At 44.2% G+C, this 57671-nt stretch carries 56 protein-coding genes (1 of these 56 running past the window's edge); 21 read left to right on the forward strand and 35 right to left on the reverse strand.

Features of this window, described 5'->3' with window-relative positions:
- Positions 1–512: 512 nt before the first annotated feature.
- From BLP85_RS10275 to def, 3 genes are all read right to left on the reverse strand, one after another.
- Entirely contained in the window at positions 513–2492 is a 1980-nt protein-coding gene (locus tag BLP85_RS10275; protein WP_409449185.1) for a TonB-dependent copper receptor, read from the reverse strand.
- 157 nt (positions 2493–2649) lie between these two features.
- A complete protein-coding gene (locus BLP85_RS10280) occupies positions 2650–3072 on the reverse strand; it encodes a DUF2946 family protein (protein WP_092820000.1) in 423 nt (140 codons plus the stop codon).
- Positions 3073–3165: 93 nt separating this feature from the next.
- Entirely contained in the window at positions 3166–3696 is a 531-nt protein-coding gene (gene def, locus BLP85_RS10285) for a peptide deformylase (RefSeq protein WP_092820001.1), read from the reverse strand.
- A 119-nt stretch (positions 3697–3815) separates the two neighbouring features.
- Here def and BLP85_RS10290 point away from each other — a divergent pair, with 119 nt between their 5' ends.
- The 3 genes from BLP85_RS10290 (at position 3816) to BLP85_RS10300 (ending at position 6832) form a co-directional block, all read left to right on the forward strand.
- Positions 3816–4970 carry a LysM peptidoglycan-binding domain-containing protein gene (locus BLP85_RS10290; RefSeq protein ID WP_092820002.1) on the forward strand — a complete coding sequence of 385 codons (1155 nt, stop codon included), beginning with the start codon at positions 3816–3818 and terminating at the stop codon, positions 4968–4970.
- 102 nt (positions 4971–5072) lie between these two features.
- Positions 5073–6218 (forward strand): DNA-processing protein DprA, encoded by a 1146-nt coding sequence (dprA, locus tag BLP85_RS10295; protein WP_092820003.1) that lies wholly within the window; start codon positions 5073–5075, stop codon positions 6216–6218.
- A 44-nt stretch (positions 6219–6262) separates the two neighbouring features.
- Positions 6263–6832: an L-threonylcarbamoyladenylate synthase gene (locus BLP85_RS10300; RefSeq protein WP_092820004.1), complete on the forward strand. Its 570-nt coding sequence runs from the start codon at positions 6263–6265 to the stop codon at positions 6830–6832.
- A 418-nt stretch (positions 6833–7250) separates the two neighbouring features.
- Here the strand turns inward: BLP85_RS10300 and BLP85_RS10305 are convergent, their stop codons facing one another.
- Positions 7251–8165 (reverse strand): DMT family transporter, encoded by a 915-nt coding sequence (locus tag BLP85_RS10305; protein ID WP_092820005.1) that lies wholly within the window; start codon positions 8163–8165, stop codon positions 7251–7253.
- Positions 8166–8347: 182 nt separating this feature from the next.
- Between BLP85_RS10305 and BLP85_RS10310 the strand changes: the two genes are divergently transcribed.
- The 5 genes from BLP85_RS10310 (at position 8348) to BLP85_RS10330 (ending at position 12207) form a co-directional block, all read left to right on the forward strand.
- The gene (locus BLP85_RS10310; protein WP_092820006.1) at positions 8348–9100 is read left to right on the forward strand and encodes an AraC family transcriptional regulator; all 753 of its coding nucleotides are present in this window, start codon (positions 8348–8350) and stop codon (positions 9098–9100) included.
- A 226-nt stretch (positions 9101–9326) separates the two neighbouring features.
- Entirely contained in the window at positions 9327–9869 is a 543-nt protein-coding gene (locus BLP85_RS10315; RefSeq protein ID WP_092820007.1) for a hypothetical protein, read from the forward strand.
- Between the two features lie 150 nt (positions 9870–10019).
- Entirely contained in the window at positions 10020–10565 is a 546-nt protein-coding gene (locus tag BLP85_RS10320; protein ID WP_092820008.1) for a glutathione peroxidase, read from the forward strand.
- Positions 10566–11053: 488 nt separating this feature from the next.
- Positions 11054–11386 carry an RcnB family protein gene (locus BLP85_RS15065; protein WP_092820009.1) on the forward strand — a complete coding sequence of 111 codons (333 nt, stop codon included), beginning with the start codon at positions 11054–11056 and terminating at the stop codon, positions 11384–11386.
- A 212-nt stretch (positions 11387–11598) separates the two neighbouring features.
- Entirely contained in the window at positions 11599–12207 is a 609-nt protein-coding gene (locus BLP85_RS10330; RefSeq protein ID WP_092820010.1) for a hypothetical protein, read from the forward strand.
- 75 nt (positions 12208–12282) lie between these two features.
- On the opposite strand, the gene adhP is transcribed toward BLP85_RS10330, so the two are convergent.
- The gene (adhP, locus tag BLP85_RS10335; RefSeq protein ID WP_092820011.1) at positions 12283–13314 is read right to left on the reverse strand and encodes an alcohol dehydrogenase AdhP; all 1032 of its coding nucleotides are present in this window, start codon (positions 13312–13314) and stop codon (positions 12283–12285) included.
- A gap of 384 nt (positions 13315–13698) precedes the next feature.
- Complete coding sequence (locus tag BLP85_RS10340) at positions 13699–13992, reverse strand: hypothetical protein (RefSeq protein ID WP_092820012.1); 294 nt, start codon at positions 13990–13992, stop codon at positions 13699–13701.
- A 353-nt stretch (positions 13993–14345) separates the two neighbouring features.
- Between BLP85_RS10340 and BLP85_RS10345 the strand changes: the two genes are divergently transcribed.
- A complete protein-coding gene (locus BLP85_RS10345) occupies positions 14346–15290 on the forward strand; it encodes a hypothetical protein (RefSeq protein WP_092820013.1) in 945 nt (314 codons plus the stop codon).
- A gap of 185 nt (positions 15291–15475) precedes the next feature.
- On the opposite strand, the gene BLP85_RS10350 is transcribed toward BLP85_RS10345, so the two are convergent.
- From BLP85_RS10350 to BLP85_RS10395, 10 genes are all read right to left on the reverse strand, one after another.
- Positions 15476–15895: a F0F1 ATP synthase subunit epsilon gene (locus BLP85_RS10350; protein ID WP_086196636.1), complete on the reverse strand. Its 420-nt coding sequence runs from the start codon at positions 15893–15895 to the stop codon at positions 15476–15478.
- 26 nt (positions 15896–15921) lie between these two features.
- Positions 15922–17316 (reverse strand): F0F1 ATP synthase subunit beta, encoded by a 1395-nt coding sequence (gene atpD, locus BLP85_RS10355; RefSeq protein ID WP_092820014.1) that lies wholly within the window; start codon positions 17314–17316, stop codon positions 15922–15924.
- A 29-nt stretch (positions 17317–17345) separates the two neighbouring features.
- Positions 17346–18215 (reverse strand): F0F1 ATP synthase subunit gamma, encoded by an 870-nt coding sequence (gene atpG / locus BLP85_RS10360; RefSeq protein ID WP_086196638.1) that lies wholly within the window; start codon positions 18213–18215, stop codon positions 17346–17348.
- An 88-nt stretch (positions 18216–18303) separates the two neighbouring features.
- Complete coding sequence (gene atpA / locus BLP85_RS10365) at positions 18304–19848, reverse strand: F0F1 ATP synthase subunit alpha (RefSeq protein ID WP_092820015.1); 1545 nt, start codon at positions 19846–19848, stop codon at positions 18304–18306.
- Between the two features lie 63 nt (positions 19849–19911).
- The gene (locus BLP85_RS10370) at positions 19912–20448 is read right to left on the reverse strand and encodes a F0F1 ATP synthase subunit delta (RefSeq protein WP_092820016.1); all 537 of its coding nucleotides are present in this window, start codon (positions 20446–20448) and stop codon (positions 19912–19914) included.
- 12 nt (positions 20449–20460) lie between these two features.
- On the reverse strand, positions 20461–20931 hold the full coding sequence (locus BLP85_RS10375; protein ID WP_092820017.1) for a F0F1 ATP synthase subunit B: 471 nt from the start codon (positions 20929–20931) through the stop codon (positions 20461–20463).
- Between the two features lie 38 nt (positions 20932–20969).
- Positions 20970–21215 (reverse strand): F0F1 ATP synthase subunit C, encoded by a 246-nt coding sequence (atpE, locus tag BLP85_RS10380; protein ID WP_000424060.1) that lies wholly within the window; start codon positions 21213–21215, stop codon positions 20970–20972.
- Positions 21216–21297: 82 nt separating this feature from the next.
- A complete protein-coding gene (atpB, locus tag BLP85_RS10385) occupies positions 21298–22173 on the reverse strand; it encodes a F0F1 ATP synthase subunit A (protein ID WP_092820018.1) in 876 nt (291 codons plus the stop codon).
- Between the two features lie 111 nt (positions 22174–22284).
- Positions 22285–22677: an ATP synthase subunit I gene (locus BLP85_RS10390; RefSeq protein WP_092820019.1), complete on the reverse strand. Its 393-nt coding sequence runs from the start codon at positions 22675–22677 to the stop codon at positions 22285–22287.
- A 171-nt stretch (positions 22678–22848) separates the two neighbouring features.
- A complete protein-coding gene (locus BLP85_RS10395) occupies positions 22849–23688 on the reverse strand; it encodes a metal ABC transporter solute-binding protein, Zn/Mn family (RefSeq protein ID WP_092820020.1) in 840 nt (279 codons plus the stop codon).
- Between the two features lie 142 nt (positions 23689–23830).
- Here BLP85_RS10395 and BLP85_RS10400 point away from each other — a divergent pair, with 142 nt between their 5' ends.
- From BLP85_RS10400 to znuB, 3 genes are read left to right on the forward strand one after another with little or no spacing between them, the layout of a single operon-like run.
- Positions 23831–24328: a transcriptional repressor gene (locus tag BLP85_RS10400; RefSeq protein ID WP_092820021.1), complete on the forward strand. Its 498-nt coding sequence runs from the start codon at positions 23831–23833 to the stop codon at positions 24326–24328.
- The gene (znuC, locus tag BLP85_RS10405; RefSeq protein ID WP_092820022.1) at positions 24301–25092 is read left to right on the forward strand and encodes a zinc ABC transporter ATP-binding protein ZnuC; all 792 of its coding nucleotides are present in this window, start codon (positions 24301–24303) and stop codon (positions 25090–25092) included. Before BLP85_RS10400 ends, znuC begins: the two co-directional genes overlap by 28 nt.
- A gap of 3 nt (positions 25093–25095) precedes the next feature.
- Positions 25096–25896, forward strand: coding sequence for a zinc ABC transporter permease subunit ZnuB (gene znuB / locus BLP85_RS10410; RefSeq protein WP_092820023.1), 801 nt, complete (start codon positions 25096–25098; stop codon positions 25894–25896).
- 113 nt (positions 25897–26009) lie between these two features.
- Here the strand turns inward: znuB and BLP85_RS10415 are convergent, their stop codons facing one another.
- Entirely contained in the window at positions 26010–26630 is a 621-nt protein-coding gene (locus BLP85_RS10415; protein WP_092820024.1) for a LysE family transporter, read from the reverse strand.
- 162 nt (positions 26631–26792) lie between these two features.
- Here BLP85_RS10415 and BLP85_RS10420 point away from each other — a divergent pair, with 162 nt between their 5' ends.
- Positions 26793–27713 carry a Dyp-type peroxidase gene (locus BLP85_RS10420; protein WP_092820025.1) on the forward strand — a complete coding sequence of 307 codons (921 nt, stop codon included), beginning with the start codon at positions 26793–26795 and terminating at the stop codon, positions 27711–27713.
- Positions 27714–28070: 357 nt separating this feature from the next.
- Here the strand turns inward: BLP85_RS10420 and BLP85_RS10425 are convergent, their stop codons facing one another.
- From BLP85_RS10425 to BLP85_RS10435, 3 genes are read right to left on the reverse strand one after another with little or no spacing between them, the layout of a single operon-like run.
- Positions 28071–28553, reverse strand: coding sequence for a hypothetical protein (locus tag BLP85_RS10425; protein WP_228143291.1), 483 nt, complete (start codon positions 28551–28553; stop codon positions 28071–28073).
- The gene (locus BLP85_RS10430; protein ID WP_092820027.1) at positions 28543–29847 is read right to left on the reverse strand and encodes a LysM peptidoglycan-binding domain-containing protein; all 1305 of its coding nucleotides are present in this window, start codon (positions 29845–29847) and stop codon (positions 28543–28545) included. Before BLP85_RS10430 ends, BLP85_RS10425 begins: the two co-directional genes overlap by 11 nt.
- A 2-nt stretch (positions 29848–29849) precedes the next feature.
- Positions 29850–32699, reverse strand: a complete 2850-nt coding sequence (locus tag BLP85_RS10435; RefSeq protein ID WP_092820128.1) for a type VI secretion system Vgr family protein — start codon at positions 32697–32699, stop codon at positions 29850–29852.
- A 223-nt stretch (positions 32700–32922) separates the two neighbouring features.
- On the opposite strand from BLP85_RS10435, the gene BLP85_RS10440 reads away from it, so the two are divergent.
- The 4 genes from BLP85_RS10440 (at position 32923) to BLP85_RS10455 (ending at position 38712) form a co-directional block, all read left to right on the forward strand.
- On the forward strand, positions 32923–34077 hold the full coding sequence (locus BLP85_RS10440; RefSeq protein WP_092820028.1) for a methionine aminotransferase: 1155 nt from the start codon (positions 32923–32925) through the stop codon (positions 34075–34077).
- A gap of 117 nt (positions 34078–34194) precedes the next feature.
- Positions 34195–35562 carry an MATE family efflux transporter gene (locus BLP85_RS10445; RefSeq protein ID WP_092820029.1) on the forward strand — a complete coding sequence of 456 codons (1368 nt, stop codon included), beginning with the start codon at positions 34195–34197 and terminating at the stop codon, positions 35560–35562.
- A gap of 162 nt (positions 35563–35724) precedes the next feature.
- Positions 35725–37095 carry an LLM class flavin-dependent oxidoreductase gene (locus tag BLP85_RS10450; protein WP_092820129.1) on the forward strand — a complete coding sequence of 457 codons (1371 nt, stop codon included), beginning with the start codon at positions 35725–35727 and terminating at the stop codon, positions 37093–37095.
- Positions 37096–37347: 252 nt separating this feature from the next.
- Positions 37348–38712 carry an LLM class flavin-dependent oxidoreductase gene (locus tag BLP85_RS10455; protein WP_092820030.1) on the forward strand — a complete coding sequence of 455 codons (1365 nt, stop codon included), beginning with the start codon at positions 37348–37350 and terminating at the stop codon, positions 38710–38712.
- Between the two features lie 111 nt (positions 38713–38823).
- Here BLP85_RS10455 and BLP85_RS10460 read toward each other — a convergent pair whose 3' ends face one another.
- Complete coding sequence (locus tag BLP85_RS10460) at positions 38824–39651, reverse strand: ABC transporter ATP-binding protein (protein WP_092820031.1); 828 nt, start codon at positions 39649–39651, stop codon at positions 38824–38826.
- 36 nt (positions 39652–39687) lie between these two features.
- Complete coding sequence (locus BLP85_RS10465; RefSeq protein WP_086176493.1) at positions 39688–39903, reverse strand: TOBE domain-containing protein; 216 nt, start codon at positions 39901–39903, stop codon at positions 39688–39690.
- 229 nt (positions 39904–40132) lie between these two features.
- Here BLP85_RS10465 and BLP85_RS10470 point away from each other — a divergent pair, with 229 nt between their 5' ends.
- Complete coding sequence (locus BLP85_RS10470; protein ID WP_092820032.1) at positions 40133–41221, forward strand: sigma-54 interaction domain-containing protein; 1089 nt, start codon at positions 40133–40135, stop codon at positions 41219–41221.
- 194 nt (positions 41222–41415) lie between these two features.
- Here the strand turns inward: BLP85_RS10470 and BLP85_RS10475 are convergent, their stop codons facing one another.
- The 10 genes from BLP85_RS10475 to BLP85_RS10520 form a co-directional block, all read right to left on the reverse strand.
- Complete coding sequence (locus tag BLP85_RS10475; RefSeq protein WP_092820033.1) at positions 41416–42246, reverse strand: ABC transporter permease; 831 nt, start codon at positions 42244–42246, stop codon at positions 41416–41418.
- Positions 42247–42268: 22 nt separating this feature from the next.
- Positions 42269–43102 (reverse strand): ABC transporter ATP-binding protein, encoded by an 834-nt coding sequence (locus tag BLP85_RS10480; protein WP_092820034.1) that lies wholly within the window; start codon positions 43100–43102, stop codon positions 42269–42271.
- Positions 43103–43106: 4 nt separating this feature from the next.
- Positions 43107–44150, reverse strand: a complete 1044-nt coding sequence (locus tag BLP85_RS10485) for an ABC transporter substrate-binding protein (protein ID WP_092820035.1) — start codon at positions 44148–44150, stop codon at positions 43107–43109.
- Between the two features lie 12 nt (positions 44151–44162).
- Complete coding sequence (locus tag BLP85_RS10490) at positions 44163–44975, reverse strand: ABC transporter permease (protein ID WP_092820036.1); 813 nt, start codon at positions 44973–44975, stop codon at positions 44163–44165.
- A 2-nt stretch (positions 44976–44977) separates the two neighbouring features.
- On the reverse strand, positions 44978–45820 hold the full coding sequence (locus BLP85_RS10495) for an ABC transporter permease (protein WP_092820037.1): 843 nt from the start codon (positions 45818–45820) through the stop codon (positions 44978–44980).
- A complete protein-coding gene (locus BLP85_RS10500) occupies positions 45817–47067 on the reverse strand; it encodes an MFS transporter (RefSeq protein WP_092820038.1) in 1251 nt (416 codons plus the stop codon). Before BLP85_RS10500 ends, BLP85_RS10495 begins: the two co-directional genes overlap by 4 nt.
- 15 nt (positions 47068–47082) lie before the next feature.
- A complete protein-coding gene (locus tag BLP85_RS10505) occupies positions 47083–48138 on the reverse strand; it encodes an ABC transporter substrate-binding protein (protein WP_092820039.1) in 1056 nt (351 codons plus the stop codon).
- A gap of 25 nt (positions 48139–48163) precedes the next feature.
- Positions 48164–49654 (reverse strand): porin family protein, encoded by a 1491-nt coding sequence (locus tag BLP85_RS10510; RefSeq protein ID WP_092820040.1) that lies wholly within the window; start codon positions 49652–49654, stop codon positions 48164–48166.
- A gap of 94 nt (positions 49655–49748) precedes the next feature.
- Positions 49749–51257 (reverse strand): amidohydrolase family protein, encoded by a 1509-nt coding sequence (locus tag BLP85_RS10515; protein ID WP_092820041.1) that lies wholly within the window; start codon positions 51255–51257, stop codon positions 49749–49751.
- A gap of 288 nt (positions 51258–51545) precedes the next feature.
- Positions 51546–52394, reverse strand: coding sequence for an SDR family NAD(P)-dependent oxidoreductase (locus BLP85_RS10520; protein WP_092820042.1), 849 nt, complete (start codon positions 52392–52394; stop codon positions 51546–51548).
- Between the two features lie 234 nt (positions 52395–52628).
- Between BLP85_RS10520 and BLP85_RS10525 the strand changes: the two genes are divergently transcribed.
- The 3 genes from BLP85_RS10525 to phoR all read left to right on the forward strand — a co-directional run bounded on the left by BLP85_RS10525 (position 52629) and on the right by phoR (position 55651).
- On the forward strand, positions 52629–53318 hold the full coding sequence (locus BLP85_RS10525) for a TetR/AcrR family transcriptional regulator (RefSeq protein WP_092820043.1): 690 nt from the start codon (positions 52629–52631) through the stop codon (positions 53316–53318).
- A 238-nt stretch (positions 53319–53556) separates the two neighbouring features.
- Positions 53557–54267, forward strand: a complete 711-nt coding sequence (gene phoB / locus BLP85_RS10530) for a phosphate regulon transcriptional regulator PhoB (RefSeq protein WP_092820044.1) — start codon at positions 53557–53559, stop codon at positions 54265–54267.
- Positions 54268–54292: 25 nt separating this feature from the next.
- The gene (gene phoR / locus BLP85_RS10535) at positions 54293–55651 is read left to right on the forward strand and encodes a phosphate regulon sensor histidine kinase PhoR (protein WP_092820045.1); all 1359 of its coding nucleotides are present in this window, start codon (positions 54293–54295) and stop codon (positions 55649–55651) included.
- A 47-nt stretch (positions 55652–55698) separates the two neighbouring features.
- Here the strand turns inward: phoR and BLP85_RS10540 are convergent, their stop codons facing one another.
- From BLP85_RS10540 to BLP85_RS10550, 3 genes are all read right to left on the reverse strand, one after another.
- Positions 55699–56346 carry a glutathione S-transferase gene (locus BLP85_RS10540; protein ID WP_092820046.1) on the reverse strand — a complete coding sequence of 216 codons (648 nt, stop codon included), beginning with the start codon at positions 56344–56346 and terminating at the stop codon, positions 55699–55701.
- Positions 56347–56443: 97 nt separating this feature from the next.
- Positions 56444–56842: an OsmC family protein gene (locus BLP85_RS10545; protein WP_092820130.1), complete on the reverse strand. Its 399-nt coding sequence runs from the start codon at positions 56840–56842 to the stop codon at positions 56444–56446.
- Positions 56843–56867: 25 nt separating this feature from the next.
- Positions 56868–57671: the 3' portion of a pirin family protein gene (locus BLP85_RS10550; protein ID WP_092820047.1), read on the reverse strand. Its footprint extends 144 nt past the window's final position; only the last 804 of its 948 coding nucleotides appear in the window; the start codon falls outside the window, past its right edge — the gene reads right to left on this strand; its stop codon occupies positions 56868–56870.

The following is a 57671-nucleotide window of genomic DNA, read 5'->3' on the forward strand; positions in this document are numbered from 1 at the left end:
CGAGTAATTTCTACCATCAATCAATGAAAATAATTTCGATCGATCAACCAGTAAAAATCCACACAAGTTGTTCTTCATAATCTCTTAATGATCTTCTTCCTGGTTCGTCACCAGCAAGCTAGGTCGGCTATATTACACTAGATATTCCCAGTGTCAATCAGTAATTCAAATTATTTTAAACTTTCTTTCTAAAACCCAACCTTAACACTTCGCGCTAAGTTGCTGTTTTATCAGAAGTTTTAATCTTCATCACCGCCGATGGATGTGCATTCTACAGCATTTTAAGGGGCTTGCAACACCTTTTTAAAATCAGTTGAATCGGGTGTTTATTTTATAATCCATAAAATTAATAAGTTCATGTTTTATATAATTAAATTATTTAAATAAAAATATTCATTATTTTATTTAGAAATACCAATTTTATTTAAGTTCATGAAAAATATAAATTTTACAAACTCAAAAATTAAAAAAGCAGGAGAATACTCCTGCTTTTAGCTTAATTTAAAGACAGATTAGAACTTCATACTCACCCGTGCCCAATAGTTTCGGCCAATATTGTTGAATTGCTCATCTGCAGCAAAACCAAAACCCGCACTACCCGCCTTGTTTAAATGTTCGCTATAGGTTTTATCAAACAGGTTATCTACACCTACAGACAAATCGACACCATCACGAATTTGGTAAGTACCATTCAACGACAAGGTTGCGAAACCGCTGCTTTCGGCCAAGTCATAACCTACGATATTGCCCTGATCTTGACTGATACGATTTTGTGCTGCAACCACTCGCCATAATGCACCCAAAGTGTATTTATCTTGAATATAACGAAGATTTACCCGTCCTTCCAAAGGTGCAATTTGCGGTAAAGGTTTATCGTCGGTGGTGTTTTTACCCCAGGCATACATCGCACTGACATCAGCCTGCAGATGATCGGTAAATTGATAGCCCACTCCGGCTTCTGCACCAGCAATGGTCGCATCGACATTTTTAGCACCTGCAGTTTTACCATGACTCATCATGCCCGGCATACTATGGACATGATAACTCATCAACACATAATCATTGACTAAGCCCGCATAAGCAGAAACCCAGGAATTGACTGCGCCATGTTCATATTGATAACCCAAATCAAGCTGCAAGGTTTTTTCAGTGTCGATACCATTAAATGAGTTCACAGTTCCGGGATTACCATGCGCGGTACTAAACAGCTCCCAATAATCCGGCATACGCTCAACATAGCCTAAACCAATATAAGTTTTGGCATCATGTTCTGGATGCTGATTTTCAAGACGGATAAATGCACTTGGTAATGTTTTATCTAATTCCAGGTTATAGCCTTTGTCTACAGATTCAGAGCGTAAGTCTTTGACATTCACCTGATCGACACGAACACCACCCACCCATTTATTTTGCTCATTCAGTTGATAACTGAGCTCGCTAAAGGCACCATATGAGCGGAATTTCATATCTTTGCTACGTGCTTGATCTTGATAGGGTTTCATCAAACTGCCACTGCGCTTAGAGTGTTGGTTATTTTGACTGTCAACACCTGTAATGAATTGCAGTTTATCCCATTGATGAGTAACAGCCAGACGGGCATTTAAGGTTTCTCGTGCCACGTTGGAAGCCATAGGCATATTCATCATGCCATCTGGTTTAAATTCACGTAAGCTAAAGTTATCCATGACATGATCATTAAAGCTATAGTTCACTTGTGCTTCGATTTTCTTGATCACATCGGTGACATTTTTCTTTTCTAGACGAAGTCCCAGACTTTCACGGGCAAATTTCGACCCATCCATCGAGCGGCCTGCATAAACAGCTTCACCATCAGCCTTGCCACCCGTCAGTTCCACCCAGGTATTTTCATCCGGTGTCCAACCTAAAGCGATATCTGCATTCCAGCGCTCCCAGTCTGAAGGAACTGTATTGCCATCCCCATCTTTATAGCTATCCGACACAGAACGGTTGGCATTCAGGCGAACGTATTTCTGCTCATCGCCAACAGCAGCTTCAAGATTATGATCCAGTCGTCCATATGAACCTGCCAGCACACTGGCCTGACCACGATAATTTTTTTCAGCCGTTAATTCAGTTTCCGGACCACGTTCAAAGAGCACTGTCGCAGCCGAACCGGTATTGGCATATTGCACCGTTTGCGGTCCTTTGATCACCGAAATACGGTCATAGCTTTCCGGTGAAATATAAGATGTCGGTGCATCCATACGGTTTGGACAGGCACCCAGATTTTCCGAACCATCGGCTAAAATTTTAATCCGTGAACCAAACATGCCACGGAAAGTCACATCGCCATTGGTGCCGCCATTTTTGATCGAACTGAATCCCATAATGCTTTGTAAATAGTCTGCACCATCACTGGCTGGAATCGGCTGGATGGGCTGTTTTGGATCGGCATGCACAATCAAGCCACTGGCATCATTGCCCTGATGAGCAGTCACCACAATAGGAGCTAAAGTTTGCACTGTTGCCATTTGCTGCTCAGCAAAGGCTGAAGCTGAATAACAGGCAACACAAATCGCAGCCGCAAGTGGCTGTAAAAAGAATTTTGGCTGAGCCATTTTATTTCTCACTTAAATCATAAATATAACTGTGCCTAAGTCAGTGAAGACCCGGCGTATAAAACATGGTTTAAGCGAATGTTGGCGGGGCTCGGCCTTGAGGAATGAGAAAGAGTCGCTGTAAAATAAACCAGACATGACCAAAGGTCTTCTGGAATGCCAGTAACCGCACTTGAATACGGTCTAAAACTTCTTTGACTTCAAGCTCTGGCGGCAAAACCAGATTGCCGTAGACAGTACAATACTGACATTGGTGACTGGCATCATGATGATCATGTTCTACAGATTGCTGTTGATGATATTGATGCAACTGATGAAGTGCATGTGTAGATGCGGAAATATGAGGTGAAGCAGGTTTTTGCAATAATGCACGCGTAATGGTTTCACAGACCGGAGCAATCTGATATTGCTTCGGCAGCAAAGGCTGTAAAAACACAGCAATCTGTAAAAATACGGCTATACAGGATAGCAGTAGACCATTACGAAAAAGCACAGGCAAATCCTAAAATTTGTCGGAGGCCAGTATAACAAAGCCCAATTTGAATTGGGCTTTTTTTTAAGCTATTTCATCCAGAAGTTGTATGGATTAGCGTTTCACCGCGACTTTTTCTTTCTGGCGCTGACGCACCACTTTTTCTACTTTTTCACGTGCACGTTGACGTTTTAAAGGCGATAAATAATCAACAAACAATTTACCATTTAAGTGATCCATTTCATGTTGGATACAAACAGCGAGAAGTTCGTCCGCTTCCAGCTCAAATGATTGACCCTCAAGGTTAATTGCCTCGATTTTTACACGTGACGGACGCTCAACTTTATCGTATATTTGAGGCACTGACAGGCAGCCTTCTTCATAAGGCTGAGTTTCTTCAGTTAATGGCGTAACTTTGGGGTTAATGAATACCATGGGTTGATCTTTATTTTCAGATAAATCCATGACAATCAGCTGAATATGACGATCCACCTGTGTAGCTGCCAAACCAATACCTGGGGCTTCATACATGGTTTCAAACATATCGGCTGCGAGCTGACGAATTTCATCAGTGACTTCTTCGACTGGTTTAGCAATGGTACGAAGACGGGGATCCGGGAAACTTAAAATAGGTAATAAGGCCATACGGTGTCCTCACTTATGCCATTGATCAAAAAACAAAATGAAGGAATGCTTCATCAAAAAAATGTGTGTAATATCGTTATTATAACGCAACTACATACATAATTTTAGGAATTATGATAATGAAAAAGGTTTTGAAGGGCATGCCAACTTTTAGTGCCTTGGGGTTTAAAAAACAATTATTGGCACTTGCCGTATGTGTAAGTGTTGGGGCCGGCATGATCAGCGTTGCTGAAGCAGCACCTGCCCGCAATATCAATCCACCTGCATTAAAAGCCGGAGCACCACAAGTGTATGTGGTGAAAAAAGGCGATACTTTATGGGATATTTCCAAAAGATTTTTGAAGAATCCGGTACGTTGGCCTGAAATCTGGGCCAGCAATAAACACGTGAAAAATCCACACTGGATTTTCCCGGGCGACCGCCTGCTCATGTGTACCTATAATGGCAAACCGATCATCGGTAAAGATGAAGGTGATGGCTGTGAAGGGATTATCCGTCGTTATACCGGTGGCACCAAGTTGCAGCCTCAGGTTCGGGTGGAATCATTAAACAATGCCATTCCGGTCATTCCACTGGAATACATCAAGCAGTGGCTGGAACGCAGCACGATTGTGGCACCTGAATCCATCACCGGTACGCCATACATTTTAGGCACGGCGGATCAACGGGTTCTGGCGGCTCAAGGTCAAACCGTTTATGCACGCGGCAATGGCCTGGAAGTGGGTCAACGCTATGCCGTTTACCGTGAAGGTGAACCGTATATGTTTACCGATGCTAAAGGCAAAAAATACAATGCCGGCCTTGAATTAATTCAGGTGGCATCTGGTGTTGCCGTCCGTGGTGAAAATGACATTACTACACTTGAACTGACAGATACCTATAATGCTGAAGTTCGTCGTGGTGACCGTGTACTGCCTGAATATGATCCAATGCTGCCAACCTTGTTCTACCCGACCAATGCTGAAGATGTTGCTGCCGGTGGACAAGTGGTTCGCGTAATGGGTTCGATTGGCACCGCTGCAAAACACAGTGTGGTGACGATTGACCGTGGTAGCTTGCAAGGGGTTCAAGCCGGACAAGTCTTGACGGTAACCCAGAAAGGCGAAGTCGTGACTGACCCGAAAACCAAAGAGCGTATTCAGCTCCCTGGACAGCGTATTGGTAACATCATGGTATTCAAGAGCTTTGATAACCTGAGTTATGCCTATGTACTGGATAGCGAATTGCCGATTAAAGTCGGTGCTGGTATTCAGCCACCACTGATGGATGAATAATCCTTCACTCGAAATTTAGAAATGGGGCTGGGATTCAGCCTCATTTTATTTTTTAAACAATAATTTAAACAATAAAAAGAAGACATCTTTCAAGGTCTCGTTATGCTCAGTTCATTAAGCTCTTTGCAGCTGGATTACATTCGGCTATGGTTTCTGGTACAACACTCGCTCACCAGCTTTTATAAAATTCAGGAATACTACAGCCATCTGGTCGAGGCAACACAGCCCGATCAAATCGAAACCTGGCAAAAGCTTGGCATTCACAAAAACCATATTCAGCGGCTGCGAGATTTTCATCTTCCCGAATCGCAGCGGCAATTTCAGCATTGTATTGATCTGATCCAGAAACAGAGTGATTTTGTGCTGTTGCAGGATGATGTGCACTACCCGCAACAGCTGCTGCCCTATGCGGACAAGCCTCCGATCCTGTTTGGTCAGGGCGATGCCCAAGCCCTGTTGCAACCGCAAATTGCCATTGTCGGTAGCCGCAAACCCAGCAATCACGGACGGCAAGTGGCCTATGACTTTGCCTATTACCTCAGTGAAAAGGGCTTTTATATTGGCAGTGGCTTGGCACAAGGCATTGATGAAGCCGCCCATCAAGGGGCTTTGCAGCACAATCGCACCATTGCCGTGATGGGTACCGGCCTGGATCAAACCTATCCGACACAACATCAGTCTTTGCGACAGCAGATTCTTGCTCAGGCTGGCACGGTGATTACCGAATTTTTACCTGGAACCCCTCCCTTACAGCACCATTTTCTACGGCGCAACCGTATTGTCAGTGCCTTAAGCCTAGGGGTCATTGTTGCCGAAGCCACTTTAAAAAGTGGTTCACTGATTACGGCAAAACTGGCAGCGGAACAGGGAAAATTGGTGTTTGCCATTCCGGGACATATTTATAGCGAGCATCATCAAGGTTGCCATCAACTGATTCGTGAAGGTGGCATTTTAGTCGATCATCCTGAACAGGTGATTGAAGATCTGGCCCTGCCGACACAATGGCAAGCTCAACAGCATCGTGAACAGACCAGTAAACTCGCACCTTTGGATGCCCAGCCCGAACTGCCAGCGCATTTAAGCACTTTGTATAATCAGCTAGACTGGATCGGACAACATCTGGATGAGCTGGTTACTCATCTACAATTAGACGTTGCCACACTGACCAGCCAATTGATGGAACTGGAATTACTTGGCTTGTGTACCCAGCAAGCAGGCTTATATCTACGTTGTCGTCCCGACAAATAAGGTTCACAATAGCGCTTTAACAAATGTGAAGGGAAAAAAATCTGATGATTACCACCTCTGTTGCCGAAGCTGCTCAATGTTTAAAACAGGGACATGTTTTAGCATATCCTACAGAGGCAGTTTGGGGCTTAGGCTGTGATCCTTTTAACGAACAAGCATTCTTGGAAATTTTACGCTTAAAGCAACGTCCCATTGAAAAAGGGGTAATTTTACTGGCAGCGCAAATTGCACAAGTCGAACCTCTGTTAAAACCGCTGACCGCAGAAATGCGCCAACAGGTCATTGATTCCTGGAGCCATCGCTCTCCTACTGAACGTGCAACCACATGGCTGTTACCTGCAGGCAACCATATTCCGGCATGGATTAAAGGCAACCATCCCAAAGTAGCGGTACGGGTCACCACACATCCCTTATGCGTTGCGCTCTGCAATGCCTTTAACGGGTTTATTGTTTCGACCAGTGCCAATCCTGCAGGGGGAAACCCTGCCCGCTCCCTTCAGGAAGCCAGCCAGTATTTTTCCAGTCAGCTGGATTATTTAAATGGCGATTTGGGTTTGAGCAAAGAACCTAGCCGTATTATGGATGCTGAAACAGGTGAAGTGATCCGCGCTTAATGCGGGTCATTTTGGTATGATGCGTGCTGAACATTATTTTCAGGCAAAAAAAAGCTCAACCATATAGGGACGGTTGAGCATAAAAAGGATGTGTATAAATCACATCCAGAGGGTCTGTGAATCTGATTGCGAAGGTTTAAAGATTGTTAAGAATAACTTAAACATTCACGATATAAATATTATGTATTAACTGATTTCTTTATACAAATATATTATTTATCTAAAAAGACAGTTAAAAACTATCAAATAGTTATCATTTTTTATTAACAATTTAAATTATCTCACTATTTTTTAATTATCTTTTAGCAAAACATCCATTTAAAATGCTTTTTATACTCATTACTCAGACTTTATTTCCATAAAAAATAATTGTTAAAAACCAATTCGTTTGTCTGTTTTTTAATCCATTATTTAACCCTTATGTATTTAACTTGGCCGTTTTAAGGATGCTCTCTTTTTTCTGAGCCAATAAAATGCCCGATAAAATGACCAGTCCTCCAATACTGTGGTAAATCGTCCATGCTTCACCCAACCAAAGCTTGGCAATAATGGCCGTACAGACCGGCATTAAATTCATAAAAATACTGGTACGATTCGGCCCGATCATCTGTACTGCCAGCATCCACACCAGTGGTGCAATCAAAGAGGGAAAAATACCAGCATACAGCACACTGCTTACATTGTGCTGATCAATTGCATCCAGCCCCAAGTATAAAACGAAGGGCAAATGGTAAAGCAGGGCAAAAATAATCTGTACATACAGGCTAATCAGCAAGGGAATCTGCAGTTGCCACTTTTTCAGAAAAACCCCATAAAAGGCATAAAAAAACACCGCCAGCACCATCATTACATCACCCAGATGTCCCCCGGACTGCACAAGTTGGCTGAAATTCCCTTGTGCCATGACATAGAGTAAACCGGCAAAAGACAGCATGCTGCCTACAACGGCAAAACGGTTGGGAATGTCCTTCAGCATGAGCATGGACACAAAGATGGTAAATACCGGAATAAAGGCATTGATAATGCCCATATTGGTGGCGGTAGTATAATGCGCTGCGCTATAACCCAGACCCTGATACAGCACCATGCCAAAAGCCCCCAGTACCGCTAGCTGTTTCCAGTGCGCCAAAACCAGCTGCCGTTCACGCCAGACCTTGCCCAGCATAAATGGGGTTAACACCACAAAAGCCACCAGCCAGCGATAGAAGCTGATACTGACAGGTGAAATATAGTCCGCCACATAGCGTGTCACGGTAATATTCATGGACCAGATTAAAACGGCGAGTAATGGCAAAGTGAATGCCCACCAGACTGTTTTGTGTTGCTGCGTCATGCCCTGTACCATGCCTGAATGTTCAGTTTTTATTTTTACTGAAGTCTGAAATAATTAGAATATCGAATTTCAGACATTGATACTGCGCTCAGGACACGGAAGAATGGGATGTGGCAATTGAAATGACTGCCAAGCTCTTTCAGGCATAAATATGCGCAGACATAAAAATCAAGGACATTCACATGCTTAAGCAGATTCAAAACTATATAGAAGTAGATGATTTCTTTTATCAGAAAGATGAAGTTATTGCGCCACACAGTTCATTATGGGGTGATTTCAATTTTAGTTTGAATGGTATTTTAGAATATGAAATTGAAGGACAGATTTATCTGTCGCCACCGAACTATGGTCTCTGGCTTCCGCCACAAACAGCTCATACCTCTATCGCACTGGATGAACAAATCACCCACTATGTCTGTATTCGGGTCCATCCCTGTTTATGTCGGCATTTCGCCCCCGATACCAAAACCTTAAGTATTCGCCCCTTTCTGCGGCATTTGGTGCATGAAATCCTAGAGCAAAAACAACAGGGGATAACCACACTGCATTATCAGCATTTATTACTGGTACTGATGGATCAACTCAAAACTGCAACAGCATACGATCACTATTTACCGCAAACCAACCATGTTTTGCTTAAGCCGCTATTGCAGCAATTAGCCGATCCACAGCTATTTCACAGGAGTTTACAGCAACTTCTTAGCGGCTTGCCGATGAGCGAACGGCATTTACTGCGCCTGAGCCAGCAAGAATTGCAATTGAGCTTATCCGAATGGCGCAATCGGGCCAAAATTTTATATGCGATCGCTCAAGTTCGCCAAGGCAAGACAGTGAAAAAACTGGCCTATGAACTGGGTTATCAGCACAGTTCCAGCTTTATTGAGTTTTTTAAACGCTATACCGAACAGACACCTGCACAACTGCGTGATATCTAATACTTATATGAACTTAAATCACCTGCTTTGCAATTTGCAGCAGCTTCACAACAAAAATGCCCTAGTCACGGGCTAAAGTCCTATGCCATTTTGATGAAAGCACGCTATTGAAGGGTGTCTCTAGAATATATTTCTTCACGTCTTTAATGTTTTTAATTTTTTTAATGTTTTTAATTTTTTTAAATAGTTAGGTCTGATGTTGTCATTGGATCTATAAGGATGCGATATGAAAACACCATTACTGGCTTCACTCTGTGTTGCCGCTCTGGCATTAACGGCCTGTGATAAAAAACCCAATGAAGCACCCGCATCGTCAGCAGCCACAACTTCCTCCCCTGCAACTACACAACCTGCAACTGTAGCGCTGAGTACAAACAATCTCAAAGATATTAAAAATGATTTAGTTGAAATCCAGACCCTCTCCCAAAATCGTTCCAAAGAGGCCTTAGACTTACAGGATAAAGCCAATCAGGCTGCGCAAAAAGGCGATAAAGCCAGTCTACGCACGACCGTTGCAGAAATGAAAACCTATATTGCCAACTTTAACCGGGACCTGGATGCTTTAGCCCTGAAAAGTACCGAGCTAGACAAAGTGCGGGAAAAAATCAAAGAGTCCAATAATCTGGGTATCGAACTTTCCGAAGAAAGCATAGCGGAAAAACCGGATATGAAAAAAATTGATGAACTGCGAAACCGGGCGATGCAATTGCAAAAAGAACTGGTCGCCGACATGCAGGCTCTGGAAAACAAAGTCAAAACCGCACAATAATGCATTGCATGATAAAAAAAGGTCAATTGGCCTGTTTTTCTTTGCCCGGCATGAAAGATTTCTGGCGAGATATCAATAAAGACTTGTCGATTGACCCAATAAGCTTTAAAACAAAGCAGTCATTCAAGTTTAAATATTCAAGGACTTTCTATGAGCCAATCTGTTTATGACATTCCCGTCAAGACCATTGCCGGACAGGACATCACCTTAAATCAATATACAGGCAAAGTTTTGCTGTTGGTGAATGTCGCATCTAAATGCGGTTTAACCCCACAATATGAAGGTCTGCAAAAACTGTATAAAGAAAAGAAAGACCAAGGACTGGAAATTTTAGGTTTTCCTGCCAATAATTTCCTGGCTCAGGAACCGGGTTCTGATGCAGAAATCCAGGAATTTTGTTCTTTAAATTATCAGGTGAATTTTCCGCTATTTTCTAAAATTTCCGTAGCAGGTGAAGATAAGCATCCACTTTATCAAACCCTGACTCAGGCCATTCCTGAACGTATTGGCGAAGGACCTTGGTGGAAAGATCTGGTCGATTATGGCCTGACTCCAAATGAGCCGCCTGAAGTGTTATGGAACTTTGAAAAATTCCTGATTAATAAAAAAGGTGAAGTGGTAGCCCGCTTTGCCCCGGACATCACAGCCGATGATCCGCGTATTGTTGATGCGATTAATGCTGAACTTGCCAAATAAAAGTATGCTCTAAACCGGCCGGCTCAGCGTGTTTAATTCAGGCTGAAGTCGGCTTTATTTTTCTCTAATCATTTTAACTTTCAAAAAACTGTCCAGACATAAGTCTGTTGAACATGACCCAAAACTGAACGAACATCAGGCTATTTCTATCAGCAATTTTTATCATCATATCGGTGAAATAACCTGCCGCATGAATGAGATGCCAGGCAAAATCATCACCAGACAGAACACGCTACTGACGAATAATGAAAGCCGATTGCCATACCACTTTGAAAATTCCCGATCAGCCAGCAAAGGGACATCGGAGCTGGTTGTCCCCAGAAATTAGCAGATTCAAATCAAGGAAGGGATTCAGAGAGTTGCATGCCATTCATGCTTCAGAGCAGGCAGCAAATTACATTTATACAATAGATTATTCACGTTTTCTCTTTAACTTAAAGGTGAAATAAAAATATTGGCTGACAGCTATTTTAAGCGTAGGTAAACCCATGAAAAAACTAGTACATGCTGGACTCTTTGCTTTAACCACTACCGTGCTGGCAGCACCTGCAGCAATCGCTGCGCCACCTGCTCATGCCCATGAAAATAACAACCATGCCCAAAATATGCATCCGGGTGACACACATGGCCAACAGCACGCTGAACAGCGTCATCATGAAGTCGTACAAAACCGGGTTTTAAAACCATCCCACGACTGGAAAGCCGGTCAAGCCCTTCCTTCACATTATTATGGTCAAGGCTACGCAATTGATCATAAACGTTATAAAAATCTGAGTAAACCGGGCAAAAATCAGCGCTGGATTCGCGTCAATGGCGACTAAGTACTGATTAACACGCTCAATCACAGTATTGTGAAAATTATGACAAATTGAGCTTAGTCATTTATGTAAAGTTAAGTGCGCTGCAGCGCTCTTTTTTAATAACTCAAGCACTTATATTCAAAATATTTGTTATCACTTTGCAACAATTAGTTTTTTCTCCACATTCTGTCCCTATATTGTGAGGTATTGATTGAAGCTGAAATGAAAGAGATATGAAAAAATTCATCCAAAATGCGGTTTCTCCTTTTGTGATGTTTAGTGCGGGCCTTTTGCTGATTGGTTGTGAACAAGCCAGTACACCGGATTCAACTGAAAATGAAACATCCAGCGAAGTCTCCGAACAGGTCTCTACCCCGTCAGCTACAGAAGCCTCAGCTAATAAAACCGAACTGAAAAGCGGAAACATGTTTTATATTGTCCGCGATGTTGCCGATATGCAATTGAAAACCGGTGACTATATTGAACAGCTCAAACAGAGCCAATCGGATTTAGAAGCGGCTGTTTCCAATCATGATCAGCAGCAATTACAAAGCACTGCAGAATCCTTAAAAGCCCAGTTAAAAGGTTTTGATCAGGCTCTCAGCAGCTTGAACCTGAAAAGCCAGGAAATTGATTCGATTCGTCAAAATGTAATGCAGGCCAATCAGCAAGTACTAGCCACCCCGTTTTTAAATGGCAAGATCGACTTGACTCAGGTCGATTTGAAGAAAATTGAACAACAGATGGGTACGATCCAGATGGAAATGATTAAACTGGCCGGAATGATGATTCCTGAAGGTCAGAATGATTCAGGGCAAAATGAATCCAATCAGGAAAGTTAATTCTCCTGTAAATAAAGCCTCTAAAAATAAAGACCAATTCAGGGTCCTGCAGAATTGGTCTGTTTAAATTGAAGATTAAAGTCTCATATCAATCACGATACGGCCGTCAATTTTACCCTGCTCCATACGCTCAAAAATATCGTTAATATTTTCAAGCGGTTCAACATGGATATGCGCCTTAACCTTGCCGCGCGCTGCAATATCCAGTGCTTCTTTCAAGTCCAGACGCGTTCCGACAATCGAACCGCGCACGGTAATCCCTTCCAGCACCATATTAAAAATCGACAAGTCAAAGGTTCCTGCTGGCAAACCGTTTAAAACCATCGTGCCACCACGACGAACAATCGCCACCGCCTGTTCAAATGCCTTTGGTGATACTGCGGTCACCAAAACCCCGTGGCAACCCTCACCCGTGGCTTTCATGACTTCTTCCTTGACGTCCACGTTCCGGGCATTAATGGCTACATCGGCACCCAAGTTTTTAGCCAGTTCCAGTTTAGAATCATCTACATCAATTGCCACCACATTAAAACCCATGGTCTTGGCATACTGAATTGCCACATGGCCTAGGCCACCAATCCCGGAAATAGCCACCCAGTCCCCGGTTTTGGCCTCCGTCATTTTCAAACCTTTATAGACTGTCACGCCAGCACACAGAATCGGGGCGATTTCCAGCAGATCAACACCTTCCGGAATTACACCAACGTAGTCACCATCTGCCAGGCAATATTCAGCAAAACTGCCATTCACTGAATAACCCGAATTTTGCTGTTTCTTGCACAAGGTTTCCCAGCCAGCATAGCAATGATCACAATGACCACATGCAGAATACAGCCACGGAACACCAACAATATCACCCACCTTTAAATGTTCTATCCCCTCACCAACTTCAATGACTTCACCCACGCCTTCATGTCCAGGAACAAAAGGTAAAGTCGGCTTTACCGGCCAATCCCCATGCATGGCATGCAGATCGGTATGACAAACACCTGTTGCAATAATTTTTACCAGTACTTTTCCTGGACTGATTTTCGGAATTTCCAGCTCTTGTATTTGCAGCGGCTGGTTAAATGCCGTAACCACCGCGGCTTTCATTGTATTTGTCATATTGATGTTCTCCATATTACACATACTGAGAAGACTCTTGTTGAAGGAGCCACAGCTCCACTATATCGAACAATAAATCATCAAAATGAGGGGATTTGTATTGGATTTGATCGCTTTAGATGCGCTTGCCGTTCAGCAGCACAAGGGTTGCCGGCTCTAAAATGATTATTTCTTAATTGAAGCCGAGTTGAAAAAATCCCTTGTACGCTTATACATAACAGTAAGGCATAGCCAGTCTTGCAAAGCCGGGATTCAGGCAACTGATACAAACTAAAAATGTCGAGTTTAGCTAAAATTTTTACTGAGATTTATAGAGTGAAGATGATTGTTAAGGGTGAGTTTTCCATCTTAGCGATGAGGTTCATCCTTATCGATTCATGAATCTTACTGTACATGCCATTGTTTAAAAGCGGCCTGTATCGCCTGTTTTTCTTTAGACGAGGCTAGACGGCTTTCCATAGCAGAAAAATCACCCTTATATGCAGAAGCAACCATGGATTTTGCCAGTTCCTCAATACTCTTTCGACCCTGCTGTTTATAAGCCAGGATTTCATCCTGCGTTAATACCAGGTCCCAGCAGGACACCACTGAACTCATGTCGACGGCAATACTGAGATAATAATGGGTATTGTCTTGGTAGAGTTCCCAAAAGTGCGGTTCATGTTCAATAAGGTTCATCTAAAACCATCAGCGTGCAAAATAGATACTTTCAATCTATACCCAATCCCTGCTGATAAGATATGCAACTTTAGATGTTATTTTTACACTGCTGAAATGAAATCCAAATTCTTTGACTTGAAGTAACCCAGTAAAAGCCAATTGTTCTAAACGAAAACTATAAATCATCTAAAAATTAGAGATAGCGAGTTTAAAGGAAAGAATGGATAAGCCTTTTAAGCTCGACATTATGAGTACTGCGCTATTTTCTATTTTCCTTGTATATAATTGATGTTTTTATTAAAAAACGTTAGATACTTCTCGTTTTTCCTATAATATGTACAAATAGAAAGCACAGAAAAATATTTTATAATATGAAAAAAATGATTCTAGTGGTGGTCTGTTTCGTAATCATGGTTTATGGCATGTTGCATTTCATCATGCCTGAAAAAACCATCCCACCTTTAAATCAATTTTTTTCTCGACCCGTAAAAGATGTCCAACTGATTCAAGACTGGCTCAAACATAATCAACAACAGCAGTTGTTATTGGTGGATGTCATCCAATCGGTCAGCCCAAAGCAAACTGGTCCGTATGTTGAATACATCAAACAACGAATTGAATTTAATCAGCAAAATATCCAGCGTATTAAGCTCAGTCACTACAAAAGCAAAGCATTTAAAGAAATTCAACAGCTGGAAATTCATGCCTTGCAACAATGGAATAATGTCCATCAAAGCAATATTGTAGAGGCTTTTGAACAGCAACAACATTTTCTAGATGTGCCAATTAGCGAATTGGAACAACTGGACACTGAAGCACGTTACGCGCTTCAACAGCAAGAAGTGAACGTATTGCAACGCCTGCAACAGTTGATCCAGCAAGACAGCGATTATGTTGCAGATATTGACCACAGCCTGCTTGGTGACTGGCTTGATTACCATTTGATGCAACATGAGCTTCACCCGATCATTGCCGAATGGCAAAATCCTTCCTCCACTGCCCCAGGGGATCGTTTAGAAGCGTTGCAAGATTTACAATTTTATAAACGTTTTCAGCCAGATACAGATGAATATCAATACATCATGGCGCTTTCTACTCAGCTTTGGCATGTCGAATATTCTGCGTCGTCCAATCTGGTCTCGGCAAACGCTCGGCCTATTTCATATGCCGATCAAGTTGGAGAAGAAATTATCGTTCCGGAAGACCCACCAAAAGCTGAAAAATTAAAGCAACAGATTAAGATTCAAGACGACAAGGTAAGTGATCTGTTATTGGGTCAGCTCAGACAGGCTTTCTTTAAAGAAGAACAGAATTAAATATAGAAAATTCACTCGGCTTTTTAAGCAGGAATCATCTCTTGGGGAAAGTAGAGAAAATTTAAAAACGATAGTCTAAAGCTAATTTTTAAGTACCTGTTTTTAAGTATAAAACATTTTAAAAACTCTATATTCAAATAAAAAAACCACCCTTTCGGGTGGTTTTTTCAATCTCAAACCGTGTCTTATTGAGCGCGGTTTTTGATTTTGCGGATGGTTTCCAGCTGTGCAGCAGTTTCTGCAAGAGCAGCAAGCGCAGCAGCAGAGTCCAAGTCGCTCTTTTGATTTGCTAGCAATTGTTCAGCTTGTTTACGAGCTTCAATAATTGCTGCTTCATCAAGGTTGTCAGCACGTACTGCAGTGTCTGCAAGTACAGTAACAACGTGCGGTTGAACTTCTAGTACACCACCAGATACATAGATTAACTCTTCTGTACCGTTTTCAAGCAGAACGCGGATTGCGCCCGGCTTGAGTAAAGTTACCAGCGGAGCATGGCCAGGCATAATACCCAACTCACCGCCAGCACCTTTAGCAATTAGCATAGTTACAGTGCCTGAGTACAAAGACTCTTTAACACTTACAACGTCACATTGCATAGTCGCCATGAGAATCTCCTAAATTAGGTAGCTAATTAAAGTTTCTCGGCTTTAGCAATCACTTCGTCAATACCACCAACCATATAGAACGCTTGTTCTGGGATGTGATCGTATTCACCAGCTAGAAGACCTTTAAAGCCACGAATTGTTTCTTTAAGCGGTACAAGTTTACCAGGAGCACCAGTAAACACTTCAGCTACGTGGAACGGTTGAGAGAAGAAACGTTGGATCTTACGTGCACGGTATACAGTAAGTTTGTCTTCTTCAGCCAATTCGTCCATACCAAGAATCGCGATAATGTCTTTCAGTTCTTTATAACGTTGAAGAACGTTTTGAACTGAACGAGCAATTTCGTAATGCTCAGTACCTACAACTAATGGATCTAACTGACGTGAAGTAGAGTCAAGTGGATCGATCGCTGGGTAAATACCAGAAGATGCGATGTCACGGCTCAATACTACAGTTGCGTCCAAGTGAGCGAAGGTAGTAGCAGGCGATGGATCTGTTAAGTCATCGGCAGGTACGTATACCGCTTGGATTGACGTAATAGAACCAGACTTAGTAGAAGTAATACGTTCTTGAAGAACACCCATCTCTTCTGCAAGAGTCGGCTGGTAACCTACTGCAGATGGCATACGACCTAGAAGTGCTGATACTTCAGTACCCGCTAGTGTATAACGGTAGATGTTGTCAACGAACAATAGTACGTCACGGCCTTTACCGTTCTCGTCTTTCTCATCACGGAAGTACTCAGCCATGGTCAAACCAGTCAACGCTACGCGTAAACGGTTACCCGGTGGCTCGTTCATCTGACCGTAAACCATCGCTACTTTGTCAAGAACGTTAGAGTCTTTCATCTCGTGATAGAAGTCGTTACCTTCACGAGTACGCTCACCAACACCAGCAAACACAGATAAACCTGAGTGAGCTTTAGCGATGTTGTTGATCAACTCCATCATGTTTACAGTTTTACCAACACCGGCACCACCGAACAGACCAACTTTACCACCTTTAGCGAACGGGCAAAGCAAGTCGATGACTTTAATACCAGTTTCTAAAAGGTCAGTAGACGCTGCTTGTTCAGCATAAGAAGGTGCTTGACGGTGAATCGGCAAACGTTCTTCAGTTGCAACTGGACCAGCTTCGTCGATCGGGCGACCAAGAACGTCCATGATACGGCCTAAACATGCAGTACCTACAGGTACAGAGATAGGCGCGCCAGTGTTAGTTACGTTCAAACCACGTTTAAGACCTTCAGTAGATCCCATTGCGATGGTACGAACTACGCCATCACCAAGTTGTTGCTGAACTTCTAAAGTAGTTTCAGTACCGTCAACTTGGAGAGCGTCATAGATCTTAGGAACGCTGTTACGTTCAAACTCGACGTCGATAACCGCGCCGATGATCTGAATGATACGACCGCTACTCATTGCTGTCTCCTCAATTCAAACTAATAATGTTAAACGGCAGCGGCACCACCAACGATCTCAGAAATTTCCTGAGTAATCGCGGCTTGACGCAGCTTGTTATAAATAAGTTGTAGGCTCTTGATCAGCTCGCCCGCGTTATCTGTTGCAGCTTTCATTGCAACCATACGTGCAGACTGTTCACACGCGATGTTTTCAATCACGCCTTGATAAACCATAGACTCGATGTAACGAACCAATAAACCATTTAAAAGCTCTTCAGCTTCTGGTTCATAGATATAGTCCCAACCGTATTGACGGTTCAGGCCTTCGCTTTCTTCAGCAGCTGCTAAAGGAACGAGCTGTTCGATCTTTTGGTTTTGAGTCATGGCATTGACAAAGCCGTTTGACACCAGATAAATACGATCTAACTCGCCTTTATCATAAGCGTCCAACATCACCTGTACAGAACCAGTTAACTGTTCAAGACTTGGCGCATCACCTACGTTTGTAGTTGCACCAAGCACTTTACCGCCGTAGTTTTTAAAAAACGAAACCGCTTTTTGACCAATTAAAGCAAATTGAACTTCAATTGACTGCTCTTGTTGCTGTTGGACGTGTTTAACCACTTTCTTGAACAGGTTAATGTTCAAGCCACCAGCAAGGCCGCGATCTGATGACACAATGATATAGCCAACGCGCTTAACCGGGCGTTCAACCATATAACGGTGTTTGTATTCAGGGTTCGCTTGTACCAAATGAGCAATTACACGGTGCATATTTTCGGCATACGGACGGCCCTGAGCCATGCGCTCTTGCGCACGACGCATCTTAGAAGCTGCTACCATCTGCATCGCGCGAGTAATTTTCTGCGTGCTTTTGATACTAGCTACTTTGGCGCGAATTTCTTTTAAATTTGCCATACGCTTAACCTAGTATTCGAAAGCTCTTTCGAGCTTCCGAAGGTTGATCCGTGAACCAAACCAGAACTAAATTCAACAAAGTTGAAACTTAGTAAGTTTGAGTCGCTTTGAAGCTTTCAATACCTGCTTTGATTGCAGCTTCGATGTCTTTGTTGTAATCACCAGTTTCATCGATTTTTTGCATTAACGCAGCATTTTCTGAACGGAAGTAAGCAATTAACGCAGCATCAAATGCAACGATTTTCTTCACTTCAACGTCAGCCATGTAGCCTTCGTTAGATGCATAAATTGAAACAGCCTGGTCAGCAATTGAGTAAGGAGCATATTGTTTTTGCTTCATTAACTCAGTTACACGTTGACCATGTTCAAGTTGCTTACGAGTTGCTTCGTCAAGGTCAGAAGCGAACTGAGCAAACGCTGCCAATTCACGGTATTGCGCCAAAGCGGTACGGATACCACCAGACAATTTCTTGATGATCTTGGTTTGAGCAGAACCACCAACACGAGATACAGAGATACCCGCGTTCACAGCAGGACGGATACCCGCGTTGAACAATGATGTTTCAAGGAAGATCTGACCATCAGTAATCGAAATTACGTTTGTTGGTACGAATGCAGATACGTCACCGGCTTGAGTTTCAATAATCGGCAATGCAGTTAATGAACCAGTTTGGCCTTTAACTTCACCGTTAGTGAATTTCTCAACGTAGTCAGCAGATACACGAGAAGCACGTTCAAGTAAACGGCTGTGTAAATAGAATACGTCACCAGGATATGCTTCACGACCTGGTGGACGACGTAAAAGCAATGAAATTTGACGGTAAGCAACAGCTTGTTTAGACAGGTCATCATAAATGATAAGCGCGTCTTCACCGCGGTCACGGAAGTACTCGCCCATTGTACAGCCAGCATAAGGAGCCAGATACTGCATTGCTGCAGGATCAGCTGCAGCTGCAGCTACAACAGTTGTGTACGCCATAGCGCCAGTTTCTTCAAGCTTGCGCACTACGTTAGCAATAGTCGATTGTTTTTGACCAATAGCTACGTATACACATTTAATGCCAGAGTTTTTCTGAGCGATGATAGCATCGATCGCCATTGCTGTTTTACCAGTTTGACGGTCACCAATGATCAACTCACGTTGACCACGGCCTACAGGGATCATTGTATCTACTGACTTATAACCAGTTTGTACAGGTTCATCCACTGATTGACGCCAAATTACGCCTGGTGCTACTTTTTCAACAGCATCAGTAAGTTTTGCATCAATAGGGCCTTTACCATCAATCGGGTTACCCAAAGCATCTACTACACGGCCTAAAAGTTCTGGACCAACCGGAACTTCTAATACACGACCTGTGCAACGCGCTTTTTGACCTTCTTGAAGGCTTAAGTAGTTACCTAAGACAACGGCACCCACTGAATCCTGTTCTAGGTTCAGTGCCATACCAAATAAGCCGCCGTCGAATTCGATCATTTCACCGTACATTGCATCAGCAAGGCCGTGAATACGCACAATACCGTCGGAAACCATAACAATGGTCCCTTCGTTCTTAGCGGTCGCGCTGGTGTCCAGATCGCCGATACGCTGTTTAATGAGCGCACTGATCTCGGATGGATTCAGTTGTTGCATTGCGCTATACCTCAATCTTTTTAAAGTTCAGTCTTCTTTTACGCAGTAATTTTTTATCAATAATTACGCAAGAAGACGAGTCCGCATTTTTTCAAGCTTGTTAAGCGCAGAATCATCTATCACTTGGTCGCCTGCACGAATAACTACACCAGCAATTAATTCTGGTTTAACTTCTACAGAAACATTTACCGCAGCGTTAAAGCGTTTTTTCAACGCATCTGCAAGTACTTGTTCTTGTGTAGAAGACAATGGGAATGCTGATTCAATCACAACATCCACAGTGTTGTTATTCTGTGATTTGAGCTGTTCGTATTCTGCTTCAATTTCAGGAAGAAGAGTCAAACGGTCATTTTCAGCAAGCAATGTCAAAAAGTTTGACACTGCTGCAGTTTGATCTTCACCTAAAACTTTAGCAAAAAGACTCACCTGCTCTGCAGGAGTAAGCTCAGGGCGATTTAAGTAAGCTGAAAATGCTTCGTCTTGCACCGCAGCACTGAGCAAAGTTAATGCATTTGACCAAGCGTCAGTTGCACCTTGCTCAGAAGCGTAAGCAAATGCTGCTTTAGCGTATGGGCGTGCCAACGTCAAGAGTTCAGCCATAATCCGCCTCTCTTAAAGTTTAGCAGCCAGCTGAGTCAGCATGGCATTGTGAGCTTCTGCGTCAACTTGCTGGGTCAGAATTTTTTCTGCGCCGGCAACTGCAAGAGCAGCAACTTGTTGACGTAATTCTTCGCGAGCAGCATTGATTTCAGTATCAACAGCTTCTTTCGCCTGTTGACGAATACGCTCACCTTCAGCAGCTGCTTGAGTACGCGCTTCTTCTACCAATTGCGCACCGCGACGGTTCGCTTGTTCGATCAATTGAGCCGCTTGTGCTTTAGCTGCGTCTAATTCAGCTTTCACTTGAGCTTGCGCATCGGCAAGGTCAGCTTTTGCTTTTTCAGCAGCGTTTAAGCCATCAGCGATTTTACGCTGACGCTCACTAATCGCATTGATTAGTGGTGGCCATACAAACTTCATGCAGAATGCGACGAAAATCGCAAATGCAATCGCTTGGCCAATCAATGTGAGGTTGATATTCATTGCTATTCCTCAATGGTTTAATTTAGGAATTAAGCTGATTAACCTACAAATGGATTAGCGAAGATGAAGAACAAGCCAATACCAACACCGATCATAGGCACAGCATCAAGAAGACCCGCGATTAAGAACATACGAGTTTGAAGTTGTGGAGCCAATTCTGGTTGACGAGCAACAGCTTCAAGGAAGCGACCGCCTAAAAGACCAAAACCAATCGCAGTACCTAAAGCACCGAAAGCGATCAAGATAGCAGATGCAATTGCAACTAGACCTAAAGTGAGTTCCATGATAATTCCTCAGAGGTTAGGTATATACCAAATTAAAGTAAAAAATTAAGCCCAACCATCCTTTGACAGTCAGGCAATACCATTAATGTTTTTCGCTAGCCATACTCAAGTATACGATAGTCAGCATCATGAAAATGAACGCCTGTAACGTAATAACAAGAATGTGGAAGATCGCCCAAGGCACAGACAACGCCCACTGGATCCAGAACGGTAATAACGCGATGAGGATGAAGATTAACTCACCTGCATACATGTTACCGAAAAGTCGTAGAGCCAATGAAACTGGACGTGCAAGGAATGTTACGAGTTCCAGAATCAAGTTCACTGGAATGAGCAACGCTTTTGCAACTGGGTTACTTGGGTTAAATGGGTTGAGTGCTAACTCGCCGACGAAACCGCCGATGCCCTTTTCACGGATGCTATAGAACAAGATAAGCACAAATACCGACAATGACATACCAAGGGTAACGTTAGGGTCAGTAGATGGAACGATCTTGAAGTAAACGTGATGCGGGTCCATGCCAAATACATTTGCACCGATCAGTTGAGCTGTATACGGGATAAAGTCAACCGGGATCAAGTCCATTGCGTTCATGAGGAAAATCCACACGAAAATGGTCAGTGCAAGTGGTGCAATTAAGCGTGACTTGCCATGGAAAGTGTCGCGGACACTTGAGTCAACAAACTCGATGATCATTTCGATTGCAGACTGGAACTTGGTAGGAACACCAGCGTTTGCAGCTTTCGCTACTAACCAGAACAACAAACAGAAAACCACACCGAGAGTGATAGACCAACCCATTGAATCCAAGTGAATAGCAGTGAACCCCATCTGTTGAGCTTCATCAGCAGTCTCAGCCAATTTCCAAGAACCATCCGGCATTTTGCCATAGGTTAAATTGGTCAAGTGATGCTTGATGTACTCGGTCGAAGTAAGGGCATGTTCTTCAGCAGCCATAAATCACACCTGGTCAATGTCAAATACTAAATAGAGAGAACGAACATCGCGTGCTGCCTGATATCTCGTTCTTCTCCTAAAAAACTTTTCAATTTTTTGTTGTGTTTAAACTTATTTCCGGAGTCGTGACGCCCAAAAAGGTGCGACCCACGTCATCGTCTGAACAAGTATAAATCCACAAAACAATGCCACCGCTGACAACGGTTTGACAGTGCTTAAAATTAAAATGAAACCAACAATCACAATTGCAAACTTGCCCATCAAGCCTCTATACATGTTCGACAGAACCTGTTTTGAAGCCCGTGCACCTGCTGCTCGAAACGATTGCCAAGAAAAATAACAACTTGCAAGCCAGCACACCAACGCACCAAGTGCGGCGCTGTAAGCTGCAGTTGAGTCTTTCACGACCCACGCTATCAAGGCTGAAACAGGAATCATGCATGCTTGTAAAATGACTAAAGCTTTCGCTAATCGTCGGTCAATCATGCGACTAGTTCGGCTCATTATTTATTCACTCACAGCATTCATGCTTGACAAATTTAGCTGATGATCGTTTTTAATCGCAGGCATTATAGAGTTACACCCCTGAACATGCAATCTTTTCCCGACCTAAGTCGGATTTTTTTCGTTGCATAAATCGCTTTTCAACTCATCCATTGCTGCTTAATTTTTGCATCATTTCCGTGCATTTTGTACACACTTATAGGTTTGATCGGCAAGTTTCTTCCACGCCAGCACGAAATCCCCTTCCCCGCCCATACTTTCATCAACCGCCTGGAAAGTCACCGGATTCAATTTCTGGTACTGGTTTTTGCTGGCATGCCCTTCTGCCAGAAGGCACATATTGCGAGCCGGGCGGCTATCATTTAAATACTTGATTTGGGCGATGGTCGGTGCCACATGCGGATCATCGGTCAATGCACCGTAAAACTTCAGGTTTAAAGCGCGTTCCAGATATTGATAGGCATCGTGATATGCCCAATACGGTTTCACTGTCACATTGCTATTGTATTGCTGTGCACTCAGCAGCATCTCTTGGGCAAAGCGTTTGGCATTGGCCCAATAAGCTTCTTTATATTCCGGTAATTGCTGTGAACGTAGGGCTGCAATAAAAAAGCCGATGCGTACCGCATTGTTGGGATCGAGCCACACATGCGTATCGACCGTATTGTTCAACGCCACACCACGGGTAGTACGCTGCGGCAGGGTTTGCACAATTCCTGAATCCAGAATGGCAATCGCTTTGGGCGTATCGGATAACAGCTTGTTCAGCGGCGCTTCATGTGCCTTACCCAGCCAGATCACCAGTGAGGCGTCCAGAATGGCTTTGCGATGCGCTGGCGTCAGGGTAACGTCATGTCCAGACTGATCTCCCAGCAAGAGCACAGGCTTCTCCACGCCCTGAGTCACTTCCTGAGCAATCAGATAAATTGGATGCGTAGAAACCACCAGACTTTGTGTCCAGCCAAAGCTACTGAATAAGGCTAGCGCACAAAATGCAAAGAAACGGGACATAGAAGAAAATCACCAAATACTCAATAAGTGTTATAATATAACAAATTGACAAAAATACCTACGTTTAATCGAAACCGGTATTGCTTCATGTTAAGATTTAATGTCCTTTGATTTTTATAAATTTCGCACTTGAGGTTTTGCTATGAGCTTATGTTCGCACGAACATCACAATGCATTACATGGCGTACATGACCATCATAATATAGCAACACGCCTTGCTGAAGCAGAAAGTCTCTGTGCAATGACTGGCGCACGCTTAACCCCATTACGCAAAGAAGTGCTGGAACTGATTCTAAATGCCAGCGGCCCCATGGGTGCCTATGACTTGCTGGCTAAAATCAAGAGCGAATCTGACCGTCCTGCTGCGCCACCAACGGTATATCGTACTTTGGACTTTTTACTGGAAAAAGGCTTAATCCATCGTCTCACCTCGATTAATGCCTATATTCCTTGTTGTCATCCGCGTGAAGGACATCAGGCGGCATTTTTAATCTGTACTGTTTGCAAAAATGTAAAAGAAGCCTCGGCTCAGGGTTTATTAAAACAGTTAGATGAACTTTCAGCCTCTGATCAATTTACTGCACAACACAGTATTATTGAAATTTCTGGGATATGTCAGCAGTGCCACAACAAACAGTAACCGTCAATCCGCTGATTGCCCTGGATAAAATCAGTGTACGGATTGATGACCGTGACATCTTAAAGAATGTAGATTTCGCCTTACATGAGCGGGAAATTGTCACGCTGATCGGTCCGAATGGCGCGGGAAAATCTACCCTGATTAAAGTGCTGTTGGGGATTGTAAAAGCCAATTCAGGCAAAATTCATAGCCATAAAAAACTCAAGTTTTCCTATGTGCCGCAAAAGTTTAATCCATCACACAGTCTGCCTTTGCGTGTGCAGGATTTACTGGCTTTAGAACACTGCGATGCGGATATCAAAGCAGAAATTATTCGCGATACCGGCATTACCAGATTGCAGGATTGTAAAGTTCAGCAGCTTTCAGGCGGGGAACGGCAACGGGTATTACTGGCACGGGCTTTACTGCGTTTGCCCGATGTACTGGTGCTGGATGAACCGATGCAAGGTCTGGACATTCAGTCTGAAGCCGAACTGTATGAATATGTCAGAAGCCTGCCGATCAAATATGGCTGTGCCGTGTTGATGGTCTCTCATGACCTGCAATGGGTGATGCAAGGCACGCATCGGGTCGTGTGTTTAAATAAACACATCTGCTGTAGCGGTTTACCGGAAAATGTGCAACAGCACCCGGAATATCAGGCCATTTTCGGTACCAACCGCGTGTTCTATCAGCATCATCATGACCATTGCGCACATGGTGACTCTGCGACTCCGTGTCAGCATGATCCTCGTCCACATATTCACCCTGAACCGGAAGCTTAAACCATGATGGAATGGTTACAACTCTTGTTACCTGCATGGACCATGGGAACCCTGTTGGTGTTTCTGACGGCTCCGCTGGGCTGTTTAATGTTATGGCGACGGATGTCTTTTTTTGCCGACACCATGGCACATGGCACTTTATTGGGCGTGGCGATTGCAGGGGCTTTAAGCCTGCCGTTATGGTTAGGGGTGAGCTTTCTGGCCTTTTTACTGGTGGCCATTTTATGGGTACTGCATGACCCTCGCTTGCCGAATGATGCCTTGTTGGCTTTATGTTCAGCCACCCTGCTCTGCTCAGGCCTACTGTTTATTCAACATATTCCAAGCCTAAGACCTGAACTGCTGAGCTATCTGTTTGGTGATCTGCTGCAAATTTCCTGGTCAGACTTGCCGGTGTTTGCACTGGTGATCATTGCCGCTTTAGCGGTGCTGTATATAAACTGGAAAGCTCAAATTCAGATTGCGATTGACCCGGATATGGCGGTGAGCGAAGGCGTAAATGCCAAATGGCAACGTCTGGTGTTTATGCTGCTGCTGGCCCTCTTTACCGTATTGGCTTTGCGTGCAGTCGGTTCATTGTTGATGGGTGCTTTACTGGTGATTCCGGCATTAACGGCACGTTTGCTGGCAAACTCGCCCAAACAGATGGTGGTGTGGGCTTTTGTGATTGCACAAATCGGGATTAGTGTCGGGCTATGGTCCAGTGCCGGTTTAGACACCTCAACAGGCTTAACCATTGTCCTGACCATGGCAATTTTGTTTGCGGTGATTTTTGCCGTGCAAAAAGTGAAAAAGATGGCTTAGTCTTTCCTATCTATCCATCATTTTAAGGTACTTTTATTTTTTAAAATCTCTCCTTTGCGAACTCAGCATATATTGAGGATGGTTACCTTCTTAAAGGAGAGAGAAAACTATTTTTACTGATGCACCAGACTCAACAAACTCGCCGCACAGGCAAACAACACGGCAAAGGTACGGTTTAAAATTTTCTGCTGTTTCGGCGATTTCAGCAAACGCAAAACTTTGGCCGCCAAGCCTGTGTAACCCGCCATTACAATCAGGTCAATTGTCACCATTGTGACTGCCATAATCAGATACTGAATCCACTGTGGTTTAGACAAGTCTAGAAACTGGGGCAATACGGCCAGTAAAAACACAATGGCTTTCGGGTTGCTCATATTGACCAGAAAGCCATACAAAACCAATTTAGGAATCGACTTATCCGGTTGTTCCTGTTGAATTTCAATAGATTGTGCAGGTGCTCGCCATTGCAAATAAGCCAGATATAACAAGTACAACACCCCAAACCATTTCACCACCAGGAAAGCCCAAGGTGTGGTGGCAAATAGCACCCCTACCCCTGCAGCAACAATCCCGATTTGCACTAAAAGTGCCAGCTGTAAACCCAGTGCATTCCAATAGCCACGGCGAAAGCCATAATTCAGACCACTGGACATTGAAGCAATTGCACCTGCTCCAGGAGAAATGCTGATGACCCAGCATGCCAGCATATAGGCAAGCCAAACTTGGTAAGACATAAAAGACAAGGAGATAAAAAGACCGGCTTATTATATGACTTTTCACCTTTTAAATGCTTGAAAAATTGATCTTCAAAAATAAGCATTGGGCTATTCACCTTGGCAGTGATAAGGCACAATAAAGCCAGCCACGTATTTTATAAAAATTGTTAGGAGCCATGTATGACTGCCCAATCTGTAATTTTACCGTTACCTTCAGATCATGCCCGGTTTATTGTTTTACGTTTAAAAGACTTAACGATTGAAGAGTTAAAAGAAAAACTTGCAGATTTATTTAGCACACGTGACCGTTTAATCACGCAGCACCCAAATGCACAGATTAAAACAGGGGTCGCCTTTGGTCCGGAGCTTTGGACAAGACTTTATCATCAAACTCCTGCCGGCTTTAAGCAGTTAGATCCCATTCAAGGTGCATTCCAGATGCCTGTTGTTCCTGCTGACGTGCTGATTCATATTGCTAGTGCACGCGCAGACATCTGTTTTGCCTTAAGCCAGTCCTTTTTTAAAGGCATTCAAGACAAAGTGGAAGTACTGGATGAACGGGTATGTTTCCGTTATTTCGACGGGCGTGACATTACCGGCTTTATCGATGGTACGGAAAATCCGCAATTCCCGGATGACCGTGCCGAAGTCGCTTTACTCGGTGAAGATGCCGGAGTTTTTGCTGATGGTTCATTTGTATTTGCACAGCGCTATGCACACAACCTGGAAAAATGGAAAAAATTAAAAGTGGACGCTCAGGAAAATGTGATGGGTCGAACCAAGTTAGAGTCGATTGAACTGGATGATGAGGTGAAGCCGGAAAATGCCCATATTGCCCGGGTTGTGATTGAAGATGATAAAGGCGACGAAATGGAAATTTTACGTCACTCCCTTCCTTATGGAGAAGGCCGTGGTGACCAAGGTTTGTTCTTTATTGCCTATACCAAAAACTTAAACATTATTGACCATATGCTGGAACATATGTTTGGTACAGCTGGTGACGGCATTCATGACCGTCTGCTTCACTTTGTGACACCAATGGACGGAGCTTATTACTTTGCGCCGAGTGAAGAGTTACTGGATGAAGTTTTGGAAGGGTGAGTTGCAAAGTAAAAAGAGATTGGAGATTTTCAATCTCTTTTAGCTAATCAAGTATTTATAATATATATAAAATTTAACTTAATATTATTTTTATTATCTACAGAATCTGTATAAATGAAATTACCCTGTTTATCAATCAAAGGCTTTGTTGTATAAATATTCTCAGGTCGAGTGTGGAACTGCTTGATGAGTGAGCTTAAGAGCAAACCAGAGTCCACTTTTTTTATATCAGTGAAATTATAAATATCTTATGATCTTTTGTTAATTGATGGTGTTTACATCAAATAACTGCGTACCGCTGAACATAAAGAAAAATCCCCTTTAATTTCAATAGTAAATGAGATTTTTCTTTATACTTTAATTACAATGATCATTTAAAACTTTTTGAGGTACTTTTCTTTTATACGTATTAAATTTTTTAGCTATATTTCTATTTTCATTTCCAATAAATGATTTATTGATAACCAAATCCATATCACCATCACTTACTTTAACTTGGTCATTTGCTATGAGATCTTTCAAATCATCATCAACAACAATCAATCCATTTTTATATCTATATTTTAAATAATTTGTTGAAATTAAATTATTTTTTTTAAAATTAAATTTGTATTTTTCTTGACCTACCTCTCCATAAATACTAAGTATAAGTAAACAACTATCTCCTTGCTTTACTAATTCTATTCCACCACCTTCTGCACTAATTCCTTGATCTGTTAAGTCAAGTTCAAATATTTTTTTAGTGGATAAATTAGTTTTAGCTGATAAATTACACCCTGTTAAAAATATAAAAGTAAGAAGCAAAATTTTTACCATGAGAATTCGCTTATTAAACATCATATTTCACCTTTAAAGGATTCCCACCAGCATCTTTAGTTAATTGTCTAAGCTGAGCCATATTTTTTCCTGTTTTTAATTGGAAGTGCGGATTATCAACTATTGTTTTCCAATCTCCCCCCCATTCCAGTCCAATACTTTTTCCTACAAGAGCAATTTTCTTTAGGATTTTAATATTTGTAGCATCGGACTTTGCATCCATGTGAAGTTTACCATCCTCCCATAATGGGAAAACATCAACAGCTAAAGCGAAATTATGATTACTTTGCCCCCCTTTTGCATTTGTTACAATATTACCCGAAGCGGTTCTTCCTTTTGCATATAAAGCATCTTGTTGTGCATATGTACGATAGTCTTGAACAATGACAAGTTGTACCTGATGCTTAGTATATACATCATTAATAAACTTCCTAATTAAAGCTCTCACCTGTGGATGCAACCTTCCAATTGCTTTTTCATTTCTTTGAGAAACTTTGGAAGAAACTGGTATTTGTGACTCTACTTTTGCTATAGGAGTCTCTTCCTTATTTTTTGATGCATCTTGTTTTACTGTTGGGGGCATTGCAGTTTTTGTCTCTTCTTTCTTCTTCTCAGGCTGGGGTTTAGATACGGGAGATGCCACTTTACGGTCATAAACTTTTAGTTTTTGATTTTGGCTAAGTTTATCATTACTTAATCCATTTAATTTATTGATTTCATCAACAGTATTGCCAGTGAGTTTAGCAATTAAAGGTAAACTATCTTTTTGTTGCACCACAATAATCTTGGTTTTTTCCTGCCGAGTTTGTTGTAGTTTTGGTTTACTTTCAGGTGGTGGCATTGATACTTCCACTTTTTTGACAGGAATTTTTAACACTTGTCCAGGATGAATATCAGTATCACTTTTTAAATTATTGATCCTGATCAATTCTGCTGTAGTCGTATGATTATCATCTGCTATTCGAGATAAATAATCACCTTCAGCAACAATGTATGTCGATCTGACATATGTACCCGTTGCTACGTCTTTGGCGGAGAGATTTACCCCTTTTAACAAAACTTTAGGGCTCCGAACAATAAAAGTAGTTTTTTCACCAATAAGCTGTAGCTTAACTTTGGGTTCGTATTTCCCTGACGTAATACTTCTTACTAAAACCTCGATAATTGTGCCAACTGGACGCTTAATCCATACAGATTCACCATTTTCAATCGTAACATGATCGGAGATCAGTATTGAACCAACCCAAAGTTGATGAAACAAGCCATTAATCGGCTGATCAAGAGCATCCAAAAATTTAATATTAGCTAAGCAATCCATAATTATATTTCATCCTCATGTTCATGATCTTCATGTGAACCACAACTACAGTTATATTCAAAATTCTCATCTTCACTTCCATCATCTAATGACACAGACCAGTCATCAACAGTACCAATGAGAATGTCATAATCTTCATTAATGGATGTATTCATTCGTTGAGTTCGACCATGTTGATCGAGTATTCCGGAAATATAGGTATTATTTTTATTGTTAATTAATTTGTATTTAACCTCTGAAAAATTAGCTTCATAAAATAGATCATAAAAATCCCATTTGTTTGTAAAAGTCTTAACATCTTGAATTAAAGGTAAAGTTGGTATTTCAGTTTTAACTTTCCCTCCCCCCACAAAACTATGCTGCCCTGCCTTACTTTCAAACTTGCCACCTGTAGTCGTAAAAATACCTTCTGCATTAATCTTTAACTGTGAACCACCCGCTGTCAGTACAATCTCTTTTGGGCTGATAAGCTCAATTTTATCTTCCGTAGAAATCAGCTTAACAACCTTACGGGCTATGACTTCAATGGCATCATCCTGTGCCTGCAGCTCGACTTTGCCTTTCGCAGCATATGCCCTCACCCCCTGCTGCGCTGCAAACAGGCTGATCTTGTCTTGAGCATGGCTAATGAATGATTTTTGCGTTGAGAAATTAATCGCATCTCCGGCAGTTTGGCTGATCTGTCCATCTGCCGAGAGATGTAAATCTTCATGGGTGACACAGGCGATGGAGTTAGGCGCTGCCAGAATCATCAAGGCCTGCTTAAAAACATTTGCTTTAGCTTCATCCCTGTGTTCCATCTGCTCCAGGAAATGCTTTAAATTGTCTAAAACGGTAAGTGCATCCGTTTGCTGATTTTTCGCCACATCACTTAAGCTTTTTGAATGATTGAAACTATTTTCAAGCTGACTTTTAGCCTGATTCACATCCAAATGATGACCTGCCGCGGTATTTTGCTTGTGTGTGGAAATGAGCAAACCATCACCCGCCCGAACAGCGCCCCATTGATCCGTTCTTAGCTCAAAGCCTTCACCACGGCCCTCACTAGTCTCGGCAGCTTTGGGATGGCTGAGATGCCCCAAATTCAGCTGACTTGCGCCATGGCTGCTTTGCAATTGGGTACTGATCTGTCCAGTGGTGTCATCAAAACGTAGCTGGTTAAAACCGTTTCCATCCACCTCTTGCGAGCGAATACCACTGAGCTTTTTGGTGTCCGGTAACTGCCCCTTGCGATCAAACATGCTCTGATGGCGTTCCGCCTCATGAATCCGCCCTACCACAAAAGGCCGGTCCACATCCCCTTCAAAGAAGTCAATCACCACAATTTCACCAATCCGCGGATGAAAACGTGCACCATAACCTTCACCTGCCCACGGGGTCAGCACATCTACCCAGGCTGAATCGGTATCATTGTCATTGCTGCCGGCTCCGCCATCATGTCCATGATCATCATCACGGGTAAACAAAAAGCGGACTTTGATTCTTCCCCATTGATCCACATAAATGCTTTCACCTTCCGGACCGACCACTCTGGCACGTTGCGGATAGGCTACAGGTCGATGATTTAGGGGATGATATTCAGGCAGCACAGCAATATTGCGTCGCACCAGATACAGCTCATTGGCTTGCCGTTCCTCTCCCGACGGTTGCCAACGGCTTAAACTTACCAGGCTATCCACTTGCCGATGGATGTCTTTCGGCAAATTATTCTGGTTGTAAAAAGCCTTGCCTAAAATCAGGAATTCCTTGTCTGAACCTGAATGCCGATCAATTTCAGGATGATCCAGCAATTCAAACCAGTAACCGACATGGGCATCACGCACGCTACTCTGCGCAGTGAAATATTTGGCCTGCAAGTCCTGGTACTGGCTCAGTTGCCGATTCAGTTTTTCCAGTTGCGGACTGCCTGCAGTGGTGGCCTGATCCGCACCGGTTAAATCCGCTGTCCATGCAGGACTCATGTTCCAGACCTGTTCCAGACTTAAAGTTTCATTGTCTTGCAATTCACTATGTTGATGATGGCTAAGCAGAGAATGACTTTGATCCTGCGATAAGGTATGGGCTTGCCAACGCTGTACCTGCACGGCGGTCGACTGCAAGGACCGTTCGGCAATAAAACCGGTAATGCTGTCAAAAGTCTCCGTGGCATGGCTGCGATGAAAGCGCACCGATCTTCTTTTTAAGGTATTAAACTCATGGTTTTCATCAATTAAACGTAATTTCTGCGCTTGAATTGCTGTGGCCGAACTGGCAACGACATGTTCGGCTTCATCAATCAGCCAATTGATGCCTTCGCTGCGCCACAGCCGGGTTAAAAATTCATAATCGGTTTCATTGGCCTGCATCACAAAAGGACGTACATCATAGTCTCGGCTCAGGCCTTGCATATTTAAACTGAGGCTGGCTGCAAACAGGCGACTTTTGCCTTGCCATTCCTTAAACAGGATTTCACTGATATCGCGCACACTTTTGTTGATAAACACACGACTATTACGGCGCTTGTGCCACAGTGCCGTCGCATCTTCAAGGGTCAGTTTATACAGGGTCAGTGCACCATCGCTTTGGCCCTGGCTGGCAGCAGTAATCACGCCCGTCATCCGGGACAATTCACCGGTATCCGTCACCTGGTCCACAGCCACCTGCCCGCCAATAAATTGTTTGAGCGCAATATGGGCATGCGTCGACAGGCACATCAGTTCAGCTTTTAAGCCCTGATTGATGCGGTGTTGTCCTTCAATGCGTTGAATAAAGACCTGAGCATTCAGCAATTCATTGGAAAACTGGATATGCAGGGCGCGCTTTTGCAAACTTAAGCCCATACTGTCCATCAGCATGTGAATATTCTTTAACATCATGATTTATTATTGTTATAGGGTTATTTTAATTTGAGACGCATTCTAGAAAATGTTGTTTTTTTAGTCCAGTAGGTTTTTTGTTAATTTTATCCATCAGCGCAATTCTGTTAAATGAATGAAATTAGATAAAAATGTGCAGAGATTAAAGCCATTGCTTTATTCTGCTGCGAGACGCTTGCTGTTACACTGAAAAGCATAAGAATATTGAAGAGCTCGGGTCATGATTGAGATTCATTCCAAACTACCGGCACAGGGTGTCACCATTTTCAGCGTAATGACCGCCATGGCGCATCGCCTGAATGCCTTAAATCTCTCTCAAGGTTTTCCCGACTTTGCCGCGCCACCGGCCCTACTCCAAGCCTTAAGCCAGGCAACAATGGATGGTTTCAATCAATATGCACCCAGTGATGGCTTGATTTCGCTGCGTGAACAGGTGGCCCAGCAATTTTTAAAACGCGATCAACTGGTGATTGACCCCATTACTGAAATCACCATCACGCCTGGAGCCACGATTGCCATTTTTGTTGCCATTCAGGCGCTGATCCATGCCGAAGATGAAGTGATTATTTTCGACCCCTGTTATGACAGTTATGGTCCCAGCGTGAAACTGGTGGGGGGTAAGGCCGTTCACATTTCCCTGACAGCCCCACAATTTTCAGTGGACTGGAACCGGGTAAAAGATGCCATCAATGACCGGACCCGGATGATCATTGTGAATACCCCGCACAATCCAAGCGGTGCCATCTGGTCACGTCAGGATTGGTTAACTTTAATTGAACTGATTCGGGATAAAAATATCATTGTCCTATCCGACGAAGTTTATGAACACCTGATTTATGACGGTCAGAAGCATTATTCAGCCTTGTCCTTTCCGGAACTTCGCGACCGCAGCATAGTAATCGGTTCATTTGGTAAAACCTTTCACGTGACCGGCTGGAAAACCGGATATTGCATTGCCTCGCCTGAACTGACGAAAATATTCAGACAAGTGTATCAGTTTGCCAGTTTCTGCGGCGTGACACCGGTACAGATGGCGCTGGCCACGTTTATGCAGCAGCATCCGGAGCATATTGAGGGACTTGCAGAGTTTTATCAGGATAAACGTGACCTGTTTAATTCAGGCCTGCGAAATTCGCGCTTTCATTTTACCCCTTCACAAGGGACATATTTCCAGAACCTGAATTACAGTGCCATCCGCCCCGATCTGGATGATGTCGAGATGTGTAAGTTCTTGGCCCAACAGCATGGCATTGTTGCCATTCCCATATCGGTGTTTTATCAGCAGGCACCGGAAAATTTACGTTTAATCCGCTTCTGTTTTGCCAAAAAAGATGAAACTTTAGAGCAGGCAACCACCATTTTATCGGCTGTTTAAATGCATCATTTGCAATCAAATTCCGCCTTGATTACCGAAAAACTAAGGCTTGTTTAAGCTAACTCAGGTAGGGTTAGCAATAGAACCAAAAGATATAAAAAAATTACAGGATGTTCCATGCCCCATCATCAACCTCTGGTCAGCCAGCAGAAACTCTGGAAAACATTTTTAGTTTTTCTGTTGCCCTTGATTGCGACCAATATTTTGCAAAACCTGTCAGGAACCATTAATACCATTTTTGTCGGGCAAATGATGGGGGTGAAGGCCATTGCAGCGGTGGCTGTATTCTTTCCGATTTTGTTCTGCCTGCTGGCTTTTGTGATTGGACTTTCCTCAGGAGCAACGGTATTGGTTGGGCAGGCCTGGGGAGCGCAAAATATTGAAAAAGTGCGCTATGTGGTGGGGTCTACCCTGTTTATGACCTTAACTGGCGGCAGTATGATTGCGCTGTTGGGGGTGCTTTTTGCCAAGCATATTTTACTGGCTCTGGGTACAGCTCCTGATGTCATGCACCTGTCGTTGCCTTTTGTACAGTGGATGATGGCTGGTAGCCCCTTATTATTTATTTATATTATTTACACCTCCATTTTACGTGGCGTCGGTGACAGTACCACCCCGCTAATTGCTTCTGGCATGACTATTCTGATTGGTGTGCTCGTTACGCCTGTGCTGATTGCAGGCTATTTTGGCTTTCCGAAAATGGGCATTATTGCTCCGGCAATTGCGACCGCTGTCGGTTATCTGGCGGTACTGGTGTTTTTGGCCATGTATCTGAATAAAAAGGATCATCCGCTCAAGCCTGACCGTCATTTGCTCAGCCATATTCGCCATCACCCAGAACTGAGTAGAATTATTCTGCGTTTGAGCATTCCTACCGGGGTGCAGATGGTAACCACTTCGGTTGCCGGACTGGTCATTGTCGGACTGGTCAACCGTTATGGTTCACATGCAACCGCGGCCTATGGGGCAGTCAATCAGGTACTGAACTACATTCAATTTCCCGCCCTGTCTATTTCAATTGCCGCTTCCATTTTTGCAGCACAGGCCATTGGTGCAGGAAAGTCGGATCTGCTCAACAAGGTTACGCGTACTGCACTCGGGATGAATATTGTCATTACCGGCGGATTGGTGGCTTTGGCTTATCTGTTCTCCAAATATCTGATGGCGCTGTTTATCACCGACCCGACGGTGGTGGTCCTGGGGCAACAATTATTGTTTATCGTGCTGTGGTCCATCCTGTTTTTTGGGGCCAGCGCCATTTTTGCTTCCATCATGCGTGCCAGTGGCACCGTGACCCTCCCCATGCTGATTAATATCGCCGCGATTTTATTGATTGAAGTGCCCTGTGCCTACCTGTTCAGCCGATGGTGGGGTTTGCAAGGGATCTGGTATGCCTATGCTTTGGCCTTCGTCATCTTGTGCATCATGCAAGGGCTGTATTACCAATTTGTGTGGAAGAAAAAAACTGTGACTGCCCTCATTTAAACTGCTTACTGATTTAAAAAAGATTTGCCGGAATGCCTTAGAAATAGGATTAATGCTCTTATCCCATATAGGTTATAAGGATTTAATTTTATCGTATTTTTCAAGCCTGCTGTTCCTTGTTATAAACCTGTTGAAAATCAATGATTACAACAGAGTATGACCATGGCAAAACGACAAATTAAACTGGGTGCTTTTATTCCAACCACTTCACAGCACGCTGCGGGCTGGCGCCATCCGCAGTCACGTCCACAGCATCATTTAAGCATTGATTATGCGATTGAACTGGCAAAAACTGCCGAGAAAGGTTTGTTTGATGCTTACTTCCTTGCCGATGGTTTGTCGGTGAATTGGAGTCATGGGGCTTCCAAAAGCAAGCAAAGTATGGGCTATAGCGACAAGGTGGTCGGTTTTGAACCGGTGACCTTGTTTGCTACCATTTCAGCTGTGACAAAACATATCGGTTTTATTGCCACTGCATCCACCACCTATGAAGATCCCTACCTTTTGGCCCGTAAATACGCCTCTTTAGATCATATTTCCAAGGGTCGTGCCGCCTGGAATGTGGTCACCACCATTTCGGCGGATACTGCCCGCAACTTTGGTTTCACTGCGCATCCGGATGCCAAAATCCGTTATGAACGCGCAGATGAATTTATTGAAGTGGTGCAAAAACTTTGGGACTCCTGGGAAGATAATGCTTTTCTTTATGATAAAGAAAGCGGTCAATTCTTCGATGCAGACAAAGTGCATGAACCCCTGCATACAGGCAAACATTTCAGCGTGCAAGGTCCACTAAATGTGTCTCGCCCACCACAAGGGTATCCGGTGATTGTGCAAGCCGGTCAGTCGGAAGATGGCCGTGAACTGGCCGCAAAATATGCCGAAGTCATTTTCACGGCGCAGCAGAGTTTAAGCGATGCCCAGGCCTTTTACCGTGATGTTAAAACACGTTTAACTAAATATGGCCGCCATACCGATGACCTGAAAATCATGCCGGGCGTATCGGTTTTTGTGGCAAAAACTGAACAGGAAGCCCAGGAAAAATACCAGTTATTAAACAGCCTGATTCACCCGGATGTTGGCCTAGGCTTACTTTCCGGTTTGGCAGGCCATATTGATCTTTCAAAATTTGACCTGGATGCCCCCTTCCCGCAACTGGAAGAAGCCGAGATCAATTTCTCTAGCCGTCAGCAGATGATGATTGATATTGCACGTAAGCATAACTTTAGCATTCGCCAGCTGTATGAATATATTGCCTCAGCACGCGGTCACTGGACCTTGATTGGTACTCCCGAGCAGGTGGTGGATCAGCTGCAAAACTGGTTTGAAAATGAAGCAGCAGATGGCTTCAATGTCTTGCCGCCGTCTACCCCTGCCGGCCTGGATGATTTTGTGAATTTGATTGTGCCAGAACTGCAACGCCGTGGCCTGTTCCGTACTGCATATGAAGGAACTACTTTACGTGAAAATCTGGGCTTAAAACGTCCTGAAAATCAGTATGTCCTTGCCAGACAGGCAAGCAAAGCGTCTTGATTGAGCTGAAACACATGTTCCGCTTGGAGCATGTGTTTTATACCCATAAAAAAATTATGCCTTTTTCATCCTCAGCATATTCAATGCAAATTTTAAGCTGAATACATGACAACACAACAACAGCCAAGCTGTTGATATAACAACAATAAATAAAATAAAAAATATTAAATATATGATTTTTAATACTTATTTTATTGGCACGCTCTTTGAACTAGATAAAACCATACCCAACCACATAGAACAGGTTTTCACATGTCAAAACGTCAAATACGCTTAGGGGCTTTTGTACCCGGAACATCACAACATGTTGCCGGCTGGCGCCATCCGCAAGCTCGTCCACAAGACAGCCACAACTTAAACTATTTTATAGAACTGGCCAAAACGGCTGAACGTGGCTTATTTGACGCCTATTTCCTGGCGGATGTTCCCGTGACCGTCGATCCGGAGACCACACCGAACCTGGGTTTAACCGGCGGTTTTTCTGCGGGGCTTGAGCCTGTTTCCCTGTTTTCTGCTCTGGCAGCTGTGACCAAGCATATAGGCTTTATCGCTACAGCATCGACCACTTATGAAGAGCCTTATAACCTGGCACGCAAGTTTGCTTCACTCGATCATTTATCCGAAGGACGTGCTGCCTGGAATGTGGTCACGACTGCGGGCATCCCTGTGGCTAAAAATTTTGGTTTAAGCGATGCTCCACACCCGAAAGAGCGTTATGAACGTGCCGATGAATTTATCCAGGTGGCACAAAAACTTTGGGATACTTGGGAAGATGATGCCTTTGAATATAATAAAGAAACAGGACAATTCTTTGATGGCAAGAAAATTCACCCACCGCGTTTTAAAGGCAAGCATCTCGCGGTACATGGTGGATTGAATGTGGCACGTCCACCCCAAGGTTATCCTGTGATTGTTCAGGCGGGTCAATCGGAAGATGGTCGTGAACTGGCGGCAAAATTTGCGGAAGTGATATTCACGGCCCAGCAAAAACTTGAAGATGCCCAAGCCTTCTACCGTGATGTAAAAGGCCGTTTAGCCAAATATGGCCGTCATGCCGATGACCTGAAAATCATGCCAGGTGTATCCATTTTTGTTGGCAAGACAGAAGAAGAAGCACGGGCCAAATATGATGAACTGAACAGCTATATTCATCCGAGCTTGGGTCTGTCTTTAATCCAGCAACTGGGCGGTTTTACCGAAGACCTGTCAAAATTTGATCTGGATCAGCCTCTCCCTGAGCATATTGGACAAATAGAAAATGGCGCCAGCCGTAACCAATTGATTCTAGAGATTGCACGTAAAAACAATTTCACTATTCGTGAGCTTTATCAATGGGTGGCAAGTGCGCGTGGTCACTGGACCATTATTGGTACGCCAGAACAGGTGGTGGATGAATTACAAGCCTGGTTTGAAAATGAAGCCGCGGATGGCTTTAATATTCTGCCGCCAACCACGCCTGCCAGCCTGGATGACTTTGTTGATTTGGTAGTCCCCGAACTGCAACGTCGTGGCCTGTTCCGTACCGAGTATGAAGGCAAAACCTTACGCGAAAACTTAGGTTTGAAACGCCCTGAAAACCAGTATGTGCTGGCTGTTCAGCAAGTCAAAGCATCTTAATTTAAACAGTTGAATATCCCTCATTCATGAGGGATTTTTTATGTCTGATCCTTTTCAATCGACATAAAAAAACCCACTTTACGCAGGCTTTTGGATCACACTAAAAAAAGATTACCAGGCAAATTGATAATCAGAAAATTTCGCTGCCGGTTTATTGCGGTGTAACTGGTCTTTTAATGGATCGCTAAAATCCGTCAAAATGTCATTTTTAATATTATGCAAACGGACATCTTCACGTTTACGCGGATGGGCAACAGGGACATCAACAATACGCTTAATCCGGCCCGGATGGGGTTGCATCACCACCACGCGATCCCCTAAAAATACCGCTTCTTCTACGTCATGGGTCACAATCACCATGGTGATTTTTTCTGCCTGCCAAATCCGCTGTAATTCGTCCTGCAGGTTCTGACGGGTTAAGGCATCCAGTGCGCCAAAAGGCTCATCCAGAAATAAAATTTCCGGCCGGTTCACCAGACTGCGGGCAATTGCCACACGCTGGTTCATGCCGCCTGAAAGCTGGGATGGATAGGCATTGGCAAAACTGGTCAGATTGACCAGTTGCAGATGTTCATCAATCAGCTGGTCTTCTTCAGCCCGTGTCAGCTTACTCTGATGCAGTGCAATACGTACATTTTCACGCACGCTTAACCAGGGAAAAAGGCGGTGGTCCTGAAACACGATCCCGCGCTGTAAACTGGTGCCAAAAATCTTTTTGCCATCCACCTGAATCTGCCCTTGATAGCTGTTTTCCAGCCCCACCAATAAGCGTAACAGTGTGGATTTACCGCAGCCACTGCTGCCGACAATACTAATGAACTCACCCGGCTGGATGTCCAGATTAATATCTTCCAGCACGGTTAAAGCGTCATTGTTTTGTGTGGGATAGGTTTTGCTGAGCTGCTGAATAGATACATGGCCGGTTGCTTGCTGTGTCATCTCTCAATTCTCCTGTAAAGCTTGAGCAATGGCGAATTAAAGCTTCGCCAGAGACACTTCCGTCGACTTGATCAACACCACCACTTCAGAACCGACTTTAAGGTCCAGATCTTTGACTGAACGGGTACTGATAATTGAAGTGAACAGACCAGCTTTGGTTTCCACATTTATTTCAGAAACCACGTCACCTTCTAATACTTCTTGAATAATGCCTTTAAACTGGTTACGTACATTTACGGAAGTAATTGCCATTTTAGTTATGCCTTTTGTTATTTAGAGATCTCTAATATAAAACAGATTATTGATTTGCTTTATCTTGATTTATCCTTTAGTTATCCCTATTTTTTTTATCTTTTTAAAAGATAAATAATCCCAGCTTTAATTTATATCTGAAAGCGATAATCAAATACCGATATATTATTTATCATTCCATTTTAAATATTTCATGATGATCAATATTTTCAACAAGTATAAGAATCTCATGTCTATTTTAACCCACCCCAATGTACCCTCTGCCCTGAAGCATAAGCGTGCAACGGCGACGGTATTTGAAGACCCTTTATCACAGGCGCTGCTTGCCCGTATTGAACAGATTGCGCCAAGTGAAGCCAATGCGTTGATTATTGGCGACACCGGTACAGGCAAAGAACTGGTCGCCCGGCAAATTCATCAGCTCAGCCATCGCGCCAAAGGCCCGTTTGTGGCGGTGAACTGTGGCGCTTTCACAGAATCACTGGTGGAAAGTGAACTTTTTGGACACGAAAAAGGCGCTTTTACCGGTGCCATCCATACCCGCGTAGGCTGGTTTGAAGCGGCGCATAATGGCACCCTGTTTCTGGATGAAATTGGCGATTTATCGCTGTCCATGCAGGTCAAATTATTACGGGTGTTACAGGAACGCGAGATTGTGCGCATCGGTTCACTCAAGCCGATTCCGATCAATGTGCGCATTATTGCCGCGACCAATGTCGATCTGGAAAAAGCCGTGCAGGACGGACGTTTCAGGGAGGACCTATTCTATCGCCTGCATGTGGCCTTACTCAAAATTCCAACGCTTTCAGAGCGTCGCGATGACATTCTGCCGCTGGCAAAACACTTTATTCAAGTCTACCAGACCGACCCGCATGCGACCCCGTTGCGCCTCAGCCAACTGGCGCTTAAGAAACTGACTTTACACCCTTGGCCCGGCAATATCCGCGAGCTGGAAAACACCATTCACCATGCCGTTTTAGTCAGTAAAAATGGCGTGATTGAACCGGAAGATATTACGTTTTCCAGTATTCAGTCGGCTGCCCAGAAAGCTGAACCTTTTAGTTTTGCTTCAATTTCTGCGGTAAACGGAACGATTAAGGATCTTCAGGATGCAGGACAACTTTTGGAACAGACATTTCAAAGTATTTTTCAGTCTTCGGAACAGTTTAAGCAGACCAATATCAATGAGCTGATAGAAGAAAAATTTATTCGCAGTGCCTATGAGTACTGCCAGTACAACCAGGTACATACTGCAAAATTATTAGGCGTGACCCGTAATGTCATTCGCACGCGTTTATTAAAATATGGTTTATTATAAATATCCACTCATTTATTTTATTCTGCTTTTATTTTTCTATTTAAATTTTAACCAGATAATAAAAACCTCGATTTATTTATCGAGGTTTTTTATTAGACTTCTTTTATAAATTGCCTTTATTTCTCCCTAGGGGAGAAAATTAAAGAGGGTATGAACAATTGAAAGAAGTCCATTTTAATGCTTTTTATTTCCTATTATTCTACAGGATTACGTTTCCAGGCGGTAAAGTATTTTTCCAGGCCAATTAAAATATAGTTAAACGATAGGCCGACCAGAGTAATCACCAAAATACCGACAAACATTTGCGGAATTTCAAAACTGAACTGTGAATACATAATCAGATAGCCCAAACCCGCTTTGGCCCCGAACATTTCCACTGCCACCAAAGCCAGAATCGAGATCGCACCCGCCAGCCGGATGCCGACAAAAATCGTAGGAACAGAAGCAGGTAAAATCACTTTACGGAACAGTTGATGCGGTTTTAAACCCATGGTCCGTGCAGATTTAATTAACAATGGATCCACCGTTTGCACGCCTGTAATGGTGTTTAAAAGAATCGGCCAGGTGCAGGCATAAACCAGTAAGCTGATTTTGGATGCTTCACCAATACCCAGAAACAGGATAAATAAAGGCATTAAAGCCAAGGCTGTAGTATTACGGAACAGTTCCAGTAATGGATTGAGGGTTTCTGCCACCAGTTTATACCAGCCAATCACCAAACCCAGTGGAATGGCAATGGCTAAGGCCAGCGCAAAACCAATGATTGAACGCTGAATACTGGCAAAGAAATGCGTGCCCAATTGACCGTTTTGATAGAGCTGCCAGGCCGTTTCCAACACAGTGGATAAGGGCGGTAAAAATGCCGGGCTGACCACACCTATTCGGGGTAAGGTTTCCCAAAGCAATAAAAATAATAGGATAGCGATACTGCGTTTAAAAATGGTGTTCAGCCAGCTGAGTTCCATACGTGGTTTTGACGGACTATAGGTCGGGCTATGTGGAATCGCCTGTTGAGTCGATGACATGATGAATATTCCTCAATTTTATTTATGCGTGAGCAAGCTGTTTATCTTTTTCGAGTGCTTGCGCCTTAATCACTTCTTCGCTTAAAAGCGACCAGATTTGATGACGAATTTTGCCGTATTCAGCCGTTGAACGGATGTCCTCATCTTTGGCTTTCAGGCTGGCTGGAATGTCGATGATCTCCTTAATCCGTCCCGGTCGAGAAGTCATAATCGCCACGCGCTGGCTCAGGAAAATCGCTTCATCGATACTGTGGGTGATGAAAACGATGGTTTTTTTAGACGATTGCCAAATCTTGATCAGCTCTTCCTGCAAGGTTTCACGGGTTTGTGCATCCAGTGCGGCAAAAGGTTCATCCATCAGTAGAATTTCCGGCTCATAAGCCAGACTGCGTGCAATGGCCACACGCTGCTTCATTCCACCGGAAAGTTCATTGGGATAATGTTTTTCAAAACCGGACAGCCCCACCAGTTGTAAATAATACAAGGCCTTTTCACGGCGGGTTTTCTTGTCGACACCTTTGGCTTCCAGGCCAAATTCAATATTTTCCAGAGCGGTCAGCCAGGGATATAAGGCATATTGCTGGAAGACGATGCCGCGATCTAGACCCGGTTGGGTAATCTGTTTACCACTGAGCAGAATCTGCCCCGAAGAAGGTCTGGTCAGCCCGGCAATCAGGTCCAGCAAGGTCGATTTACCGCAGCCACTTGGCCCCACAATCGAGACAAATTCGCCTTGCTGAATATCCAGCGTGACATTTTCCACTGCCACAAATTCCGGTTTGTAATTCTTGCTGTTGGGATGGTTCTGTGCAGGAAAAACTTTCCGCACATGATCTAGATTTAAAGCACTGCTCATGATTTTATTCCTTATATTGTTCATTTTTTATAGTGGCGTATGGGTTAAAGGCATTGCTGTACAAGATTTTTACATTGAGCTGATTGGCTTTGAGTTTCTGTTCACTTACCAGCGCATTGACCCAAGGCTCGAAGTCTGCATCTTTTTGTACGCCGCCAATTTCAGCGACACCCGTGCCGGTATAAAACGGAATCAGCACTTTGGTTTCATTGCGCTGACGCTTATCTATGATGCTTTCCATACGCGCAATAATTTGTTCTTTGGGCATGTGATGTAGCCACTCTTGGGCACGTGCCACGCCATTCACAAAAGTTTTGGCAACGTCTGGATGCTGTTGAATAAAATCGTGTCGCATCGCATAACTGCCTGCAGTAAATGCTCCATACAATTCAATATCTTTAAAGATTGGACGCACGCCGCCTGTTTTCAGGGCGCGTTTTTCCAAAATGCCCGAGAACACGGCAATATCAATTTGTCCATTACGCAGTGCCTGTTCGATACTCACTGGCGGCAACACAATCAGTTCCACTTCACGGATTTCTTCCGGGGTTAATCCATGACGTGCCAAATAATCTTTAACCACAAACTCGTAGTGTGCGCCAAAGGCATTCACCGCAACTTTTTTGCCAATGAAATCGCGTGCCTTACGGATCGGACTGTTTTCAAGCACATAAAAACCCACATTCATTTCCGCATCACTGCCATAGGAGGCCACCACAGGAACCACATCCAGCCCTGCAGCGATGACTTTCACCATAGCCCCATTAAAGGCTGAGGCAAAATCGACATCGCCAGCAACCAGGGTAAGTAAATCTTGCGGACCACCTTGCACCGTACCGACATAGTCCAGTTTAATCTTGCCGAAATAACCCAGATCTTGTGCCAGCTCCGGCAAAGACACTAAGCCAGGATAACTCTGGTAGCGTAAGGTAGGCGTAGTTTTCGCATTTTGTGGTTCCACCTGCTGGCTACTACAACCCGCAATAATGCTGGCACTGATGGTTACAGCTGCTAAAGCTTTTTGCCAAAATTTAGGAAGTATTTTCATTATTATTTGCTCCTATACACGTTGCTGCCAGCGCAGCACTTTGCTTTCAATCCGGGTCAGCGCTGCATTTAAAATCACACCGATGATGCCGATGCTGAACATGCCTAAAATAATCAGAGATACGTTGAACTGTTCCCGCCCGCGGATCACCAGGTTACCCAGACCGACCCCGTAATTGGCCAATAGAAATTCTGAACCCACGGTCGCCAGCCAGGCGAAAATCAAACCGAGTTGCAGACCGACAAAAATCTGCGGACTGGCTGCCGGTAAAATCAGCTTGCGGTAGGTATACAGTTTCGGAAATTGATAGACTTTTGCGACTTCACTGTATTTCGCGCTGATGCTGCTCACGCCTTCCAGGCTATGCAGTGCCACGGGATAAAATACCGAAAGGCTGATAAACAGGATTTTTGCGCCGTTGCCATAACCTAAAAAGGTTGAAATTAAAGGCAACCATGCAAACAGTGAGACCTGACGTAATACGTTAAAGCTGGGTGCAAATAACCAGTTGATCCAGCGTGTGGTGCCTAAGGCCACACCGAAAGCAACACCCAGACTGGCGCCAATGACATAACCCGCAAAGTTACGGCTTAAACTCGCCGCAAAACCCTGCCAGAATTCGGTTTGGCTAAAGCTCTGGATTGCACTGCTGAATACCGTGAGAGGAGATGGAATCAGTTTGGCATCCAGCCACTGTAAGGCGGAAGCGGTCGCCCAAAGTGCAATAAATAACAGGGGTAAAATCAAGGCTTGCAGCACTTTAATGCTTTTTTCCACAGCTGGATTTACACGGATGGCTGATTTTTCAAGACTGAGTTCTGACATGATTAGCCCCCTACCCGTGTTGCATAAAAACGAGCAAGACGTTCAAAGGCAGCCAAACCACTGTCCAGAATAAAACCCGTGATGCCAATTAAAATAATGCCCATGAAAATAATATCCATCTGCATCAATTGACGTCCCCACACCATGAGGAAGCCAATGCCTTCACTACTTGCCAGTAATTCCACAAACACCAAGGCCAGCCAGGCCTGCATCACGCCTTGGCGTAGACCGCTAATAATCGCAGGGAGGCTGGCAGGTAGAATGACTTTAGAAAAAGTCTGGAATTTGGAAAATTGATAGACCTGTGCCACTTCAAGTAAGCGGTTCGGTACTTGTTGAATGCCTTTAAAGGTTGCGATCAGTACCGGTGAAACCACGGCTAATGAGATCGCAACAATCTTCAAGGCTTCATCAATACCCAGGAAAATCATCAGCAGGGGAATCCAGCCAATAATTGGAAACTGGGTCAGGAGCTGAATCGTCGGCAAGACAAAGCGCTGTGCACGTTGCGACAGTGCAAACCAGACTCCCAGACCGAGTCCCAGGCTCACCCCTAAAGCCACACTCCAGAAAATGCGTTTTGTACTGACCAGGAAATGCAATTGCAGATCACCTGACTGCCAGAGTTCAACCGTTGTACTCCAGACCAGCTGCGGTGCCGGTAAAATCTGTTCCGGCAACCATTGGCGTAGGGTGGCCACATACCAGAGTCCCAGCAGCAGCACGGGTACAAGCAGACCACAAGCCAATTGCAAGGTTACGCTCAGGTACTTCTTAAAAAATCCAAATGCACTACGGTAACTTTGCCACTGTACCGAATGTGCGGTTACATTCGTAAGGCTCATGATTCTTGTCCTTCTGCTATATGTTTTGAACCATCAGGTTTTAAAAAAGAAATAAATGCCTGATCTCGCAAGATCAGTAAAATTAATGCCAGAAATGCCAGACCAATCGGGAAAAATAGGTTTTGCAGACCGATGCTGGCACCCAATGCCGCTCCCAGAAATCCGCCAAACAAGCCACCAGCTGGACCCACCAAAGCCACGATGGGTGAGATTTTTGCCATTGCGGTTTGCTCACCCACTCTGGCAAATGCCATAAAGTTGGCAATGTGCAGCATGCCCAAACCGAGACCCAACATCAGCGATGCCGGCCACATCCAGAATGTAATCGGCGTGATGGCTAAAATCAGTAAGGCACTGCCCATTAAGCTCAGTCCGATCCAGTAAAATTTCGGATAGCCAATCAGTTCGGCCCAGCCACCCAGGGTAAATAAGGAACCGACAAAAACCAGGCCTTGGGTCGTCAACAACATGACTGCCGCCGATTCAGCCATGGAGAAGCTTTGAATGGCGATGACAACAATGAAAAAACCAAAATAGTTATTGGCCAGACTGCTTAAAAACTCTAAAGCGCAGACCATACGTAAGGCAGCATGGGTTTTCAGTAATGCCAGTGGGGCAACTACATCTCGCCATTGAAAATGAGGAGCATTGGCGGCAGTCTGAGGCACTTGCTGAAAGCAAAATGGGGCAAAAAATAGCGTGGCCAGAAACATCAAGGCAACACAGTAAAAACTGCTGCTATAACCAAAGTGCTGAATCAGCAAGACGGTTAAAGCCGGGGCGATCAGGAAAAATCCCATCATGTGTGAACCCCGGAACCAGCCTGCTTTGGCTGGCCCAAGACGCTTTAAATTGCTCAGGAAAACGGTATTAATCGAGACAAAGCGCATTGGTAAGACAAAGCTCACTAAGGCTGTCAATGCCAGTAAATACCAGGCACTTTCCTGCAGTGGGGTGAGCGCATACAAAGCTGCACCCATCACACTGCCAAGACTAAAAACTTTCAGTGAACCGAGACGCTGCACCATGACCCCAATGGGCAGCGCCATCAACAAAATACCTGCACTTTGCGCTGCTGCAATCAGTCCCAACTGAAGCTCTGTTGCTTCGAGCTGCACGGCGTACAATGAGATCAAAATACGGGCAACACCGACGCCTAAACCGGCGATAATCGTGAGGAGCACAAAACTGCTCATAAATTTCGTCGTTAATGGTGTTGAGACAACATTGCTTTCAATCGGATTCATAACCACATTCCTGAATTATTTCGGCTGACCATTGGCATTAAATGCACGCCAATAGTTCTGTAAATTCAGTTCTTTCAAGGCATTGTTTAAGTACTTCGGCTCATACCAGGTTTTGGTATCGACATCGCGGCGGATGAGTTTTGCGTCTTTGGCAATTTTTAATGCGCTGTCAATTTGTGCACGATGAAACTCGTCCAGTAATGGCGAAGTACGGTCTTTCAAGTTCCAGCCATCCCAGGTTTTTTGGTAATCGACCAGTGGTATACCGCTTTGTGACCACAGCTTGTATTGGGTGACACGGTTGGCTTCTTCCGAGCTCCACTTTGCCTGTTTGATCAGCGTGGTAACGACTCGCTGCGTCACTTCTGGATATTGTTTTTCAAAACTTTCAGTTACCCAGAAATGCGCCAGTGGGGCAACTTTTGGATCTTTAATTTCAATAAGCTTCTTGGCGACCCCACGTGAAACCAGACTAAAGGGTGAAGTAATCGCAGCATCAATATCCCCGGTGGCCAGTGCGGTACGCGCAGAGTAAGCGTCTTGTGAAATGACACGTAAGTCACGTTCAGTAAAGCCATATTTAGCCAGGACACGGTTAAAAACGATCTGTTGGTTTGTCCCTTTAAAGATTGAAAATTTCTTGCCTTTTAAGTCTGCAAATGACTTGGCATTTGAACCCGCAGGAACGACCACATAGGTTGGACCAAAGCGACCGGTTGAAAACAGAACCTTGGTTTTAAGACCCGTTGAACGACCCACCAATGACGGCAAGTCCCCATGTAAAGCAAAATCGACTTTACCGTTGGCTAAGGCTTCATTGGTGGCAGGCCCTGCACCCGGAAAGAATAACCACTTCACCGCAATGCCATCTTTCTTAAATTCCTGTTCCAACACACCACGTAAATGCGCTGAAGCAACAAAGCTCCCGCCTGTTTTTGGCTTACCGCCTTCACCGGCACCCGACATAGAAATGCGGATTTCTTTCGGATTGGCTGCATGGATGTGTAAACTTAGACCGAATGCGGAGAGGGCTAGAAATGTGGCCGCAATTTTTTTAGAAAAAAGTTTCATTAAATCTGTTCCTTAACAATCAAAATTAAAAGGTGTACTGGAATTGCGCCTGCAATTCGTTGGTGTCTTTTTGGGTTGCAGTCTCAATGTCATAGATGTAGTGATTGAGCTGTAACTGGAATTTGGTGGTCTGCGCAAAAAACAGGTTTAGGCCGAGTGAGTGAATGTCATATTCACCTATACGGCCACTTGCGCTATCGAGATAATCTTGCTGATTTTTATTCGGGTTATAGCTGTCGTAACGGTAGTAACCCTGAACCGATTTCGGCCAGAAATCATCAAACTTGGCATTGGATTTAATACTGTTATAGAACTGGTCACCCAAGGTATAGAACGCTGTTACGGTATGACCTTCTGCTTTGGCTTCTTTTATGGCAGCTACAGTCGGGTCGATATAATCGGTTTTGCCTTGCAGATATTCATAAGTCACGCCAAACGGTGCGTGGTTGTAATACAGGTCAAAACCGAGACGGTCACGTTTGGCCTGGTTATCGCTAATACCGGAGCCGGATAATTTCGCTTCACCTTTAATATAGGAAGCGCCAAATTTCAGCTCACGAAGCCAGCTGGCATAATCGACAGGCAAGGTAAAGGCCACGCGACCGATATAGTCTTTGCTGTTGTTGTCATCGGCTTTGTTGCTGCCATTGCCATTGGTCACCCCAAGTGCATATTCAAATAAAGGCGCACGGTAGTTCGCGCCATAGTCCACAAAGGGCTTGGCATCGCCACGGACAATGAAACCGTTTTGACGGGTAAACAGCCCCAAATACGTCGGTGCAGTTGCAGTACTGATGGTGGGGCGTAAATCTTCTGGAGATTGGACGTCCAAGCCGAATGGCAAGAGTTGTTGCCCCAAAGTCAGGTTCAGCCTGGGAACTTCTGCACCGCCATTGGTGGAAAATACGTGATAGCGCAGGTAGGCATCCAGCAAGTTAAAGTTACTGTTGTTGCTGCCATCATTACGTTTTGAATAGCCGAATGAGGCTTGGTAATCGAGGTTTTTGCCTTCGTTATAATCTTTAAACAAGTTACCGCGCACGCCCAGCAATGCCGTACCCACATCGAAGCTCGATTTAGGTGTATTGGGTGCAGTGTTATTGTCCTGCACATTGGCACGCAGTTGCACCGTACCGAATAAAGTCGTATCACGGGTCGACTTTACGGTTTGGCGTTCGTACTGACGAGACTGGTCGTATTTATAGTTTTCAATATCAGTTCTTAAACCTTCAATGTCGTCGGATGTCGCAGGGGTTACTTCCGCCGTTAGGGCTTCTTCACCAATTTCGCTGTCTTGAGCTGTCAGCTCTTCGCTGTTATCTGCATTTACAACTGGCGGTTTTTTTGTGGTTGTTGAGCTTTGTGCTTCCACTACATTTAAACGCTGCTGCAAAACTTCAATCTGCTGTTTAAGTCCCTCCAATTGCTTGTTGAGAGTGGCATCCTGGGCAAAGCTAAAACTCGATGTCGTCGTCAGAATCAATCCAATCGCAACAGTTAAACTCGTCTTTCTCATTGTTACATTCACTTCATCTATTATTTAAAAAACAAAATTTCCCCTACCCCATGCCAGAGGCATGAGGTTGTTTCAATTTCCTGAGTAGTTAGGTTTAAGCGGCCTGGTTGTTTTTCAGTTTGTGTTCAACCTGCGTACCTTTGAAGAAGTCCGGATTGTTCGCGGTATAGAACTGGTATGGGTTGGTGAACACCAAGGACTTGAAGTCTTCTGCCGTAATGGCGCCTTCTTGCACCAAGTCCCAAGTTTCTGCCAAGGGCTCGGTTAATTCAGGCACATCCCAATGGCCGGAATCGGATGAGTACAGGGCATTAATTTTCTGACCAAATGGATTACCTTTGGGATTCAATGCACCCACGATGGTGCGGTCGTCTGCTTCATTGCCAAAGTAGAAATTCGGTACCCAACGATCCCAGATGTCCTGTTTGGTTTGAATTTTGGCCAAGGCAAAATCATTGATTTCTTCAGGTTTTTGCGCTTGGAAACGTGAAGTCGATGCCACACCAAACAAGCTTTCAATGATTTCTTGCTCATTCAGTTCACGACCCTGGTACAGGGTATGCCCATATTGACGATAGAGCTCTATTGCCAATTCACGGTTTAGACGTTCAGGGTTGTACTGTTGCACATGCTCATTACCGCGTTTTTCAAAACGGTCAACCAGATGCGTCAACACGTTTTGACCCCATGCTGCGCCTGCTTCTAGCAAGGCAATACGAAGCTGTGGAATACGCTCAGTCACGCCACCAAAGAACAGGGCTTTGGCCAAGGCTTCAGAGGCATCGGCAAAGTGGTTAATGTGGTTAAACATGTAGTTGCTTGGCGAGTTGCGTGCTACCCAGCTTTGGCTGCCCGAATGGGTCGACAGGTTTATGCCCAAATCCACGCTCTTTTGCCAGAACGGGTCGTAGTCATATTCACTGTCGATACCAAAGAAATCCAACCAATAGGCATAACGACGCAGATCGCTATCTTCGGGATATTTCTCTGCGACGGCTTGAATTGGACGACGTACTGCTCCAGGAATTAACGCTGCTTTTAGACCGAGCTTTTGGGCAAATTCAAGCTCTTCAATGCCTTCTTGTGGGGTATTCAGTGGAATCGCAGCCACTGGGGTTAAACGGTCGGCATAGGGTTTATAAATATCCGCATGGAAATGGTTAATCGCACGGGTTAAAGACAAACGTAAATCGTCATTGGATGAATTGATTGGGAACAAAGCCAGGTTTGGATACAGCACGGCATAGTCTGTTCCGAGTTCTTCTAAACGCTCATACAATAGCCCCGGCAAAGCAACCGTGGCCAAGTCATAGGTATTTTCTGAAGGCAATGCCCAAAATGGCGGGCGGAACAAACGACGGTTTTGACGTTCTTCTGGGCTGGCGTTGTACCACTCTGCCGCCAAAGCATTTAAACCGTTACTTTTTAAATGGCTACGGAACACATCCACCACACGTGAACCCCCGTACTGCGCAATATAGTCTTCAAGTGCAGGACTGTAGGCATTGGTATGAATGTCCGTATCAATCACTGGAAAATCGAGCTGAGAACGCAATTGAGCCGCACGCGATTGTTTTGCCTTTAAATCTTTTAAAATTGTCATGAGGTTTACCTAATTTCTTATCATTACACCTCCCTGTTATTACAACAAGCGTGCCAACAATTTAAGTCATTGTTTTATATATTTTTATTAAAATAATCCCGAGTATTTCTGTTACTTTTCCATCGGTTTTACTGTTGATTTTTCAACACCTGCTTATATCAATTCAGCTGTAAATACACTTTCATTTTCTATTTTATGAATAAAGAATTTCTGCATAGATCACTGCTCTGATGAAAATTTCAGCCGTAAAAAAACCCGCAATTTGCGGGTTCTTAAAAGCCTGTTGTTTTAAGCAGATTTTTTGCCTTTATTGCTTAATCTGGTGGCAAATGCTGTGACACGCTGATAACCGGTCGGTAAAATGCGCTGGATTAAATCCAAGGTTTTGGCATCGTTGCCAATCAGCAGACGGCGCTTGTCTTTTTGCACAGCTTCAATAATTTGGCGGGCAGCCTCTTCAGGCGGACAACGCAATAATTTGTTAAAAGACCTGGCCGATTTTTCCGGATGCATGCCCAAAGTTCGAATACTGTCATTCATTTTTGCCGCATTGGCAATATTGGTCCGGATGCCGCCCGGATGCACACAGAGTGCACTCACGCCACAGTTTTCCAGGTCCAGTTCCTGACGCAGCGATTCGGTAAAACCACGTACCGCAAACTTGGTGGCATTATAGGCAGACTGGGTCGGCTGTGCCGTTAGACCAAACAGGCTGGAAATATTGATAATATGCCCTTCACCCGATTGCTTGATTAAAGGCAGGAATTCCTTGGTCCCATACACCACGCCCCAGAAATTAATATTCACAATCCATTCCAGCTCTTCATACGAAGCGCCTTCCACGGTTGAACCCAATGCCACACCGGCATTATTAAAAATCATGTTGACCGAGCCATGGTCCTGAACGGTTTCAGCAGCCCAGTCACGCACTTCTTCCAGTTTGGCCACATTGACTTTTTTCGTGGTCACACGGACATGATTGTCTTTGACCAGTTCAACTGTTTTTGCCAAACCCTGTTCATTGACATCACTCAAGGACAAATGACAGCCCTGCTGCGCCAAAAGTACGGCCAATTGCTGCCCAATACCCGACCCCGCACCGGTAATGGCTGCGACTTTATTTTTAAAATTTTTCATGAGCTATCCTTATTCAGTTTTCTGCCTCATCCAGCTAAACATCTCGATTGTTTTTCTGTCTGGAAGATTGCAGTTCATCCATCCAATATAATTTTGACAATAATCATTGTCAATATAATATATCGTCTATCCATCCCTGCTGGAAAATCTGCGGCTTTGTTTTACACATAGGTCTGAAGATAAATTATTGTTAATATAAGGCAAAACCTCGATTTCATTTGGCACACCACATTTATGACTGAACAGCACAAAAATTTCGAAGAAAATCAAAATAAACCGGCAAAAACCAAAGAACGTCAATTTAAAGGCCTGTCTTTAAGCGAGCGTAAACAGGCGCGTCGTGAAAAACTGATTGAAGCCGGGATTGAAGCCTATGGTACGCATGGTTTTTTTGCAGTGACTGTGAAAGATATTTGCAATGAAGCCAAACTGACCGAACGCTATTTCTATGAATCCTTTAAGAAAAGTGATGAACTGTTTCAGACCATCTTTTTAAAGCTGATTGACCAGTTGCAGCACAATGTCATGCAGGCCATTATGCAGGCCTCGACCGATCCCAAGAAAATGATCGAAGCCGGTCTGACTGCCCTGCTCACCACCTTAAAAGACAATCCACGCATGGCGCGGATTATCTATATCGATGCCATGCTGGTTCAGGAACTGCATAACCAGGCCACCATCCATGAAACCATGCTGCGTTTTGACCGCATGATTCATGCTTTTGTGATGCTGATGATGCCCAACATTAACCGCTCTGAACGTGAAATTTCGATGATCTCGACCGGCTTGAATGGCTATGTCACCCAAATTGCCATTCGCTGGGTTGTCAGTGGTTTTAAACCCTCAATGGAGGAGGTTCTCTCTTCTTGCAGTGTGGTTTTTTTAGCGCTGCTCGATACTTTTTCAGTAAAAGAAAAAATATGATTTAAACGTGGCTGCTTTCACAAAACCGTAAAAAATGCTCAACACCTTGAATTTAATATATTTATCTAACTGATTTATTTTAAATTCTTGATTGTATCTTATTAAAATTGTGACAATTTTTTTGCGAAATCCAGCCGAACTACCTATTCTGCAATGATACTGTCATAATTAATCTTTGTAATAAGCCTGTCATAAATATAAAACGGTCCACCGTTTACGTGAAATAGGGTATTGCGCTGTGAAAGATGACTATATATTAATCGTCGATGATGAGCTCCCGATCCGGGAAATGATCCATACCTCGCTGGATATGGCGGGCTTCCAATGCCTACAGGCTGAAGATGCCAAGCAGGCCCACCAGATGATTGTGGATCAACGCCCTGTGCTTATTCTACTCGACTGGATGTTACCTGGTGGTGTCAGCGGTGTAGACCTGTGCCGCCGTCTGAAACGCGATGAAACCCTATCAGAAATTCCCGTGATCATGCTCACTGCCCGCGCTGAAGAAGACCATAAAGTACAAGGTCTGGATGCCGGTGCAGATGACTACATGACCAAACCGTTTTCCACCCGTGAACTGGTTTCCCGCATTAAGGCCGTGTTACGCCGTGCCAATGCCCTAAGCGGTGAAAAAACCATTGATGCCAATGGCCTGGTGCTCGACCCTGTCAGCCAGCGGGTCAGTCATGGTCCGAATATTTTAGAAATGGGACCTACGGAATACCGTCTATTGGCCTTTTTCATGACGCATCCGGAACGCGCCTATACCCGTGCTCAATTGCTGGATCAGGTCTGGGGTGGTAACGTATATATTGAAGACCGTACCATTGACGTACATATCCGTCGTTTGCGTAAAGTGCTGGAACCGTTTGGCGCAGACCGTTATGTACAGACGGTTCGTGGTACAGGTTACCGTTTTTCTACCCGCGCAGATGTTGCGCTAGGTTAGTCATCGTTTAGGTCAATTGTGTTTTATGTATGAACCCTACCCCGTCCCGGAACTTGCACGAGAACATAAACAGTTTCGTTACAGCAGTTTATGGACTTTTGCCAAGCAAGATTTACGCCTGCTCGCCTTTTTATTGCTGATTGCAGGTTTAATCGGTTTAGGGATTGGGTATTTCTGGATTTTTATTCTCATTGCCTTTGCAGTGTTTTTTGCCTTGCAGTTACGTTCGCTGTATCTGGTCAATGAATGGATTTCCAACCGTCCTTATGATGTGCCGCCCAGTTTAAACGGCATCTGGGGAGCCTTGCTGTTTAATGTCTACCGTTCGCAGCGTCAGGAACGTATTGTTCAGGCAGAAATGGTCGGTCTGATTGACCGGGCGCAATCTTCACTGGTGGCGCTGGCCGAAGCGGTGGTGCTGATTGATGAAATGCACCAAATTGAATGGTGGAATCCGGCCGCAGAAAAACTCCTGGGTATTCAACCGTTAGATCGCGGTCGCAATATTTTAACCATTCTGCGCCAACCCAGTTTTATTGAATATTTTAACCATATTGACGAAGCACCCGATGGCCTGAAAATGAAATCTTCAGCCTTTGAAGACCATTATGTACAGGTCAAGATGACCCGCTTTGGTGGAGAAAGCCGCCTATTGGTCGCTTATGACGTGACCCGCATGCATAACCTGGAACAGATGCGCACAGATTTTGTCGACAATATTTCCCATGAATTACGCACGCCGCTTACCGTACTCAGCGGTTATATTGAAACTTTTACCGATCAGGAAGAGTTAAATCCGCGCTGGAAACGTGCCTTCGACCAGATGCAGGCGCAAACCAAACGCATGAATGCGTTGGTGAATGATTTACTGTTATTGTCGCGCTTAGAAAATGATAAAAAAATCGCGAAAAACCAGATTATTGAAATGCCAAGTCTGATGAACCAGCTGTTTGATGACGCACAAGCCTATAATGTCGACTACCACCATGCACTCAACCTCGATATTGACAGTCATTGTGACCTGATCGGTTCCGAGACCGAGCTGTCCAGTGCTTTTAGCAACCTGATTACCAATGCCATTAAATACACCCCCAAAGGTGGAACCATTACCATGGGTTGGCATGATGATGGCGAACATGGCATCTTTACCGTTCAAGATACCGGCATCGGGATTGACCCCAAACATCTGCCGCGTTTAACCGAGCGTTTCTATCGTGTAGATAGTGCCCGTAGCCGCCAAACCGGAGGAACCGGTTTAGGTCTGGCCATTGTGAAACATGTGCTGATGCAACACGGCGCACACCTGGAAATTGAATCGAAAGAAAATCAAGGCTCAACCTTCAAAGTCATTTTCCCTAAAGAGCGCCTGTACAAACCCTGCTAGACCTGCCTGTTTTAACCCCCGATTAAAGCACAGTCCACCTGCCTGTATTAAGTCAGGCCCTGTTCCTTAAACTTGGCTCGCTGAAAGGCAGGACGTTCCTCAAGACGTTTCAGATACTTAGCGATATGCGGATATGAACCGGAGACTCTGGATTGAATGGCATCAAGTGGAAACCACATCTGAATATCGGCAAAAGAAAATGTTCCGGCAAAATATTCATGCTTGGATAAATAATCTTCTAGATAAGCAATATGCTCTTTTAAACGCGGATGAATAAATCCTGCTTTCACCCCAGCAGTAATTTTATGTGCCACCGGCTTAATCAGCCAAGGAACATGTTTGGGCACATTGCTCATCACCAGTTGCATCACCAATAAAGGCATTAACGAACCTTCGGCATAGTGCATCCAGTAGCGGTATTGTTGCTGATCTTTTTTGGCCGTCGGTTTAAATTTCTGCGCTGTATCATAGCTTTCCTGCAAATGTTGCAAAATCACCGCCGATTCAACAATAGTTTGGTCTTCATCGGTCAAGATGGGTGCTTTAGCCAAAGGATGAACCAGTTTTAATTCAGGCGGTGCAGCCAGCGTGGGTAGACGTTTATAAAATTTGACCTGGTAATCTTGAGCCAGTTCTTCTAAAGCCCATAAAATTCTAAAAGAACGAGATTGATCTAAATGGTGTAGTGTAATCATTATCTGTTGATCCCTATTTTTATATTTTGCTTATGACCGGTCATGTTAAAAAATGACATTCCTTTGCCCACAATGTCAGGTGTATCGGGTCACGTATTTAAAGCAGAACCGTGTTAATTTCCAGACTGCGTAACAGTGTCTTGGTCACTGGTGTTTTACTGCTGATGTCTAAAACTTTTTGCTGTAGCTCATCCGATAAGGGCTGAGCAAAAGACAAGCGACGCTCAATCCATTCTTTGCCTTCCTTATTGGCATTAAAATCGGCTTCTACTGAAAACTGACCGAGCTCTATGCCTTTATGACGGGCATACATACGCAAGGTAATCATAGTACAAGAAATCAGTCCTGAACAAATCCAATCATAAGGTGCAGGACCTTGATCCTGCCCGCCAAAGGATTCGGGTTTGTCGGTAATAAACTGGTGTTTTCCGCTTTTCACTTCGCCTGACCAGGGTTCAGCCAAGCTCTGTACTTCTGCATTTGCAATAATTGACATATTCACAAAATCCTGAATTTTATCGTTATTTTGAAGCACGCATCTTATCGGGGAATGCGGGTGCTTCCAGACGGGGGCCAGGATAGTCAGGAATGGTACCAAAACGGTCATCCTGAGCAATCCAGTGGTCACGGGCTTGGCAAAGCTCTTCCTGAGTCCGCCCGACAAAGTTCCACCACAGTAATATCGGTGACTCGAAAGGTTCTCCCCCCAACAGCAGGACACGACTGCCTTTGTGCAACCGGATTTCAATTTCAGTCATGCCTGGCTCCAGCACGACCATGTTGTCGTCCGTCAGCTCATGACCGTTGACTTCAGCAACCCCCTCCAGCGCCATAAAGCCATATTCAAATTTCGGATTCAATTGAATTCGGGTAGTGGTGGATTCCTGGGCGGTTAAATCTACACCCAGCAATTCGCTATGCACCGCAACCGGGGATCGGGTTTGCAAAAACTCCCCCACCAGTACGGTAAATTCAACCTGATCTCTTTCCACTACCGGCAGTTCGGGATAATGATCAAAACGCGGTGCCATATTAATCTTGTCATCCGGCAAGGCAATCCAGAGCTGGGCTGCATGCATATGGGTTTCGGTTTCCGGTGCCACTTCGGTATGGGAAATTCCATACCCTGCAGTCATTAAATTGACCTGTTTGGGACGAATCAGCTGTTTAGTCCCCAGGCTGTCGGTATGCATCATGGTACCTTCAATCATCCAGGTAAAAGTCTGCAAGCCAATATGCGGATGGGGTCCGACATCTAATCCATCACCTTGGGGAAAAACCACTGGACCGGCATGATCCAGAAAGCACCAGGCACCAATTAAACG

The sequence above is a fragment of the Acinetobacter kookii genome (assembly GCF_900096895.1).
GTDB classification, from domain to species: domain Bacteria; phylum Pseudomonadota; class Gammaproteobacteria; order Pseudomonadales; family Moraxellaceae; genus Acinetobacter; species Acinetobacter kookii.

Excerpts from the sequence above, each read along its gene's own strand:
- BLP85_RS10275 (WP_409449185.1), bottom strand. The coding sequence starts at position 2,492 with ATGGCAACAGTGCAAACTTTAGCTCCTATTGTGGTGACTGCTCATCAG.
- def (WP_092820001.1), bottom strand. The coding sequence starts at position 3,696 with ATGGCCTTATTACCTATTTTAAGTTTCCCGGATCCCCGTCTTCGTACC.
- BLP85_RS10290 (WP_092820002.1), top strand. The coding sequence starts at position 3,816 with ATGAAAAAGGTTTTGAAGGGCATGCCAACTTTTAGTGCCTTGGGGTTT.
- dprA (WP_092820003.1), top strand. The coding sequence starts at position 5,073 with ATGCTCAGTTCATTAAGCTCTTTGCAGCTGGATTACATTCGGCTATGG.
- BLP85_RS10300 (WP_092820004.1), top strand. The coding sequence starts at position 6,263 with ATGATTACCACCTCTGTTGCCGAAGCTGCTCAATGTTTAAAACAGGGA.
- BLP85_RS10305 (WP_092820005.1), bottom strand. The coding sequence starts at position 8,165 with ATGACGCAGCAACACAAAACAGTCTGGTGGGCATTCACTTTGCCATTA.
- BLP85_RS10310 (WP_092820006.1), top strand. The coding sequence starts at position 8,348 with ATGCTTAAGCAGATTCAAAACTATATAGAAGTAGATGATTTCTTTTAT.
- BLP85_RS10315 (WP_092820007.1), top strand. The coding sequence starts at position 9,327 with ATGAAAACACCATTACTGGCTTCACTCTGTGTTGCCGCTCTGGCATTA.
- BLP85_RS10320 (WP_092820008.1), top strand. The coding sequence starts at position 10,020 with ATGAGCCAATCTGTTTATGACATTCCCGTCAAGACCATTGCCGGACAG.
- BLP85_RS15065 (WP_092820009.1), top strand. The coding sequence starts at position 11,054 with ATGAAAAAACTAGTACATGCTGGACTCTTTGCTTTAACCACTACCGTG.
- BLP85_RS10330 (WP_092820010.1), top strand. The coding sequence starts at position 11,599 with ATGAAAAAATTCATCCAAAATGCGGTTTCTCCTTTTGTGATGTTTAGT.
- adhP (WP_092820011.1), bottom strand. The coding sequence starts at position 13,314 with ATGACAAATACAATGAAAGCCGCGGTGGTTACGGCATTTAACCAGCCG.
- BLP85_RS10340 (WP_092820012.1), bottom strand. The coding sequence starts at position 13,992 with ATGAACCTTATTGAACATGAACCGCACTTTTGGGAACTCTACCAAGAC.
- BLP85_RS10345 (WP_092820013.1), top strand. The coding sequence starts at position 14,346 with ATGAAAAAAATGATTCTAGTGGTGGTCTGTTTCGTAATCATGGTTTAT.
- BLP85_RS10350 (WP_086196636.1), bottom strand. The coding sequence starts at position 15,895 with ATGGCGACTATGCAATGTGACGTTGTAAGTGTTAAAGAGTCTTTGTAC.
- atpD (WP_092820014.1), bottom strand. The coding sequence starts at position 17,316 with ATGAGTAGCGGTCGTATCATTCAGATCATCGGCGCGGTTATCGACGTC.
- atpG (WP_086196638.1), bottom strand. The coding sequence starts at position 18,215 with ATGGCAAATTTAAAAGAAATTCGCGCCAAAGTAGCTAGTATCAAAAGC.
- atpA (WP_092820015.1), bottom strand. The coding sequence starts at position 19,848 with ATGCAACAACTGAATCCATCCGAGATCAGTGCGCTCATTAAACAGCGT.
- BLP85_RS10370 (WP_092820016.1), bottom strand. The coding sequence starts at position 20,448 with ATGGCTGAACTCTTGACGTTGGCACGCCCATACGCTAAAGCAGCATTT.
- BLP85_RS10375 (WP_092820017.1), bottom strand. The coding sequence starts at position 20,931 with ATGAATATCAACCTCACATTGATTGGCCAAGCGATTGCATTTGCGATT.
- atpE (WP_000424060.1), bottom strand. The coding sequence starts at position 21,215 with ATGGAACTCACTTTAGGTCTAGTTGCAATTGCATCTGCTATCTTGATC.
- atpB (WP_092820018.1), bottom strand. The coding sequence starts at position 22,173 with ATGGCTGCTGAAGAACATGCCCTTACTTCGACCGAGTACATCAAGCAT.
- BLP85_RS10390 (WP_092820019.1), bottom strand. The coding sequence starts at position 22,677 with ATGAGCCGAACTAGTCGCATGATTGACCGACGATTAGCGAAAGCTTTA.
- BLP85_RS10395 (WP_092820020.1), bottom strand. The coding sequence starts at position 23,688 with ATGTCCCGTTTCTTTGCATTTTGTGCGCTAGCCTTATTCAGTAGCTTT.
- BLP85_RS10400 (WP_092820021.1), top strand. The coding sequence starts at position 23,831 with ATGAGCTTATGTTCGCACGAACATCACAATGCATTACATGGCGTACAT.
- znuC (WP_092820022.1), top strand. The coding sequence starts at position 24,301 with ATGTCAGCAGTGCCACAACAAACAGTAACCGTCAATCCGCTGATTGCC.
- znuB (WP_092820023.1), top strand. The coding sequence starts at position 25,096 with ATGATGGAATGGTTACAACTCTTGTTACCTGCATGGACCATGGGAACC.
- BLP85_RS10415 (WP_092820024.1), bottom strand. The coding sequence starts at position 26,630 with ATGTCTTACCAAGTTTGGCTTGCCTATATGCTGGCATGCTGGGTCATC.
- BLP85_RS10420 (WP_092820025.1), top strand. The coding sequence starts at position 26,793 with ATGACTGCCCAATCTGTAATTTTACCGTTACCTTCAGATCATGCCCGG.
- BLP85_RS10425 (WP_228143291.1), bottom strand. The coding sequence starts at position 28,553 with ATGATGTTTAATAAGCGAATTCTCATGGTAAAAATTTTGCTTCTTACT.
- BLP85_RS10430 (WP_092820027.1), bottom strand. The coding sequence starts at position 29,847 with ATGGATTGCTTAGCTAATATTAAATTTTTGGATGCTCTTGATCAGCCG.
- BLP85_RS10435 (WP_092820128.1), bottom strand. The coding sequence starts at position 32,699 with ATGTTAAAGAATATTCACATGCTGATGGACAGTATGGGCTTAAGTTTG.
- BLP85_RS10440 (WP_092820028.1), top strand. The coding sequence starts at position 32,923 with ATGATTGAGATTCATTCCAAACTACCGGCACAGGGTGTCACCATTTTC.
- BLP85_RS10445 (WP_092820029.1), top strand. The coding sequence starts at position 34,195 with ATGCCCCATCATCAACCTCTGGTCAGCCAGCAGAAACTCTGGAAAACA.
- BLP85_RS10450 (WP_092820129.1), top strand. The coding sequence starts at position 35,725 with ATGGCAAAACGACAAATTAAACTGGGTGCTTTTATTCCAACCACTTCA.
- BLP85_RS10455 (WP_092820030.1), top strand. The coding sequence starts at position 37,348 with ATGTCAAAACGTCAAATACGCTTAGGGGCTTTTGTACCCGGAACATCA.
- BLP85_RS10460 (WP_092820031.1), bottom strand. The coding sequence starts at position 39,651 with ATGACACAGCAAGCAACCGGCCATGTATCTATTCAGCAGCTCAGCAAA.
- BLP85_RS10465 (WP_086176493.1), bottom strand. The coding sequence starts at position 39,903 with ATGGCAATTACTTCCGTAAATGTACGTAACCAGTTTAAAGGCATTATT.
- BLP85_RS10470 (WP_092820032.1), top strand. The coding sequence starts at position 40,133 with ATGTCTATTTTAACCCACCCCAATGTACCCTCTGCCCTGAAGCATAAG.
- BLP85_RS10475 (WP_092820033.1), bottom strand. The coding sequence starts at position 42,246 with ATGTCATCGACTCAACAGGCGATTCCACATAGCCCGACCTATAGTCCG.
- BLP85_RS10480 (WP_092820034.1), bottom strand. The coding sequence starts at position 43,102 with ATGAGCAGTGCTTTAAATCTAGATCATGTGCGGAAAGTTTTTCCTGCA.
- BLP85_RS10485 (WP_092820035.1), bottom strand. The coding sequence starts at position 44,150 with ATGAAAATACTTCCTAAATTTTGGCAAAAAGCTTTAGCAGCTGTAACC.
- BLP85_RS10490 (WP_092820036.1), bottom strand. The coding sequence starts at position 44,975 with ATGTCAGAACTCAGTCTTGAAAAATCAGCCATCCGTGTAAATCCAGCT.
- BLP85_RS10495 (WP_092820037.1), bottom strand. The coding sequence starts at position 45,820 with ATGAGCCTTACGAATGTAACCGCACATTCGGTACAGTGGCAAAGTTAC.
- BLP85_RS10500 (WP_092820038.1), bottom strand. The coding sequence starts at position 47,067 with ATGAATCCGATTGAAAGCAATGTTGTCTCAACACCATTAACGACGAAA.
- BLP85_RS10505 (WP_092820039.1), bottom strand. The coding sequence starts at position 48,138 with ATGAAACTTTTTTCTAAAAAAATTGCGGCCACATTTCTAGCCCTCTCC.
- BLP85_RS10510 (WP_092820040.1), bottom strand. The coding sequence starts at position 49,654 with ATGAGAAAGACGAGTTTAACTGTTGCGATTGGATTGATTCTGACGACG.
- BLP85_RS10515 (WP_092820041.1), bottom strand. The coding sequence starts at position 51,257 with ATGACAATTTTAAAAGATTTAAAGGCAAAACAATCGCGTGCGGCTCAA.
- BLP85_RS10520 (WP_092820042.1), bottom strand. The coding sequence starts at position 52,394 with ATGAAAAATTTTAAAAATAAAGTCGCAGCCATTACCGGTGCGGGGTCG.
- BLP85_RS10525 (WP_092820043.1), top strand. The coding sequence starts at position 52,629 with ATGACTGAACAGCACAAAAATTTCGAAGAAAATCAAAATAAACCGGCA.
- phoR (WP_092820045.1), top strand. The coding sequence starts at position 54,293 with ATGTATGAACCCTACCCCGTCCCGGAACTTGCACGAGAACATAAACAG.
- BLP85_RS10540 (WP_092820046.1), bottom strand. The coding sequence starts at position 56,346 with ATGATTACACTACACCATTTAGATCAATCTCGTTCTTTTAGAATTTTA.
- BLP85_RS10545 (WP_092820130.1), bottom strand. The coding sequence starts at position 56,842 with ATGTCAATTATTGCAAATGCAGAAGTACAGAGCTTGGCTGAACCCTGG.